This is a genomic window from Legionella parisiensis (assembly GCF_001467945.1).
Lineage (GTDB): Bacteria > Pseudomonadota > Gammaproteobacteria > Legionellales > Legionellaceae > Legionella > Legionella parisiensis.
The window spans coordinates 2,585,126-2,635,860 of sequence record NZ_LNYQ01000013.1; the positions used below are offsets into that span (position 1 = coordinate 2,585,126).

Sequence of the window (50,735 nt, forward strand, 5' to 3'; positions counted from 1 at the left end):
GCCCATTCCTGTCCGCCAATAAAACGATAAAAACGAGCAACAATTTCCTCATATGGAAGGTCCAAATGGCCTAACCACGCACTCACTTCCTTCGGCATTGTGGGGGTTGAATAATCAAAGCCCCCCTCATCGACCTTGGGTTTTAAATTCATTTGCCTTGCTACCAGCTTATAGCCGTTATAACAACTGGCATGGTAAGCTGCCTCAAGATCTAGCCCATCTAAATAAGTAAGTTGCTCTTCCGGGTCACTACTGTTATTTATGATGAACAGTAAGCGATCTAATGTGTGCTTCATATTTCTGATATTTTCTAAAGTACAGGAGAAGGGTAACTTCAGTTTCTTCCTCTCCAGTTGCTCCAGAAAATAATTATATGCTACAAATAAATCGTTGAAGTCAGTATAATCTCCCGCAGCTTTATGTTGAGAAACTAAAGTAACCCACCATATTTTCTCCTCACCACTTAATTCACTCAATTTTTTAAGGTTTGCCAAACCTTGGGGCGACATCAATGCAAGATAATTCTCAGGCTTATCGAGAAATAGCGCATCAAAGTCTCTAAAAAATTCCTTATCATGTAAGACTTTAAGTTGTTGCAATAAAAGTAACACACCATCAGAACCAGTATGAGTTAATACTTGAACAAGACCTTTATAGTGCTGGTCAGATAGAGGTATGGTTTGGAGTAAGCTTTTTATCCTCTTTAATTTGGGTCCATTATTTTCTGTCAACTCAGTCAAGAATAAAATAAAAGCCGCTTGACGTTGTTCAGTCGAGCTATTATCACTCAGTAAATAATTAAACGCTGTTCTATCACGATCCAAGCTTTTAAAATCTTTTTTCAAGAGACTAAATTGACGATAAGAACCTACTATGTTGCGCGCGTTTTCTTCCGCAAACCCAGGGTCGAGTGTCAAAGGAGTTCTTTCGGGGTGTTGATATTGTGGCTCCTCTTTATTTTTGCGCTTCCGCTGAGTTACTTTTTTTTGTTGTTGCGGCTTTTCATGTTGCGATGGAATTTGATATTGAAGTTGTAAACCCATGCTGTTTTTTTCTATGCCATCAACCCAATTCTTTTTAGTTTTTCGAATTCTATTGGCTTGAGGATGAAAAAAAAATACAGAGTTAAAGAGCTCAGCAATTTGTTGTTGGAATTCGAAAGAAAATTTTTGTCGTTTACTTATCAGATATGCATTATCAAAAGCTAACTGGTATCGCATCTGCAGGGGAATAACTTCGAATTTGTAAAGTCTAGTACGCTCTGGCCTTGAAAGAAAATCAACCAACTTACTGAGGTCTTCTCGGTGAAATTCATTACAATTTAAAAATACAGTGACTTCTTCAGAAACCAACTTATCTTGCTCGTATTTAGTTTCTAAATAGTCAGTAAAATCCCCGATATTATTAAAATTATCTTTGCCCACAGTGATTTTCATACAACCATGTCCCCCAAATAATAAATACTAAGACTTTATTATCCAAATAGTGCGCAAATATATCACATTTTAAATGAATAAAATATGTAAGATAGATCGTAATGATTTGAGAATTTGATTAAAAAACATCTAAAACGGCATTTAAAAGTTGCTGTGTATACGCTTCTTTAGGATTTTTAAAAAGGTCTTCACAACTTCCAAACTCAACTCCCACTCCATTTTTCATGACTAATACTTCATCAGCAATATAGGAAACTACACCCATGTTATGGGTAATAAATAAATAAGAAATACCCGTTTCCTGTTGTAATTCCTTTAATAAATTGAGGATTTGTGCCTGCACAGAAACATCTAAAGCACTTGTTGGCTCATCACAAATCAAAACATCAGGTCCTGTTGCCAATGCACGTGCAATACAAATTCGTTGTCTTTGCCCACCAGAAAATTGATGCGGATAACGCTGTAAACTATTAGCAGGCAAATTGACCTGGTTTAACAATTCCTTTTGCTTTATGTTAATTACGGAGCGTTTCATCCCTTGGGCATGCATGCCCTCGGCGATTATTTCACCTACTGTCATTCGGGGATTCATAGATGAAAAAGGATCTTGGAAAATAATTTGTACTTTTTTCCTGTATTCTCTTAATGAACGTCCTTTTAGTCCCAGCACATCGTGTTCTTTATAATGTATTTCACCTCCAGAAATAGGTAACAAACGCAACAGAGCTCTACTGGCTGTTGTTTTTCCGCATCCTGACTCACCTACCAAAGCCAGGGTTTTTCCTTGCTGCAAACGAAATGAAAGGCCATCAACTGCTTTGAATATAACTTTATGGCGGCTGAATACTCCTTTTTTCTGGATAAAACCAACAGATAAATTATTCACTGTGAGTATTGTTTTTGCTTCAGAAGATGCAACATTCCACGCTATTTTATTCTTTTGTAAAGGAGGTAGTTCATCTAAATCAGGATATAAATGACATCGTACCGATTGACCATTTTGTTCTTGTAATTGCGGTTCCTCTATAGGACAACGCTCAAATGCATACCTACACCTGGGGTGAAAACGACACCCTGAAGGCATGTCCTCCAAAGAAGGTACAAATCCACGAATTACCGACAAACGCTCCTCACGTTTTGCGAAAGAAGGCACGGAAGCCAACAACTGCTGTACATAAGGATGTTGCTTTACTCGTGAAAAAAAATCATCTACAGAAGATTGCGCCACTACTTGCCCTGCATACATCACACAAACTCGAGATGCCATAGTCCTTAGTACTCCCAGATCATGGGTAATTAGCAGAAGACTCATCTGGTGGTTTTTTTGTATTTTTTTTAGTAATGCAAGGATTTGCGCCTGGATTGTCACATCCAAAGCAGTTGTTGGTTCATCAGCAATTAAAACATCGGGCTTACATGCCAAAGCCATAGCAATGACTACGCGTTGTTTCTGTCCACCGGACAATTGATGTGGATATTGATGTATTTTAACTTCTGGCTGAGGCATTTCCACCTCATAAAGTAGAGATAACAATTCCTCTTGCAGTTCCTGCCTAGTCAAGGAGGAATTACATTTTACCAAAGCTTCCGTTAACTGCTCTCCTATAGTCATCACCGGATTGAGTGCCGTCATTGGCTCTTGGAAAATCATGGCAATCTTGCGACCTCTCAATTGCCGCATCATCAGTTCCGGTAAATCCAGAATGTCTTGTCCATCCATATGGATTAAACTATCGATTCCATAGACACCGGATTTAGGCAACAAACGCATTAACGCCAAAGAAGTTAGGGATTTGCCACAGCCCGACTCCCCCAATAAAACCAAAGTTTCACCAGGATGTAAATTAAAACTGACCTCATCCAAAGCAGATACCATTTTATGGTGATTTTGAAAAGCTACGGACAATTGATGAATTTCAACACTATTTTTTTGCATATGTTTTCTGTTGAATTAAGCAATACATAAATCCAGAAGGTGTCTTTCTACATATCCCAGATTAAGCTCCCCAAATCCAGGTTCAGCGACGACATTCTGATCTTCTTCCGCTTGCAGAGCAGGGGAACTTTATAATAGATTTACAAAAGGAATCTTCGTCTTTCGCCTACTGTATCATAATATATGGTAAAATAAACCTAACTTTTATTTGAGAAATACCCATGTCAGAAAACTATACAGCCCAAGCAATTGAAGTATTAAGTGGACTAGAACCTGTTCAACGACGCCCCGGCATGTATACCGATACGACACGCCCTAACCATTTGGCACAAGAGGTGATCGATAACAGCGTGGATGAAGTATTGGCAGGCTTTGCAGGCAATATCCGTGTCACACTTCATGAAGATGGCTCTATTGAGGTAGAAGATGATGGCCGCGGTATGCCAGTAGATTTACATCCTCAATTAGGCTTAAGCGGTGTTGAAGTCATTATGACTCGCTTACATGCTGGAGGTAAATTTTCTGATAAAAATTACAGCTTTTCTGGCGGATTACATGGAGTTGGAGTTTCTGTAGTGAATGCCCTTTCTGATCGTCTTGATGTCACGATTAAACGCAATGGAATTATTTATCAAATGTCGTTTGCCAATGGCGATAAATTGTGCGAATTAAATGAAGCTGGCCTTACTAAAAAAAGGGATACAGGTACAATTATCCGTTTTTGGCCTAATCCTAAGTATTTTGATACCACACGTATTTCAGTAAAACACCTTACTCATGTGCTTAGAGCAAAAGCCGTGCTTTGCACTGGCTTGTCTATGACTTTTATCAATAAGATAAATAATGAAGAAATGCATTGGTGCTATGAGCAAGGGCTTATTGATTATTTAAATCAATCATTGGCTGATGGTGATTACTTACCTGAAGAACCCTTTATAGGTGAATTCAAAAGTGATGAAGCAACTGTTGACTGGGCGTTGGTTTGGTCTCATGGTGCAAACAGTGGTTTTAATGAAAGTTATGTGAATTTAATTCCAACGGTTCAAGGCGGTACCCACGTTAACGGTTTACGATCTGGTTTATTTGATGCCATGTCTGAATTTTGTGAACTAAGAAATCTACTGCCTAGAGGAGTGAAACTTACCGCAGATGATTTGTGGGAACCTTGCCAGTACGTATTATCAGTTAAAATGAAAGAACCACAATTCGCAGGCCAAACTAAAGAACGCTTAAGTTCACGCCAAATCTCAGCTTTTGTCAGTAATGTGGTTAAAGATGCTTTTGCATTGTGGCTCAATCAACATCGTAACCAAGGTGAAACGATTGCCTCTTTGGCAATAGAACGTGCACAAAAACGTTTAAAACAAGCCAAACAAGTAGCACGTAAACGAGTGAGTCAAGGACCTGCTCTCCCAGGTAAATTGGCTGACTGCTTGCTCACTGACTTAAGCCAGGCTGAATTATTTTTAGTAGAGGGTGATTCAGCAGGCGGATCAGCAAAGCAAGCACGTAATAAAGATTTTCAAGCAATTTTACCCTTACGTGGAAAGATTCTTAATTCCTGGGAAGTCGATTCATCACAAGTCTTAGCATCCCAGGAAATTCATGATATTTCCGTAGCTATCGGGGTAGATCCTGGTTCTTCTGATCTCAGTGGACTTCGTTATGGTAAATTATGCATTCTGGCAGATGCAGATTCCGATGGCGCGCACATTGCAACCTTGATTTGTGCCCTATTTTTACGCCATTTTAAACCACTGGTTCAGGCAGGGCATGTATTTGTTGCAATGCCTCCACTTTATCGAATTGATGCAGGCAAAGAGGTTTATTATGCTCTGGATGATGAAGAAAAAAATCGTATCCTCCATCACTTGGCGCAAACAACACGAGCTAAAGCCAATGTTCAACGCTTCAAGGGTTTAGGTGAAATGAACCCTATCCAACTCCGTGAAACAACCATGGATCCCAATACCAGACGCCTGGTTCAATTAACCATGGATGATGAGGAAGGAGCTGAAGCAATTATGGACATGATGTTAAATAAAAAACGGGCAGGCGATAGAAAGGTCTGGTTAGAAAGCAAAGGAAACCTAGCTGAAGTTTAATTTACCTTTAATTTGTATCGCAAACCATTGTAGCCCAGGGTTCTCTTCCTAGATTTCCCAGGCTACAGAGATTACCACTTCAATAATGGAATCAGATTAGAATAATTATCAGTCCATAAGAACTGCTCGTCACTTGTATTAAACTGCCAACGAGCTCCCTTCATAATTTGCAACGCCAGATTTTCATTAGAAGTCAAAAAAGCCCACTGTGAATCAAACTGACCTAATGCAAGCATGCCTTTATTATTTAAAGAGAGCACCATCAACTCCAAAGACCTGCCAGCAGCATTGATCACAGGTAATAATTTCATATGTCGATTACTTAGATGAATCAATATACCTCCGTCTTTGGTAATTTTTTGTTGATATAGAATAAATGCTTCAAGAGTTAATAAATGCACAGGAATTGCATCCGAACTAAAAGCATCTATGACTAATAATTTTTGGGAATGATCCGGTAATTGTTCTACAGCCAATCTTCCATCATTTTTTATAATGGTCAGCTGGGCTGGGCAATCTCTTATGTTGGTAAACAATTGAGGATTCCTGGCGAGATCAATGACCTGATTATCAATCTCAATTACTTTAATTTGATCCTCTTTTCGAAATTGGCAGATCATAGTACCAATACCTAAGCCAATAATTGTTACTGATAAAGAGCTCCATTTTTGCTGCATGACATCCACCAGGGGTTTAACCGCTCCATAATAAGAAGTCAGTCCAGTAGGTATTTTCTCTCCTGTGGCTTGCAATCCATGCACTGTAGATTGATTGATTAAGACTCGTGTCCCTTGTTTATCTATTACTTTTTTTACTCCATAAAAATCGCGCACCTGTATTAAAATTGAATCATTTTGTAGTAGTGGTGAAAAAATAAACCCAAATAAAATGAATAACGATAAAATCAAACTGGTTTTACTTTTTTGCCAAATAACGATGATAATTAATGCCAAAATAGCGCATATCTGAAAAGATGAAAAACCTCCAGGCCAATGAATATCGCGAAGAGCGTAATGTAGTAGCATAACAACCAGAACAACCATGGGAACCCACCAACTGCCTTTTTTGGGCAATTGAGGCAACGCACAAAGGCTTAGTAAGATTGCTAGAGGATATTCATAAATCTGATTAAACCAGTGTGGTGCTAAAATTCCATTAAACACCCCAGCCAATACTCCCCCAAGAGCCAGACAAAAATAAAATAATGTAAGGGACTGCGGTTTCGGTCTGCTTAAGAATAATTGACTATGGCAAAGCAATGCTAATATAAAGAAACTCAATAAATGAAACAAGATACCTTGCCAAGCCTTTATTTGCCCGGCATGTAAAATAAAGCCCATAATCGGAAAAATGAGAAAAAATATACTATTTCGTGCTATCCATGGAAATGAAACCAAAGGCTTGTTAGTAAATACAAGTACAAAAGTAAGTAGGTACAAAGCCAAAGGCAATACCCAAAATAAGGGAGTTGCTGCAATATCCGTAGTAATATACAAAGTCACTCCCAGCATTAAACTGCATGGAACAAAACTTAAAAAAATCCAATACAGTATTTTCTGCAGAGGCCAGGCCACAGCTATTTCATTTTGTTTTTCCAGCGGTTGATAACGATTAGCAACAACAATAAAAAATAACAAAGCAACATAGAATACATAGCCTATGTTCCATAAATAAAATTGATTTTTTAATCCAATGAAACGTTCTATCACCCAGGGGTAAAGTAACAAAGACAAGAGACTACCCAGGTTAGACGCAGCATATAAAAAGTAAGGATCTGCAGATCCTTTTTCCTTGGTCTGACTGTAGGCAAATTGCAATAAAGGTGCTGAGGCACCAATAACAAGTAAGGGCAATCCCAATTGAGCAAATAAATTAGATAAAATGCTCCATTCAGGAGATTCATGAAGAATCAAGGGTTGAAATACAAGAGGTAACGCCATAAAACTCAAGAAAACGAGCACTGTATGCGCCACTCTCCATGTACTCGGTTTATTAAAAAGGCAAAGCACAGCGGCATATCCATAAGCAAACAACAATACAACCTGAAAAAAAAGCATGCATACGGTCCAAACTGCCGGGGTTCCTCCATAAACAGGCAGTAAAGATTTAGCAACCATTGGTTGAATACTAAATAAAAGAATGGCGCTTAAGAACAAACTGATAGGGAATAAAAAACGCACAAAGCATCCTTGGCTAGAAAACTCCACCATAAAAATCCATTGTAAGATTACCGAAATGGTTATACAACTTATTGTGGCATCATTAGGTACTAAAATGGCATATATATCGAGTACTAAAGCGCAACATACCCGCAGTATGTGAGCATCGCAACGGAGAAAATCAAACCTTTTTTTCTAGGTGGTAGAAATGGAAACAAACCCTGTTATTTTTATCTTTTAAAAGCTGCAGACAAAGGTTATATTTACGTTATTTTCCATTATTCTTGGTAGTAGCTATGGATGGTTTTCCTAACGTAGATATAAATGGTTATGAACAAATAAGAGACACAATCAAAACAGGAGACCTTCTATTTGCTTCAGGAAACTCCTTAATGTCAACTATGATTAAAGGTGCAACAAATAGCGTGTGGAGCCATATTGCGTTTATTGTGCGCCTGGAAGCTATTGATCGAATCATGGTTATGGAAAGTGTTGAAACCCTGGGGGTACGTACAGTTCCCTTAAGCAATTATATCCGTAATTATAACGGAAGTGGTCAGGGATATCCTGGAAGGTTAATGCTGGCTCGCCATCAGAGCTTCCCTAAAGATTCTCTTGCAAATCTCTCAAAGCAAGCAGTTGATTTGCTTGGATATCCTTATGATACTGAGGAAATACTTAAAATCGCTGCACGAATAGGAATGAGTGCTTTTGGTTTTGACAAAACAAGTCCCGAGGTGATCTCGCAACATGCATTCATTTGTTCTGAATATGTCTTCATTTGTTATAAATCCGTTGGTATTACTATAAATTACAACCCAAAAGGCTTTATTGCGCCGGCAGATTTTGCGAGTTCCCCCAAAGTGAAACCTCTGTCATATATTGTATCCTAACCCATTATAGTCTCAAAATAATTAAAGTTGGTTTTTTTGACCTAAAGAACTAAACATACTCAAAATATTAAAGCAAGGTAGCCTGTTTGCTTGAAAACAGGCTACCTTCGAGCCCAAATAGGCTGCGAGCAGTCAGGCTAAATAAAGGCTGCGCTGTGATAGCCAAGAATGTTACCTTGTAGTTACAATGACCTATCTTGACTCATTCCTTGTTGGATAAATCGCCTATTCGTTTAAAATCTTTTTCACCAAAAATGGCTGAATCAAATTGATAATATTTAAATTCCAACAAATTATTACTGGGATCCTTCAAGAAAAAGGATTGATGTTCAATTCGAGTGCCCTTAAATCGTATTTTTAGTGGAATTTCAAAGGTAATTTGCTCCTTTTTAATTTTTCCCAAAAAAGTATCAAATTCATGCCACTCAAGAAAAATTAAACCAAAGTGTCTTGGATAAATACCTTCTTGTAGAGGAAGGATAGTATCAACTTTATGTGCCACAATTTGATGATTGCCAAACTCCAGAATCAATGCATGCTCAGATTCACGCCCTAATGAAAAGCCCAATTTATGGTGATAGAAATCTTTTGCCAGAATAAGATCATGGACTGGAAATGCAAGATGAAATAAAGTATTCATGAGTTTAATTTCTTAATCATTATTTGTTTTTTCGATATGCTATCCTTCTGAACCATACATACTCCTTGTATTGGTCTATTTTATAAGGATAGCAAAAGCAAGCTGAAGATATAAAATTTATATTAATTAAGAAATAAGTATGTAAGAATATTTACTTTATTTAATTTTAATTTCAAATGTAAAATGCTTTTAGACACTATTTTCGATTATATTATTCATATTGATGTTTACCTGAACACCATTGTTTCAACTTATGGATTTTGGACCTATTTGCTTTTATTTGCAGTGATTTTCTGCGAAACAGGACTTATTGTGACACCCTTTTTACCGGGTGACTCCTTACTTTTTGCTGCAGGCAGTATTGCCGCACAACCTGGAAATCCATTAAATATCTCAATTTTGATGTTGCTGCTTTTTCTTGCCTCAGTGTTGGGAAATCAAATCAATTTTCTGGTGGGCCGTCTACTGGGTCCTCGTATTTTTTCTACTGATAAATCCTGGCTGCTTAATAAAAGACACCTTGAGGAAACCCATGCATTTTATGAAAAACATGGAGGCAAAACGATAATTTTCGCGCGTTTTCTTCCAATCATACGAACTTTTGCACCATTTGTGGCCGGCATAGGAACAATGCAAGTTTTTCATTTCTCATTGTACAACTTGATCAGTGCCTTAATTTGGATTGCTAGCTTGTTGAGCCTAGGCTATTTTCTCGGCTCAATTCCATTAGTCAAAGAAAACTTCACCATAGTAATTTACAGCATCATTTTTATTTCAATTTTACCGCCTCTTCTTGCTTTACTAAGCCGAAAACGAACCTAGTCGGATGAATAGAATGTTGTAGTCTGGAGTCATTAAGGTGTGTTGCAATTCGTTCCACTACCCTACATTACAAGACGTGTTCGCGGGATGTAGGGTAGTGAGAATAAAACGGAATATCAGGTAATTGACCAGATCGCTCATGGAGCCTGCGAACAAGCCTCGGGACCGTGGTTGTTTGTTGACTTAGCTCACTTAAAAAATTACCAGTTCATCAGGAATAAACTCCTCTTGAAACTCCGCCAAAAGTGCCGAATAATTTTTAGAAATATATTTTAAATCCATTTTATTATGCGGCTCGTTTGCTACTAAAAGCCCCTTTAATAACATAGTCCTGAATGAATGAGGATGAGTTTTGCCGTTTTTACTATCTTCAAGAAAATCCACTAACATGTTCTTGGCCTGCTCAAGATCTTCAACTAAAGAAAATTGCTCATCAAAGTTACTCGCTCTTGTCCTACCGGATGCGCCATGTCTGTGGAAAAACGAAAAAATAATTCCATCGCTATAGGTACAATACGCTATTACTGTACGATGAACTACATGAATTAATCGATTTAATTCTTTTTGCTCTGCCTTTGAACTCATTAACGTTAAAGGCATCTCTTCACTGTGTTTAAAAAGAGTTTCTTTACTGAAATAGTGTTGAGGTTGCTTCTTCGACCGCTCAGGATTCATTACTCTAGGTTGAGTTTCATTGTGCTTACTTACATCTGTTTTTGGAAAATTTTGATCTTGGAGAGGCGGTCTTTTTACAATAGGATTTTGTTTAAGCTGCTTAGGATCTATATCTAACCCAATTATTTGCTTACTGATTGGAGGCGATAGCGAACTGCCCTCAAGGTGTTCTTTGGGCTTCGCTAAATTTTTTGACATTTTTTTAGCTATTGTCACTTTTGTAGTCCAATGCGTATTACCCATGTTATATAAGGTAATAATAGGGTAAGAAGGTTTATCACGTCCGTTCTCCTTACCAACGACATGGAGATTTACATGAAGTTGATCTGCGATTTCTTTCAAGTCATAATGGGTTGCCCATCGTCCATCTTCTTTAATCTTTTCCATGCCTTTTAAAATAACTGAATCCGGGTTTGCTTCCCTACCCACTATTATGTCTTTTTCCAATACTTCTTTGACATAAGCATTTTGTATTTTTTGTGCTTCCTTATCGCCTTTTCCTTTAAGTTTTAGTGCCAGTGATTGGGCAGTTTCTTGCGCCAAACGTCGGGCTTCTGGAGATAAAGCCAATTCATTGAATTGGCTTATTGCAGCCAGTGAATGGTCGTTTTTTCCTAAGTAAAAGTCTACTAATTCCACGAATTTGCAAAATATTGGGGTAGCTGAAATATTGGCTCGCCCATCGTTTAATATGTCTTCTGTTATTATCCTGTTTAGGGGCTCGTTTTTATAGACATTAAAAGCAATAATTCTTAACGACATTTGTAACTTGAACAGGAGCTCCTTTTTATAATTCCTATGTGAGTGATATAATTCATTTAAATCAATGTCGAGAATCTCTTGCAAACTAACATGGCGAAGACTTTGTATCCTCCATTGCTCATAAGTTTTACTTTTTCTCGTAAGTGCGTGCTCTTTTTGAATAATATCGATTAAACCTACTGCAAACGCATAAAATCCACAATCACCACCGCCAGGATTATCGATCACCATTTCCTCTATAGTAAGATCATCATCCAATATTTCGGAGTTTGGATTAGTCATGGATGGTCCCTTGCCAATTTCAATTTTGGTTCCAGACATTGATTACTCCCCGGTTGCACTCTATAGAATTGACCCGCTTTGGAAATTCTGCTGCAGAAGCGTACTTGCTTCGTCGATACGGTAGTTGAATCTCATGTACTTGCGGTACACTCCGACTCTACACTCCGTGTCACTACGCAATTGATTCTAAAGCCAGTTTCTAAAAAGGTCTAATAAAAAATGTTCACATATTATGCTACGAGAGAATTTAACTCGCAATAGTAAGAATTTATTTGGAACTAATGGGCTAATCGGCAATTAATAATTGCGATAGCATACCATTTTGAATCCACCCCTTAAGAAAAGAAGCGGCCTTCATACCTACCTCTTCCGGCTTTATCCACTGGCAAAGTCCCTCACATAGTGCGCCAAAAGACAACTTTTGGAATAAGTTGTCTAATGCCCAAGCTTCTTCATCTGAGAGGCTATAAAATTGAATGATATATTCAGGTGAACGCCATAAAACCCAGGATGTGGGTATAGAGTTTTGTTGCAATTCAGGCAGTTCCCGATCATGAGTTAAAGCCTGCCAAAGAGGAATTGTGTTTCCCAAATAATTGACTCGCTGCAGGGATGGATGGAGAACAAATTGAAGATTGGGCCATGCCTCAGGTGGGATAACCGCCATATCCTCAACTCGCACTACCGGCTCATCAGCAGCATCAAAAGCTAAACCCATTTTCCACTCAAAATCAGCAAGCTCGGATAAATAAGGATAGTGTGGATAATTACGCTTAATGAAATCTGCTAATAAATCACCAAACCAACGAATAGAGCGATAATAAGAAGGATGTGCATCAATGTAATAAGTGGATAGCTTATTAAATTCTTCGGTTCCTAAATAAGCATACAAGGCAGGAAAGTTAGTACTCAAACTTTCAATAAGCCGAAGTTTATACGCATCACGATAAATGCCTAAGCGAGTATCTACTGATACCAAATCAGTTGGTACTATAGAACCCTGGATCTCAGAATGCCCTGATAATAGAAATTTTTGAAACTGATCCTGTAACTGAGAAAGCTCCATTATACTAATACCTCTTCAACTAAAATTGACTCAGCAATCCGTCGTGCCTGATTGATTTCTGCGAGTAACTCCGCAAAAGGAGGCATATTATCATCTCGTTCGATCATAGATGATATCGGTCCTAAACGCTGCAATGCTGCAGCATAAAGACTCCAAACAGGTTGTATTACTGGTGCGTCATGCGTATCGATAATGTAATTACCATGATTTGAGTGGCCTGCTAAATGAATTTGCGCGACACGCTCGGGAGGCATAGCCATAATATAATCTATAGGATTAAACTGATGATTTACAGAACTCACATAAATATTATTTATATCTAATAAAATATAACAATCCGCTTGTTTTACAATTTCCTGGATAAACTCCCATTCGGTCATTTCAGATTGTTTGTAAGTCAGATAACTGGAAACGTTTTCGATTAAAATGGGACGTCCTAAAAAATCCTGTACTTGATGAATTCGTGATGCAATGTGGTTTACTGTTTCACGTGTATAGGGAACAGGTAACAAATCATGGGCATTAATCCCGTTAACCCCAGTCCAGCATAAATGATCAGATACCCAGACTGGCTCAATGCGAGCTACCAACGCTTTTAATTGATTTAAATAATCACGATCCAGAGAATCAGTACTTCCTAATGAAAGAGACACCCCATGCATCACTATAGGATAGTGAGCTCGTATTTGGTCAAGATAATAAAGCGGTTTGCCGCCCGGAACCATATAATTTTCGGTCAGTACCTCAAACCAATCCAAATCGGGTTTTTGTTCTAAGATTTCTTCATAATAATCAGGTCGTAATCCCAATCCAAAACCTAAAAAAGGCATTTTTTCAGTTACTTTATACTTTGGGATATCCATATTCAGCTCGAAGAAAAATGTGAGCCAGGCATGTATTACATGCCTGGAGTAACGCGAAACTCAAATTGAAATTATTGAACAACAGTACCACCAGCTTTTTGGCAGTCTTCTTGAGACATTTCAGCTACGCCTTTGCCTTTACAAGCGTTTTGGCCTTTACAAGCGTTATCCGCAGTTTTGCAAGCGCCTTGGCCTTTACATGCATTACCACCTTGGCATTTTACCATACCAGCAGTAGTATCAGCTGCAAAAGCAGGGGTTAAAGCAAACATAGAAGCAGCACCCATTGCAAGAGCAACGCCTGTTAATTGTAATTTGTTCATTGACTTAATTCCTTTTAGAGTTAATTAAATAAGCTATAGGGCAAAATATAATTTTTGCCCTTTGCATTTTAGAAATTTATATTTAATTTTGTCAAGTTCACCTTTGAAAAATAATAGCTTTCTGTAGGGATTAGCCAAAGCCCAGCAATAACAAGAAAATGGGCAGGATCCTCCTTCGTCACCTCCACTTCCAAAAACAAAGTCTATAATAAAAATAATTGCTTAAATTTCAAAGTAACAATAAAGACATGGATCAGCCCTTACTTACAACCAAAGAAATTTTTGAATTCATTAAACAACATGAACCCTTTAGCTGTATGAGTGATGTATGCCTTTCAAAACTTTCTCGTGTCTTGGAAATAGAATCTCGATCCGGTGATTCCCTTTTGATTAAAAAAGGGGAAAATATGAATGACCTTTACATTTTAATTAAAGGTCGTCTTTACTATCAAATAACCGATGTTGAAGGAAATGTGACGTTTCAAGGTGAGTTACATGAAGGGGCAATTATAGGAGAAATGGCGCTTTTATCCGATTTACCACGCTCTGCGAATGTTTATACGCTGCGTGATAGCATCATCTTAAAATTATCGAAAAAAAATTTTTTGAACTTGTGTAAAAAATTTCCAGAATTACTTAATAAGATAACCCAATTCACCATTCAACGATTAACTAATTCACTGCAGGGCATTCATAGCGCTTCTACACGCGATAAATCCATTGCTCTAATCCCTATAAGACAAATACAAGACCTTGAATTTCAATTGCAAGAAATGATTTTTCGTTTCTCTTATGGAGAAAAAATTCTTTTATTAAACAGCGGTTGTCTTGAAAAAAGAAAAAATCTGCTGGATGCTCATGGAAATATGAGCAATGAAGGGATTTTATGGATTAACCAACTAGAAAAAGAGTACTCCTACATCTTCTACCTAGCAGATGAAGCAATAACAAGCTGGACTAAATTTTGTTTACGTCAAGCGGATTCTCTCGCTTTCTTAGCACTGGCAGAAGAACATAATTCTGACTTATCAGAGGTAGAAAATTACGTCTTAACGATGCAAAGTAATTTTATTAAACGAAACGTATTAGTACTTCTTCATCAAACTGCAAACCCGCCAAAAAATACTCAAAGCTGGTTAGAAAAGCGCTCTGTCAACAGTCATTTTCATGTTCGAAGTAATACAGAGGAAGGCATTTCTCGAATGATGCGTATCTTTACTGACAATACCATTTCTTTAGTCCTCAGTGGCGGTGGAGCACGAGGTCTCGCTCATATAGGTGTTTATCGCTTATTAGAGGAGAGAGGGATACCTGTAGATTACATTGCCGGAACGAGTATGGGAGCAATGCTCGCGGCTGTTTTTGCTATGGGGTATTCTTCTAGTGATGTTTTAAAATATGTGGAAGAGTATTTAATCAAAGGGTCTAAAATTGATTTTACCTTCCCCTATATCGCAATTGCTACAGGCAGAAGAGCTGCAGACAGTCTTATTGAGCTCTATGGCGAAAAGAGTCAAATCGAAGATTTATGGCTTAACTATTTTTGCGTATCAACCGATTTAATCAGCAAAAATTTATATGTTCACGATAGAGGACTATTATGGGAATCCATTCGTTCCAGCATCTCCTTACCTTTTATTTATCCACCAGTATCTTTTAATGACAAACTTCTAATTGATGGGGGAATACTCAATAATATACCCACTAACGTCATGAGACAGTACTCACAGAGCAGTAAAATTATTGCCTCCAATATTAGCATTAACAATATATTTAAATTAACCTCAATACCCTACTCGCTTTCTGGCTGGAAACTGCTATACAACAAATTCATGGGGAAAGAATCAATATTACCACTTAATCTGGGAGAATTGGTGTTGAGGCTGTTAACAATCAGCTCCCATCAGAATACCTCGAAAATGATGGCCATGGCGGATTATGGTATTACTTTAAAAATAGACCAATACGGCATTCTGGATTTCAAAAAATATAAAGAAATTGCTGAGGCAGGTTATGAACAAGCAAAAGTTCAGTTTACCGCGCAAAATTTAACTGAACTATTAAAAAATACGCCTAAATATAATTCTGACATAATATAAGTTCAATCTTTAAGCTCAAGATTATTTTTGGGCTTTTCGTGCAATCATCTGATCAAAGAGAGCTCTTTTCTCTGGAGACAATAATTCTCGCCGCAAAGCCATCATTTCTTCGACTGAACCTTGTATGCAATCAGGAGTAAGTCGATCGAGAATTAAAAAACCATTTAAATGATCAATTTCATGTTGTAACACCCGAGCATAAAATCCCTCTTCAGTTTGCTGATGAAAATGTCCTGACTCATCATAATAAGTCAAAGTGATTTGCTCATAACGGGGAACTTTCCCTGATTTGCTGGAAACAGAATAGCAACCTTCAAAATCTTGATGCATATCAGAACCTTCTATCGGTTCATAACTTGGATTAATCATAATATGCATAGGATAGAATTTTTTAACATTATCCCGCAATAAAGTCACTTCTTCGGGAATGTAGATTGCAATTATTCTTTTTGCACAATTTACCTGAGGTGCAGCCAAGCCAACTCCGCCTAATCCATGTAATTTAATCTTCATTGCTGCAATTAATTCTTTATCTTCGTGACTTAAAGGAAACTGGACTTCTTGAGCTTTACTCTTTAGAACCTGACGGTATTCAGGTTGTTCTACAGTTACTATGTCCATAGCCATAATCGCGGTACTCCCCAATAAGAAAAAGTATAATGTGAGCCCCAAACACACTCTATTCATAAACTTACTTCATTTTCCTCATGTTTGCTGTTTGAGCTGCAAAATAATCTTGAGACTGATAAATATTATCCGCATCAATACCTGCGCGTAGTGCTTCTACCAAGTCATCCTGGTGTTGACTAATCACCCGAAACTCTGAAACAGGAACTTCTTTAAGTTGCTTCGTAACCAAATAATTGAGTAAAGACATCGTGGAACTGGGATCAACCGTTTGGTTTTCCTCTTGGGTTTTAAATAGTTGGTAGCGGTAAGACAAACAAAGAAATATGCCGGGAGCAATTTCAACAGGTTCTTTGCTTTCTTTAATACTGACATCAATAGTTCGATAAAAATTGATGGATGGATATTCTTTTCGCAAAATGTTAAGAATCTGTAACACATGCAATTCATTGGTGTTCGCAATAAAATAAATGGGATCTCTTTTAGGCTCAGAGTCAGCTCCATGAGAAACTTCTACGTTTAAATCGCCTCGCTCCGCTTCATGAATTAATGCCAAGAGATAATCTGCTTTTGACTCATCCCATCCAATTTGTGAATTCCAAGCATTTTCCAAAAGCATTATTGCAAAAGTATCTGAATACAACTGCTTGCTCTTTAACTCCTCTAGCACCCTTTCCTCAGGAGTTACATCATTGAGAAATGAAAATATTTTTAACAATCGTTCCAGAAATTGCCCTGTAGTGAGTTTACCTAAGCGATAAGGCTGAATCAATTTAGAGTCATTTCTACCAAGTTGATACATAAGCCAAGCATAATTTGTCCATGATTGAAAGAAACTGGAACAACAACTGAAATAGCCGGTAGAATAGCGATCACAAATATCTTCAAATGATCGAACACAGGTGCTGATAGGTTTCAAAGCATGTATTGCTGATAAATTAACAATGAGTGGCATGATTTTATGACCTGGATTTTTTTTTGCCGATCTTATCCCAAATAATAAGGTGATTCAAATGAAGAACTTACTTTACAACTCAAATCAGGTCTGTCCTGTTTTTAACCCTAGGTAAACTCTAACCCCTACATGATAACTGTGATAATATCTCACTTCTCACAAAAAATTTATGCTGATGCAATCAACAAATACGATACTGCTGCGAAGATTAAGTCAGTACGATGAAGCCAATTTTATTCTGACTATGCAAAAAAGCAGGGATTTTCACTACCCTTTTGTTAACGCACCTCAAACTTCTGAGGAGTTCCAAACCTATTTACAAAAATATCAGCACGGTGATCGGCGGTGTTATTTAGCATTAAACCAAAATGAAGATATTATCGGTGTATTCAATATTAATGAGATGGTGCATGGTGTGTTTCAAAGTGCATACATGGGTTATTTTGCATCGGTAACTTACGCTGGCCAAGGATTAATGAGTCAAGCATTAAAACTTATTTTAAAAGAAATTTTCTTAAATATAAAACTCCATCGAATTGAAGCGAATATCCAACCTACTAATACAGCATCCATTCATTTAGCCACTAAAAATGGCTTTCTTAAAGAGGGATTCTCTCCAAGATACTTAAAAATAAATGACGTATGGTGCGATCATTTTCGCTTTGCCTTAACTTATGAAGACTGGTTAGCGAATCAATAATAGAGCTGCTCTCAAAAGCTAGTATTCTGAGTGAAGCCATAATTTTCTCCAAGTTTTATGGCGTTCACCCAAACTCTATGAATACACATTACCAAACTCGCGCTAATAACTGCCTGTACCCTGTAGCGGCTTTATCCGCAATTAAAAACTGATGTCTGTCATAGCTTGTCATCAAACCAATTACTTGCATCCCTGCCGCTTTAGCTGCTTTGACTCCGTGTAATGTATCTTCGATAACCAAACAACGTCCAGGCACAACCTTTAGACGTTTGGCTGCCAGCAAATAGCCTTCAGGGGATGGTTTACCGGTCTGCACATCTTCCGATGTAACAATGGTATCAAAATAAGCGTGCAATTTTCCCTGCCTTACTTTAGAGAGTACCGCAGTGATTTCGGCGAGGCTGGATCCACTACAAATGCCAATTTTATTAATTTTAAGAGAAATTTTAAAAATAAATTGCTCAAAATCTACAATCAGAGGTATGGGGTCTCGATTATGAATGATATTGATATAGGCCATGGCTTTTTGTTGGATCAACTGTTTGATCTCTTTATCCGAACAATGAACTCCCACATTGCTTAATAGTCTTGGAAACATATCTTTATCAGAAAAACCCAAGTACTTTTTCATATATTCAGAATAGCTTATAGTTATTCCTAATGACTTAAGCACATGGCAACATGCTTCATAGTGAAGAGGTTCGCTGTCTAAAATAACTCCATCAAAATCAAAGATAATCGCGTCATACATAATAGTTCAGATCCATTTTGTCTCGTTAATTTTTAGTTACGCTAAATCCTACCTCATGTAAAGAAATATACATGCCTCACTTTTGGTAATGAATCAATTATAAAATAGTCACTAAACATTGATCAGCCTCCAAAATCACTTCTTTTCCAAGAGGTAATACACATCGTCGAGGAAAATGTCCATAAGGAAAATTTTTAATACATGGTACTTTAATACGTAATGACCATTCTTCAATTACATCATCAACAATACCATCACGCTCCGGAAAGTACTTCGCAACACAACGAGCAAACTGCCCAAAAATCACACCTTGAGCATCACTAAAAACTCCCGCCATATCAAGCTGCGATAAACGGCTATCTACTTGATAAGGCTCTGCACCTACATCTTCTAACAATAAAATACTGTTTTCTATTTCCGGTTGATAAGGTGTCCCCATTAAGGATGTCAACGCTTCCAAATTACCGCCAACCAACCTGCCTTTGGCAATGCCTGGTTGCACTGTTTGACCTTCTTTTATTTGAAATGATCCACCTGCAAGACAAGTCCATAGTGTCTTCTCAATTAAAGAATCGAGTTGACCGTCTCCCAAATCACCAAATACAAAACCTGTACAAGAAATCATTCTTACTTTCTTGAGTAAAGCGACTTGTAACGCAGTAGTATCACTAAATCCGCTTAAATATTTGGGTCGAGTTCGAATAAGATCATAATCAAGAAGAGGGATTATTCGTTGCGATCCATAACCACCGGCAATCGCCATGATCACCTTAACCTCATCATCCCTAAAAAAATCCATAATGTCTTTTGCCCGGAACTCATCATCTCCAGCTAAAAAACGATCACCCGCGTGCACATGCTGTCCCAACTTCACTTGAAACCCTTTTTGCTGTAAATAAGCAATACCGACTTCCAATATGTCAGGAATCATGGGGCTTGATGGAGTAACCAGCCCAATAGTATCTCCAGGTTTTAGTGGCTCAGGGTAAAGGTACTGCATCCTTAGTCTCCAACAGGCTTCCTTTAATGCTAATTATTACGATCATTTTGGTAAGTGTAATAGCCCCAAAATAATACTTTGTTTTTTTCAATCTATCGAGCCTGATTTTAATAAACTTGACAAAGCGGGAAGATGAACCAAAATTTAAGGAACCATAAAAGGAATTATTTTGATGTTATGAGAAAACATCCATGCCTCACTGAAGTTTATCCTCTGTAAACAATTCATCGCCCCAAGAAAAGGAGTTCCCACGTTAGTCAAGAAAACCAAGCAAAGCAAACTTCAAAAAACCATCATACTAAAAAATGTTTTATTTTTCTGTGATTGTATGGTCACAGGGTTTAAATGGAGAACAATATGGCTACTTCAAAAAAACCTAAGGAAGAAAAAGCCCTAATGCGTGAAATCGAAATAATTTATAAACGCCGATCCATACGAAATTACACGTCACAAGAACTTGATCGGTCAACCATTAACTCACTACTTGATGCCGCAGTTCAAGCGCCTACTGCCATGCATGAAGAACCATGGTCTTTTGCTGTAATTCAAGATCAGGATACACTAGATCGCTTATCAGATAGTGTGAAAGCACTTATTTACACTGAATCCCTTAGTTATTCCAAAATACAGATGAGGTATCTGCAAGAGCTTATAAATGATCTTGATTTTCATGCATTTTATAATGCAAACACCCTCATCGTTATTTACAGCAAATATCATAGTCATTTTGTAACTGCTGATTGTTGGTTAGCAGCTGAAAACTTAATACTTGCTGCTTGTGCCCATGGACTTGGTACCTGTGTTATCGGGCTTGCAGTTTCGGCATTAAATACTCCTGAATGGAAAAAAAAATTGAATATTCCCTCTGATGTAACAGCAATTGCTCCCATTATTGTAGGGGTGCCAGCAGCCATTCAACCGGCAGTGCCCCGTAAATCACCAGAAGTTCTTATATGGAAATAAAACCTAACTAAGGAACGCAAAATATGAATAAAAATCTACTTATATTTTTATTATTGGCATTTACTTTCTCTATAAGCGCTAAAACTTCCGATTTTACTCTTTGTAAAAGCAAATTCGCTTTATGTACTACTGCCCCATGTAAACCAATACCTGGAAAAAAAGGTTGGGTGTCTTGTCATTGCAGCGTACATAATGGCTATTCTGCTGGCACAAAAGCATGCTCTAAGGTCAAGAAAACCAATAAAGGAGAAATCATTAAATCACGTTATTACCCCATTAAATCTTATGCGATGTGTAACAACGATCGTCCTTGGGCGTGGTGTTTGGATAGTCCATGTGTCATTGATAAAAAAGATTCTGCAAAAGCAAAATGTCTCTGCTCTGTAGTACGCAATAAAGGGCCTTATATGATAGTTACGGATAAGTATACTAAAAATACATGTACTACCGGACTGTATTCATCTGCAACAGTTGAGGATGGAGCTCAAATAACAGGCTTTTTAAAAACCCATAAGGAACTGACTCCTTTCCCTATTAAAGTGCTTAATGAATAAGCCTAAGGGGCTCATCATATTGTTTCTTAAGAAAAATGATGAGCCTTAATTTTATAAAAGCAATCTATCAAATTAACAATACACGTCGAAGCAATGTAAATTCTTTATGGGCTCTCTTTGTCTGCAAGCAAATCGTGTGTTGCTTTTTGATAAGTATTCAAAAAATCATCTTGAATAACTACAGCCATATTATCAATCGCTTGTACTGTGCCTGCTTTCTTAAGAATTCCTGTTTTAAATTGCCATTGAGCAGGCAACTTAAGGTTTGAACCCAAGTGAGTTAGAGATTGTTCTGTTTGCGGTTCTTTTTGTACGCTATAGGATTGCATAACGAACACATTACCCTTAGGATCAATCAGTTCATAAACAGGTTTTCCAGCATCATAAACCCACGTTGTTTTACGAGCAACATCTCGTGGTTTATAAGGAGAAACTAATAATAAATCCTTTAAACGAATATGGAGTACTCCAGCCTCTCGCATTGCCAACCCATTAAATGTCTTGATATTGGAGCTGACCAGCTCAGAATTTTGCATTCCGTCAATTGTCCAGTAGCGAGGGCCATTCAAATGAACATGGGCAGATCCAGTCTCTTTTTTCACATCCTTTGCTGTTATCTTTGCCCAAATATTTTGTGGGCAATTATTAAGTCCTATCGTATTATAAACTGCGTAATCACTAATTTTTTTAGAAAAAATAATCTCGCAATAACGCACACCCCGCAGATTAGATTTTTGTGCCGCTACAGAAAAAGTTGGGAAAATCAATAAAACCACTAGAATAGCAATAAAAGTGCTTGTATAACTCCTAGACCAATGCATGGTTACACCTCCCTGTGAACTAATTTATTAGAAAATCTTTCCACATAAAAACTTGCTAAAATATATCGCAGTCATAATGTAACACGTTCGAAAATGAACTTTAAATTTTATTTTTTGTTATACAAAGTACAAAAAAATGGCAGATCATAACGCATACGAGTCCTATGAGACCTCCCAATATAACGTGAGTAAAGCGTTCTGAAGCAATACTAACTGAATGAGTCGCCAGGATCACCGCTGTTGCAACAAAGAAACACCGAAAAGTATATGCAACCGCATAACGACGAAAAGCCACTAACGTTAAAAAAACACCGCACACGGCAAACGTCAAATCAAAAGGAGTATTAGGAAGGAATTGACCACATAAAATACCTAATGGAACACCGATGGATACCCCAGTAACACGTTGACGTAATTTTTGTGGTGTTGTCCTTATGTTACCGGTAACAACACTTGCCGCACCCCAAATCATCCATTGCCCATTTCCCATTTCAAAATACTCAACTAAAAGTGCAGAAATAAAAACAGCAAGTGCCATAGCGACCATGCTTTCAATATAGGGATTTTGCTCCCCAAATTCACCTAACCCTCCTAATCGCAAGGGATGATAATCTGTAACCCGTTTATTATGAAATGCACTTATTTTATCAATCTGTGCAATCACTAAAGTAGGAATTAATGCACACGCTAAATAGGGCAAGAATTGAGGCGCTTGATAAAACATTGTTGTAGGTTTAGTCTCCGCCGCAAACTCTGTGGCAAGAATAATGGCAGGAATAAATGTCCAACTTCCCAAAGGACGTAATTTCTCTCCCTTTATTGTAACCCAGATCACAGTCGTCGCCGCCAAAGAGCATGAAACAACAAAAAGAACCGGCTGCAGTTGGGTTAAAAAGAGCAAATAAAACATAGCAATAATTATACTGCCATGGAGTAACACACCTAATGCGGTCAACTGCAGTCGTTCCTCTACAATCAGGGTTGCCATAGTTAAAACAGAGGACTGGAGCCAACGGGGATTATTTGTACTTAAATACAAGGATGCGAAAGGTAATAATACAATAATACCTCTTAACAAAGGCCATATCAGAACTTCATCTTTTAATGTTTGTATTGCCTTAGAAATAACCTGCATCAAATGCCTTTTAATTTATTTACCGTAACAATTTGTGCTATTTTCTCCATTAATTGGATGGAAGATTGATGTTCCTGCTGATTGGCCGCAGCACAGATATCTTCAACGATACAGACCTTATAATCACGATCATGGGCATCGCGAGCCGTACTTTGCACTGCCCAGGAAGTACTTACTCCCCCTATAATAAGGCGTTCAACCTGGTTTGCTCGTAACGCAGCATCAAGTGCAGTCCCATAAAAGGCACTAATTCGTGGTTTTACAATGACTAAACTATCGCCAATTTGTAATTCCGGATGAAACTCCGTTCCTTCAGAGCCTAACTTAAGTGCTCCCAATTCATGAGCTTTACCAAAGATAGGAGAGTGTTTCGGTTGCTCAATATAATGGGCACTAAAACCCACTTTAACCATTATGGCGAACCAATTTTTTAATTTTGCAATCTCCAGAACCTTATTTACCTTTTTAATTACATCACGCTGCTGTGCATGTGACGCTGACCGTGCGATTTTGCCTTGAGGATGCATAATATCAATAATATAGTCCAGACCTATAAATGCAGTACGCATGGTAATACCTCCTTCAAATACTTTTTCTTGGGAAGAATATCTACTAATATCAGGTAGACAATTCGCTAGATTGCGCCAAAATGGTGTACACCAAAACGTAGCATACATAAAGTATTTGAGTATAGCAGCATATAAAAATCACACCATTTTGGCCAAGATACCAGAATTTTCCAGCTTTTTTAGCAAATAAAAATCTATAGAATTATTGGCATGATTAAGTCGTAGATACTCTATAGAAAAGCCCAATTTTTGATACCAAGCACATGCTGGTCAATCTTTTAAAGTAAAAACAGTCATCATATTACATCCCTTTTGCTTCGCCCACTCTTCTGCTTTTGCAAGTAGTGCTTTTCCATATTCCTGATTTCGAAATCGTTTATCGACCCACACACCTCCAATTTCAGCTGGACCAAAATTATCAAACCCAGAGATTGCTGCAATAATATCGTGATGCTCATCATAGGCTGCATAAAAATAACCACCTGCACTTGCAAAACCAAATTGAGCTGCGTAATGATCAATCCCATTGCAAATAGTCCCGTGGACTTCTTCACTTGGATTTTCTATAAAAACTATTGGTTTCATTTTATTAATTCCTAAGGCATTCTTTTTTACCCATTGATTCATATGGGAAAATCACTCCCTTTATATTGTTCTTATGCAATAAATCAGGGATAATTTCATCAAATATCAGAGTAATGATTTAATTATGCCAAAAAAAGAATAATCGTGATCTTCCCCAATACCAAAGAGATTCCTAAAATTCGGTTAATTCTGTACATATTTAGATTAGTATGAAATATATCAACCTAGGGTAACAACTAGAAAAAAGCAGGTTTAGAAAGGACAACTTTTATGCAATGGAAAGGAATACTGCATTTTTGCTTTAGCTTAACATTCTTATTGGCTGCTTCATCAGCACTGGCTTATGATCAACCAGTGGTCAATTTGGGTTATACCAGTTTTTATGATGGAAGTCCCCCTTCTGGGCCAGGCTTCTATTTTCAAGACTATTTCCAGTATTACACTTCCAATCGTTTTAATGATAACAAGGGCAATAGACTGCCTCTGCCACGTACTGAACTTGATGTTGTTGCAAATGTGACCCAGTTTATTTATGTGACAACAAAAAAAATTTTTGGAGCTAGTTTAGGTTTTGCTACCCTTTTGCCTTGGGTAGTTAATGCCCGTGTGGATGACGGATTGGGTAATACCGTGCTAAAAGCTGAAAATGGTCCTGGTGATTGGTGGATTGGGCCTGCGCTGCAATTTGACCCCATTATGCGAAAAGACGGGAAAGGGCCTTTGTTTGTTCAGCGCTTTGAACTGGATGTGGTTACCCCAACAGGGCGATACAGCAGTATCAATGCAATTAATCCCAGCAGCCATTTTTGGTCGTTAAATCCCTACTGGGCCTTTACGTTTTGGATGACACCTAAATTATCCGCTGCGGCACGACTGCATTACCTATGGAATGGTGTCAATCACAGCCCTAACGTTGCTTTTGGACCTAATGTCCATTCCACGCAGGCAGGACAAGCTGTTTTTGGAGATATTGCAGTGGGTTATGCGATAATAGAAAAGTGGACAGTGGGTGTGAACGGCTATTTTTTCAATCAGATTACCGACACTCTGGTTAATGGTGTTGGGGTTCCCGACCGCAAAGAACGTGTTTGGGCAATTGGCCCGGGGATGGTCTATAGTCTCAGCAAAAACCACTTTGTTTTTTTAAATGTTTACTCTGAGCAAGGTGCCCGAAATCGTGCCCAAGGTACAAATGGAATACTGCGCCTCGTGGTTCATTTTTAATATACCCTTGTGTGGAGAGAAATAACTTTATAAACTTGAGTTCCGCTACATCCCTGCATCCAGACCACAATTAGGTATTAGCTCCGTTCCCATGTGCAGGTTTACCGTAGTTCCCACCCGCAGGTGTTTCAATAATTAAAACGTCACCTGGATGCATTTCTATAAGTGCATAATGCCCTAATTCTTTCTACTTGCCCATTTGCACGTTGAATCCGATTGTGCCCAGGCTTACCCGAAGCCCCTCCTTGCATTCCATATGGAGCAATTACACGATGGCCGGAAATAATGTTTTCGATCATTTTCTCTAACAGCGAATCCGTCGAATGACGCCGTCTCCACCCAATGTGCATCCGTTTTTTTTGTTTATTAATAATCAATGTGACTTAAATGAGGATGTTTCAAAATTAGGAAGTGATTTAATAAAAGCAAAGGAAAATCCGAGAAATATCAATGTAAACCCTTAGATGCAATCCAGTGAACATGAATAGAAACGAATAAAAAGTAATTATTTGAATGCTTATTTTGGACATCTCATTTTTCCCCACCTAAACTTACAATGACTGGATCGTTTAAGCCTCAATAAGGACAAATTATGTGTCGATTTGTAGCTTATATAGGAAAAGAAAAAATTTTATTGGCGGATCTTTTAATAAAACCTAATAATTCGCTTATAAAACAAAGCCTCCTTGCCCTTGAATCACGTACGTTGACTAATGGAGATGGGTTTGGATTAGGGTGGTATACTTCGTTCTCTCGAACACCTGCTTTATTCACATCACTTTATCCTGCATGGAATGATCAAAATTTAACTTATTTGGCAAAAAAGACTAAGTCTCATTTATTTTTTGGCCATATACGTGCAGCAAGTACAGGAGGGATCTCTCAATTTAATTGCCATCCTTTTATCTATAAAAACTGGTTATTTATGCATAATGGATGGATACCCTACTTTGAAAAAATCAAACGTCAAATTCATAATTTATTGGATAATGATATTTATAATTGGATTAAAGGCACTACAGACTCGGAATTGATTTTTGCATTATTTCTCCAATTAGCAAAAAATTTAAAAATAAAAAATGCCCATGATATCTATAATACTTTACTAAAAACATTGAACTTAATTGACGAATTAGTAAAAAAACATCATGAAAAAGCAGTGTCCTATTTTAATATCTGCATCACGGATGGAAAAAGAGTTATTGCATTCCGTTATTGTACTTCTGCAAAAGGGAAACCCGAAACTATGTACTTCTCCCTGAAAGAAGATTTTACACAAAAAGCAACAAAAGAAACTGTTTACCAGTACGTAATCATTGCTTCTGAAAAATTATCAACCAACAATGGATTTAAATGGCAAATTATTCCGATCAACCATTGTTTCATGGTTGAGTCAGACTTAAGTATTTCATTACAAAAGCTTTAGTGGTAATGCTAAGGACTATGCAATGCGCATTAAAAAAATTGAAAACTATAAAATTGATTGTGAATTATTTGAAAAAAGCTTAATTGCTGAAACCCAACTTTTAGAAAAGTGGTTTACAAAAAACTATTTTAAATCGGAACATATGAATGCCGGTGCCGAAGTTGAATTTCTTATTCTGGATAAAGAATACCAATTAACTCCTCATAATATTCTTTTTACTAAAAAATTAAAAAACCAAGACTTGGTAAGAGAAGCTGGCGGTAGTCAACTGGAAATTAATACTCCAGTTTTTCACTTAAAAGACAATTTTTTATCTCTTCTGCATCAAAATATTTTAACAACCTGGAATAAATGTTGTGAAATAGCACATAATACCCGCCATCACTTGGTGCTTATAGGTTCAATACCGCAAACAGACCATGCTCTTTTCAAACCGTCCTATATTACACCCAAGAATACTTTTCTTTTAATGAATGAGTTTGTAACTAAATATCGCAAAAAAGCACCATTATCTATTCATATAAAAGGAGAAAATGAAAACCTACTCTTATCCCCAGAATCTTTAGCTATAGAAGGTTTAATATGCGCGTTGCAACTTCATATAGAAGTTCCCCAGCATCAATTAGCTCATTATTTTAATATGATTCAAATATTATCAGCCCCCTTATTAGCTCTTAGTAGTAATTCACCTTATTTTTGTGGAAAAAATTTATGGAGCGAAACAAGAATTGGTATTTTTGAACAACTTTATACATTTCCTCATCCATTGCAAAAAACCGTTTTTTTTGAGCCTAATTATACGCAAGAAACTCTGTTTCCCATTTTTGAAAATAATTTAAAAAACTTTCCTTATCTCTTGCCACTAGCAGCTTATCAGGAACCAATTCATGATATGTTCCATGTTCGATGTCAAAATAGTTGCATTTTTCGTTGGAACAGGCCTATTTTAGATTTTAACAAACAGCATGAACCTTATCTGAGAATTGAGCATCGCGCATTATCTACAGGCCCAACGGTGATCGATATGATAGCAAATGCCGCATTTTTTTATGGCATAACTTATTATTATGCAAACACAGCCCCTTCTTTAGTCTCTTCTATAACTCCGGAATCTACTTTAAAAAATTTTTATGAGTCCGCTCGTTATGGATTAGAAGCAAGGTTAAATTGGAATACAGGTAAAATTAAGGCAGGAACTCTTTTAAAAAACTTATTACCCCACGCTTTAAAAGGACTTGAAGATTTAGGCATAGACCATGTTGATGCCCATTTTTATTTAGATATCATTAAAACCAGGCTTTATAAAAATCAAAATGGAAGTATCTGGCAAAAAAAACATCTTATGAAATACAAAAATGATTTTAATTATATGCTAGAACAGTATACCAAAAATCAATATTCAGAAACTCCAGTTGCTGATTGGCAGCTTTAATTAAGTAATCTTTCGAGAAGCAACCAGCCTGCAATCGTAGAAATAAATTACTACCCTATTTTCCTTTTCGCAAAATTATGGCAAAACATAAGAACATATTGTTTTTGAGAACCTAATGACTTTTCCATTTAAGATCATTGACATGACCCATACACTCTCGCCAGAAAGCCCTTCCTGGGACATGGACTGTGGATTTAGTCATAAAACAGTCCTAAATTATGACGAATGTTCTACTGCAGTACAATTCAAAGTGCAAGAAATGAGCATGCCAGCAGGAATTGGCACCCATATTGACGCCCCTGCTCATTGCTTCAAGAAAGGACTGCACGTTGCCCAACTTGATCTTATTGATCATCATTTAATTACTCAGTGTGTCGTTATTGATGTAAGTCATCAGTCTCATGAGCACTACCGTATTACCAGGAAAGACATCCTGGATTTCGAGAAAAAACATCAAACAATTGCCGAGCATTCATTTGTTATTTTTTATACTGGATGGGAAAAACATTGGCATGATGCTCAACAATACAGAAATAACTTGGTTTTTCCCTGTATAAGCGAAGAAGCTGCGCAATTAATTCTGGAACGAAATAGCGCAGGTATCGGAATTGACACCTTGTCTCCGGATAGGCCAGAAAATGACTATATCGTTCATCAGTTGATGCTCGAAAACAAAAAATATATTGTTGAAAATGTTTGTAATGCAACAAAATTACCTGTATTAGGTGCCTACAGCATGGTTTTACCTATGAAAATTGCTGATTTAACCGAAGCCCCTGTGCGTTTAATTGGTCTTTATTGATTTTGTGTTGTTACTTTATATAATCCATCGTATTCATTCAATTTCCTGGAAGGAATTACATTGAAAATTGCTATTATTGGTGGCTCTATAGCAGGTTGCGCCCTAGCTTTATTATTGAAAAACCATTTTCCGGTCACTGTTTTTGAGCGAGAACCTGATCTAAAATCACGTGGAGCAGGTATCACCCTCTCTATTGAATTACTGAACACCTTAATCGCCCGAAATCTAATTGACCCGGATACATTAGCTCATACTTTCACCACGCGCAGTTTCTATTGCCAGGCAGATAATCAGCCGATTTATGGAAAATTTTTATGGAAACAGGGAATTTCCATGGCAAGCCTCCACTGGGATACTTTATTCACTAACTTAAGAAAAAGAATACCGGATTCGATATATCATCAGGGAGTAACAGTCATTGATGTGCAGCTCCATGATGAAGGCCCAGGACAAGTCATTTTAGACTCTGGCGAAACACAGCACTTTGATTTAATTGTTTTCGCTGACGGCGTTCAATCTCTGGGAAGAAAATTGATATCCCATGCGCAGCCGGAATATTCGGGTTATGTTGCATGGCGTGGTACGCTGGAATTTGAGAGGATAAAAAATAAAGCTCTTTTCGATGCTCAGGGGCTATATTACTGTTATGATAAGGGACATTTATTAACTTATCCAGTATATCATCATCAAACGAATAAGTTAAATTGGGTTTTTTATGAAAAATTAACGCTTGCAGATCTAGAGGATTTAGGCCCAACCTCTTTAATCAACTTTTCAGTAAAAGCAAGAGAACATCTACACCAATTAGCGCATAAACACTTACCGGAGGTTGCGGCACAAATAATTCGTGATACTTCATCTCCTTTCATGCAGAAAATTGTTGATGTTCGTGTCGATCGCCTTGTAGCCCAGAGCGCTCTTTTATTAGGTGATGCAAGTGCGGTTTTACGCCCTCATGTAGGAAATGGCGCATCCTTAGCCATTCAAGATGCACTCAATCTTAGTCAGCATCTTAAGAAATGTGATGATTTTCAGCAGGCAATTACAACATGGGAGAACGACTCTCTTCCTAAACGACTTGCCATGTATGATTTATCAAAACGAATGGCTGATGCTTTGGTACTACATCCGGTTGCATGGCACGAAATGAACGAGGAACTAATGTCTTCCTGGTGGGAACAAATTATCCGGGGGGATGCATGGTATACCACTAACCCAAAAGCCTAGATAAACCCTATTGTCAATTACTTCACGCCTGAAACCCTCCACAGCATACGTAGCCTAGTTGCAGAAACCAAGGCAACGTATGTTGGCTGGTGAGCCATTACTCAAGATCCCAAGCATAATGTCCCTATCCATCTTATGTCTTATCTACTGGATTGCTGGAGTTCCATTGACTCCATGTCCCTTGATACCCTTTCAAAAGCTGCTGAGCAAACTGATAAAAATGAGAAAGAAAACGAAGTCTCTGTTCATAATAAGGAGTAAGAAAAGGATCAGCTCTATTTACTTCAAATAAATTATAATATGGCGGTATTGAGGCATGACGCACAACAATTTCTTCAAAACTCACTTTATCTGCATTTTTTAACATATCATACATAACAAAAAAGCTTGTTGTCCGGCCTTTTCCTCCCCTGCAATGGATATGAAACCACGCATCTTCAGGCGCATTTTTTATTAAGGCCAAAAACGCATCAACTTCTGAATCAGGGGGTGCGGCATGATCGGTAACATAGAGCCGATGATATTCAAAACCTAAACGAGAAACCAAATCTTTTTCATTTTTTACCACTTTAACTGCAATGTTTTTACCATTGGAATATTCCTTAGCAGCAAACTGTTGTGAGGATAAAATCCCTCTCACCCTTTTCTGAACTTTTAATGACTTAAGCCACTCTTCCTGATCTGTAAAACTTTGGATATTGCTTTTTCCTTTATTTATCCAATCATATTCACTCACCAAAGTAATCGCTTTGCCATTAAGATAACCATGGCTCTCTTGACGTAAATCCACTACCAATACAGGTTGCTTCCTTGAACTCTTATGTCTGGAAATATACTCCGAAATATCTTTCCATCCCTTTTCACTCGGCTCCTCACTACCAGAAATGGTCAGGTCTTTAATACCTGCTGTATTCCCTTGGTACACATCGGCAATCATGGAGGCATCACGCAATACCTTTAATGGAGAGGAAGAAGACTCTGTATCTTGAACAATACAAGGATTATGGATACTTGCATCGCATACCGAAGATTGTGTATTTGTTTTTGCTAAAACGGATCCCTGAGCCAACGACAGAATAATGGAAATAACTGCAATACGCTTCAAATAGGTCACTCATAACCCCTTAACAAGAAACATAATGCATTCTATGTTAATTTTTTTTCCTACAGCAATAGTGTTAGCTCAAAAAAATTATCAAAATTTTAATCATGAATAGACCTGCTGATACACTCTGGCTTTCCCAAGGATTTTTCGTAGAAATAAAAAAATTGATATTTAAATGGCAATAAAAACACTTGGTGTACGCTGCCATTTACCCTTATTTTATCCGCTTGCCGCCACACTTGACCAAGCTACAAGGATATTATTTATTCTGTGCTCCTTTTGAATTCAGGCCCACATTGAGTATTAATAAAATGAATAACGATTTGGGCAAAATGTTCGTCCCATAAGTTATGATGTCCTCTATCAGCAAATTCAATCCATTTCTTAGGCTGTTTTGCCTGGTTAAAAAGGGCTAAACCCTGATCGTAAGGCACAACCTCATCCAATTTTCCATGCAACATTAAGACAGGTGCATGAATGTTTTGAATCCGCGATAACGAATCATACTTATCAATTACAGGCATAAGCACCCAGGAATAATGAAATCGAGCCATAGCAGTTAATGAGGTATAAGGGGATTGCAAAACTAAAGAGCAAACAGGGAACTCTGTTGCCATCTGCGTAGCTACCCCGGTTCCTAATGATTCCCCATAAAGCACGATTTTATTGGCCTGAACACCCTGTTGCTGTAAAAATTTCATTGCTGATCGAGCATCCTGATACAATCCTGATTCAGTTGGCTTTCCCGGGTTTCCTCCATACCCGCGATACTCAAGTAATAACACCCCAAACCCTTGTGAAAGGAACTCACGAACCAAATACATGCGATAACCAATATGCCCTGCATTTCCATGTAAATAGAGTATTGTCGGCTTATTATCCACAGCGGATTTATACCAAGAACTTAGGGTCAATCCATCTGATACAGGTAGCTTAATAACCCGCATGTCTTCGGCCTGAAAATCACCCAAACTTGGTTTTTCAAGAGATGGGAAATAAATGAAATGTCGTTGAAAAAAATAAGCCAGGGTAATAACTAAAATAAAAAGAAAAAGAACCAGTAGCAATTGTTTGTGCATCATTTTATTTGTCTTCATCATTATTATAAAAAGGGATAATCGGTGTAACCTTTTGCGCCACCCCCGTATAAAGTCGCGCGATCTAATTCATTCAATGGGGCATTATTTCTAAATCGCACAACCAGATCTGGGTTGGAAATAAAATATCTCCCAAAAGCAACGAGATCTGCATAACCACTGTTAATCGATTCGATTGCCATTTCTAAAGTATAACCGTTATTTACCATCCAAGGGCCGTTAAACTCTTTCCGTAATGCAGCGAAATCAAAGCCATAATATTCTCGTGCACCTTGAGTTTCTCCTTCGATAACATGAACATAAGCCAAATCGAATCGACTCAGCTCACGCACAAGCGGGAAAAACACAGCAGCAGGCGAATTATCTGAAACTCCATTGGCATGACTTACCGGAGCAAGACGAATTCCCGTTCGATTTGCTCCAATTTCAGACACAATGACGCTGGTCACTTCAAGTGCAAAACGCAACCGATTAGCAATTGAACCACCGTATTGATCGGTGCGATGATTTGTTCCATCACACAAAAATTGATGAATTAGATATCCATTGGCTGCATGAATTTCAACACCATCAAATCCCGCTAAAATAGCATTCCTTGCTGCAACCCGATAATCTTCAATAATGCCCGGAATTTCACTAAGCTTTAAAGCACGTGGACTCCCCACTTCGACAAATGTTCCATTTTCAAGAAATGTTCGCTGCCCTGTGGCCGCAATAGCAGAAGGAGCTACAGGAGCAATTCCTTTCGGTTGAAGCGAGGGATGTGACATTCGTCCTACATGCCAAAGTTGCAAATAAATAACCCCACCCTTTGCATGAACTGCATCGGTTACCAACTTCCATCCCGTAATTTGCTCCGCGGAGTAAATTCCAGGCGTCCATGCATATCCTTTTCCTGTGGGTGAAATTTGTGTTGCCTCAGCGATGATTAAACCTGCATCTGCTCGTTGTGCGTAATATTCCGCATTAAGTTCTGAAGGAGTATCAATTCCATGAATTGAGCGATTTCGCGTAAGTGGAGCCATCACAATGCGGTTTTTTAATATTGAACCGCGCAAATTAAATGGAGTAAACAGAATTTCATTATTCGTAGTCATTTTTGCCTCATGCAATTTTTATACTTACAGATTAATTCATATTGTTCTTTTATCTGAATTAAAAATATTCTATCTAGGTTTCATTCCAGATTATAGGTAAGATATTCGAGAGCGTGGAATCTCATTACTTTCATAAGGAAATAATAATGTATCATAATATCTTAGTTGCAATTGATGACAGTACCACATCAATGCAAGCCTACCATGAAGCGATTAAGCTGAGTAAAGTGCATCAGGCAAAATTACGAATTGTACATGTAGCAAACGAATTTTATGCTCCTTATGTCGGAACCGGTGTTGATTATGAGAAGCTGGAGGCTTCATTCAAAGAATATGGTCAAAAATTTCTGGACAAGATGATATCCATCGCGCGAACACCATGCAGATTGCGAAGCACATTTGCTTGAAATGAATCCTTCTAAAGAAAAAGTGCCCGAGAAAATCATTGAAGCAGCAAAAAACTGGCCAGCTGATTTGATTGTCGTAGGAACACATGGTCGTCGAGGCTATCAGCATTTATTACTTGGTAGTGTTGCAGAAGGGGTTATTCGCAATGCTCCCATGCCAGTTCTCCTTATCCGAGGCAAACAATCCTAAAATAAATGCTCTTCAGTAAACTCAGAATCATAGCGAAGGATTATCCTGATATGGGATTTTTCTCGCTTATCTGTTTAAATTGTCTTAATTATAAAACAATACCTGCTTTTGAAACCGGGGACTTGCAACAGGGTTAAACCTCGGTTTTGTTTCATCCATTCTCTAAATTCAAGTTGGTTATCGAGCTGAGCTTTTAAAAACGCGGTTTTGCCAGCGCAATGTTAGCTTATATCTTGAAAAAGGCTTTGATTTAAAAGTGCAAACATACTTTTTGGAAGCATCCACTGCCGGCCGTAATCTCTACAAACGCATCGGCTTCCAATCCCTTATCACAAATCATAATTATGAGCAGAGTGCCCCACATAGTCCGCACTTCACGCATGGAGCAGCCAGGCAATCATTAGATGCTTCTCATCTGAAATCTCTACTATTGTCAAATCGCTCATCCATGATCGCTTTCAGGTCATCAAGAGAAGAGTGTTTTATCATCGTATTACAACAAAATACATTCAATGGTTACTTTCATATTATGAACATAATGATTTTGCAGATTTTTATTCTGCTTCACACGAAAAATAAGAAAAAACGCAAACAATGCAGCAAAAAAGATTTAGTCGCATTTAATTTCAATTAGTGGAGAAGAGATATCCCAAAAGCTAGATTGACCATTCTCTTCCAACTCCTCAAAGCCGCTCCAATCTGATTAGTGCTGATTTTCTGTATGCAGTTTTTCTATCAGTCAGGATGAATTTTTTTAGTTTGAGGTTCATCCTGCGACACCGATGTTTTAGGATCAGCTTTTCTTTTTTTGCCTTCATCTAAGGTACTTAGAACTCCCAAGCCACTGGTAGATAAAGTTGGGGTGATTGTTTTTTTTCTCCAGTCGAAAACATCTCTTTTGAGATCCGTTTGTAAATCTTGAGAAATCTCAAATTTGACACAATGAGAAGAAACTTTCTTACAATGATTTTCAAAAGTTTCGCGACAAGATTGATCGCTTAAATCCATTATCAGGTAGTCTGAAGGTTCATCATGTAACTGCTCAAGCCGTTTCTCCTCCGTTTTTTTGAACCAATTTTTTAATGCCTCATGATCTCCATGAAATTCTGGTGGATAAAAACCAAACTTATTATATACGGTAAACGATTCTGCTGAGGGACTGACCGTCATATTGTTTTGAACGCTATTTACGAAAAAATCCAGAGCATAGACCATCATTAAATTACTAAGCCCTTTACGACGATATGTCTCATTTACAAATAAACTAAATAACTGAGACATTTTTTCTATATCTTTAGTGAGCCTTAATTCAATAAAGCCAATGACTTTACCATTGTCCCGCAAAACAAGCATTAAATCACATCTATCGTTATGTAATAATTTTCCATTATTGTTAAATAATTCAATCGTTTCTTTATCTAATTTTTCAACATTATTTTCAAAATAAATTTCCGCCATAGCATCTTCGTGCCTGACATAACTTAAAAAATCAGATAAGTCATTTTTATCAGGATAATCAAGAATATAATTTTCTTTAAGGGATGAGTTAACCGTATTGTCTACATTTTGGTACATGATTCATGCCAATTACCGCTCAATGGTTTAATTATAACTCTGTCTGATCTCTTATTCAACACAATGGTCGCTTTTTTGAAATTAAACCATTTCACTTTGATGCTTTAATTAATCAATAAACAAGAGCAACTCTCCTGCTATCCAGATTCTTTCAATAGGGCTAGAAATCCCCCTAACGTCAGGATCGCGGCATAAAAATGGAATTAGATAATACTTACTAATCACATGCTCATTCATCCTTTGGTATATACTGTATAAAACCAGTTCGTTTTTTCTACTTATAAAAGGATAGCTTTAAATTGGGAGATGGGGTGGAAAATAAACAATGGCAGTTCACGCTCTGGTATATTTTGATGATTTTCTGGATTATCATCCTCATCCAGAATTTTTTTTTCGCAGCTCGTCCTATAGACATTGCTTACAGTGATTTTATAAAACTGTTGAAAGCCGATAAACTAAATCATGTCTTACTTGATGAAAGTTACATTACCGCAGATGTAAAAACTGAAGGCTTAGTAGGATTAATCCCCGAAGATAAATTCAATGAAATAAAAAAATATGGCGGCCAAAAGCCCCAAGTCAGCACAGTTCGCATTAATGATCCTTCCCTTATATCTACTCTGGAAGCAGCAAAAATAACTTTTACAGGACATGCTGAAAATAAATGGCTAACTCTAATGCTATCCTGGGTTATTCCTGCATTGATCTTTTTCGCTCTGTGGAGTTTTTTATTAAGACGCATGGGTTCAGCGGCTGGTGGAGTTTTGGATGTTGGAAAAAGTAAAGCAAAAATCTACATGGAAAAGGAAACCCATGTATCGTTTCAAGATGTCGCAGGGGTAGATGAAGCAAAAACAGAGCTTATGGAGGTCGTTGAGTTCCTTAGAAACCCGCAACACTATACTCGTATTGGCGCTCATATACCTAAAGGCGTACTTTTAGTTGGTCCGCCAGGAACAGGAAAAACATTACTTGCACGAGCTGTAGCTGGCGAGGCAGGAGTGCCTTTTTTTTCGATTAATGGTTCAGAATTCGTAGAAATGTTTGTTGGCGTGGGGGCCGCACGAGTACGTGATCTGTTTACCAATGCCAGAGAAACTGCCCCAACGATTATTTTTATTGATGAACTTGATGCATTAGGCCGAGCACGGGGCGCTTATCCTATTGGCGGGGGACATGATGAAAAAGAGCAGACTTTAAATCAGCTACTCTCGGAGATGGATGGCTTCGACCCCAGTGAAGGATTAATCCTGCTTGCCGCTACCAATCGACCGGAAATTCTTGATCCCGCGTTATTGAGGGCGGGACGTTTTGACCGTCATATACTTGTCGATCGACCTGATAAAAAAGGCCGAGTAGAAATTCTCAACGTTCATCTAAAAAAAATACAGCTGAGCCCTGATATTGATCCTGAAAAGATTGCAGCCTTAACACCAGGTTTTTCTGGTGCCGATTTAGCAAATCTGGTTAATGAAGCAGCCTTGCTTGCCACGCGCCATAATGCCGATTCTGTAAATATGGATGACTTTACCAATGCCATTGAACGAATAGTGGCGGGGTTAGAAAAAAAGAATCGCTTACTCAATCCTGAAGAGCGTAAAGCAGTAGCTTATCATGAAATGGGACATACACTGGTAGCACTCTCATTGCCTAACGTAGATCAAGTACACAAGGTCTCAATTATTCCGCGTGGCATAGGTAGCTTGGGTTATACGATTCAACGTCCCACTGAGGACCGATATCTTATGACGGAAGAAGAGTTAAAAAATAAAATGATGGTTTTACTTGGAGGTAGAGCAGCTGAATTTGTTTTTTTTGGTCGATTTTCAACAGGAGCAGCAGATGATCTGGCCAAGGCTACTGATATTGCACGCAGTATGGTCATGCGTTACGGGATGAATAAAGAACTTGGACCTGTGACTTATCAAAAAGAACATTCACCCTTCCTGGAGGCTCCTATAGCGCACCAAGAGCGTGAATTTAGTGAGGAAACGGCATCTGAGATTGACGCAGCAGTCCGCCAAATTATCCAAACCGCATTTGATGGCGCTGTGGATATTATAAAAAAACGCATTAAAATTTTAGAGAAAGGGGCACAGTTGCTATTAAAAAAAGAAACACTAAGTGAAGAAGATTTAATCGCCTTGAATGTAAGTAAGGACAGAGTGTTTTAACTATTCCACCTTGTATTCTGAATTAGTGTTTCCATTTTTAGGCCCAAGCGGGATTCAAACACTTCGGGGCTAAAATCTAACGGTGTTTCCGTCCTGACCCTTGACTTAATGGATGTAATGCGCTCGTTTTATCAAAATGAATCAGTCCATCAAATTGATAAGGCAAATGTGTAAAGAAATAATGGCTAAATCGTTCACTTGTTGGGAGATAAACCACACCTATAGCCCGTTGCAAGCGGGGAATTTTTAAATAATGTTCCAATTTTTCGTTAACTGATAAATTTAAGAAAAAATTCTTATGCCTTAAGTGATGAAATAACTCCTCATAGCTTCCCGGCATACCTGGTTGTACTTGCTTTTTCTCCCCTGGTCTTCCCCAATCGGATGCAGCCATGACGGTTCCTTCATAAGTGGAAAAACCAAGTGAATAAGCATGCTGACCATATTGCTCACGTACTAATTGACCCAAATTTAATTCGTTACGCTCCCCCATCTCGGTGGCTCGTGAGTCACCCAGATGCGAGTTATGCGCCCAAACTATAATTTTAGCCGGTTGATTAAATCGGGCTTCCAGATGATCAGCGAGCACATTGAGTGTTTCCATCATATGACTATCCCGAATATTCCATGTAGAAACCCTCCCCTCTAACATGGAGCGATAATAATTTTCCGCATTTTTTACCAAACGGGCATTTTGAGTTGCAAAAAAATATTCATCTTCAACAGCGATTCCATCGCGATGAAGATACTCAAAAGCACGATGCTGTAATTCAACTAATTGAGCTACCGCTTCATGAATACAGGATTTTTTAATCCCAGCATTAATTAGATAACCATACATTTGCGGATCCTGATTCAAATGATCAAAACAGGCGTAGCGCTGGGTGGCACGTTGTGCCGCTTCAGGATCGATTTGATTTAGGAAATCAATTACTGCTTGCATGGACGAGTTTAAACTGTATAAATCAAGACCGTAAAATCCAATCTTTTGTGCTGCAGTTAATTTATCATTGTGCTGTCGTAACCAACCAAGGAAGGGAGGGAGCGTTGAATTGCGCCACATCCAGACTGGAAATCGCTGAAAACCATCTAAAGCGTGCTCACTATCGGTTACATTACCCTCCCCTTGTAAATAACGATGAACACGATGCGCATCAGGCCAATCTCCTTCAATGGCAATAGCCATAAATCCGTGCTCTTTAATAAGACGTTGTGATATTTCGATGCGTGCCTGATAAAATTCGTGGGTTCCATGAGTTGCTTCGCCAATCATCACAAATCGAGCATTCCCAATTTGTTTGAGAACTGCATCATAATCTTCATCATGAGATTTAAGTGATACTATCGCGCCATTGAGTTCATCTATTAATTTTTGCAAAGCATCCTTATTCATAAAAGCCTCCTTACTCACAAAACGTTATCCAGTGCAATACTGGTCAAACCATTTTTTTGCTAAGTCTGAGACCTCATGTAATTTTCCAGGCTCCTCAAATAAATGAGTTGCTCCAGGAACTATTTCCAATTGTGTTGTACAACTCATTTGCGATACCGCTTGCTGATTAAGTCCAATCACCACTTCATCATCACCGCCCACAATAAGTAACGTAGGCGTCTTGACCTGCGACAAATAGTTTCCAGCTAAATCCGGCCTGCCGCCACGCGATACAATCGCATTGACTAACTTCGGTTCCTGCGCTGCCGCAACAAGCGCGGCAGCGCCACCCGTGCTTGCCCCAAACAAACCGATTGGAAAATGAAATTCTGCAAACTCTTTCGTACACCAATGAATTACATCAATAAGCCGAGAAGCTAATAAATGAATATCAAAACGATATTCGCGAGTGACATTATCAATAACATCCTCCTGGGAAGTAAGCAGATCAAAGAGCAACGTAGCATATTTGCATTCATTCAGGATACTTGCCACATATTGATTGCGGCTGCTGAAGCGACTGCTTCCGCTTCCATGCACAAAAACCACCATTCCTTTAGCTTTTTCAGGTATCAATAAAAAACCGTTGAGATAAACATTTTTACTGGGGATAGATACGGGATGTTCAATGTCTGGTGTATAGGTATTCATGGCATTCCTTTTTCCTGAGCCTATCATTCTTTCAAGTATAGACTTATTCTTGAAGTGATAGCTAAGTCTTGGCGCTGTTACATAAATCACATAACATGAATTTAGGATTATTGCATAGTAAAAAAAGAGACTATATGATTAGATTGCCTTAAAATCATATCGATTTGATGTTGTAATAGTTTTTTTCCAAGCCAGCTGAAAGGAGTGTAGAACCTCAGTGTACACGGCAGTACATGAGGATTCGACCACCGAATCGACAAAGCAATGCACCTCCTGGTAGAGTTTGGAAAGAGGGTTAATAAATTACTTAGGGATAAGGAAATTACAATGGGCAAAAACAATAAGCAGACACATTCAGTTGAAGAAGATAACAATTTTGGGATTCCTAAAGGATTAGTTGCTCAAAGAAGGAAAGAGCTAATTGCAGCAAAAGAACGCTCTCGTTTGAAAGCGGCATCTCTTAATACAACTCATCTTATTAATTTAACTCCTCTTTATTCGATTACTCCTGATACTAAAGCAGTATCTAATGATCCGATCCCCCTTAATGCAACAGCTATTAACGCACTGCCTTCTACTAAAGAATCACTGACTCACCTTACCAAATCAAGGCCAAAAATTGAGCATAGGAACCCTTCACAGCGTAAATCAAACTCATTAGCGCATGATCTTTTTAAAAACAACGAGTCACATCTTGGTGATACAACCGATCTAGACTTAAATGGAGACTGGCTCAATGTATTGAAGAAAACAATTGTTGGGGCATGGACTGCTTACAAACAATACTATGAACTGGGTATCAATACTCGTCAACCTAATGGCTGGTTTAGTTGGTGGCGTCATGGGGATGGTGGACAAAAAAAAGCGGAAACCCTTAAAAATAAAGCAGAGGCAAGTGTTGATCTAGAGATGATTATGCAACAGATGGAAGGTTTTTTTGAGGACTCTTCTACTCGATATGAAAACCACTCTTTTGCCTCTTATTTATTTGAAGAATTCAATCGTCTATTGCAAAAACCACACGAAGGAACAACCTATAGTAAAGAGCACTGGTTTGTAATTGCAGAACAATTGCGCCTAATGGCTAAAGAAGAATGTGGGCATAACTCATCCACACTAGAGCTGTGATACTTGGTTTTAAAATAGGTAATAACCCAGTTCCCCATGTCAGGTTTACTCGAATATTGGGGCTTAGAATCCCTATGGGGCCTGAGCATTTACAAAATAAGAGCACTATTCATGCAAAATAGAAATACTTGGGCTTTAAATCTTCCCATTGATACCTTTTTCTTTGATTGTGACGGGACACTCTCCCTTATTGAAGGCATTAATGAGTTAGCAACAATGAATGGGGTTGCCCAACAAGTACACCAAATAACTGAACGATGTATGGGACATACTGGCATGACTCCTGATGATTATTACCAACGTTTAGCCTATGTTCAACCTGCACGGGAACAAATAGAAGAGCTGGCAGAACGCTACAAGCGCTCTATTGCTCCTGGAGCACTAGAACTGTTCCAGTTACTGCATCATTTGAATAAAAAGATCTATATCATTTCAGCCGGGATTAAAATGGCCGTAGTTCCTTTTGCACAGCATTTAGGAGTTCCCCCAACTCATGTGCTCGCAGTCGAAGTGTATTTTGATGAACAAGGTAACTATAAAGAGTTTGATAGACAAAGCAATATGACTCAAGGTAATGGTAAAACAATGGAAATTGCCTCAATACTTAAACCAGGTGAACGCTCTTTGCTGGTAGGTGATGGAGTAAGCGACTGGGAAGCTCGAAACGCTGTGACACGCTTTATTGGTTTTTCTGGTTTAAATCCTAAGGAATGGGTGAAAAACAACTCCGATTTTTATATTACCAATACCAGCTTTTATCCAATAATCCCTTTAGGATTAACTCAGGATGAGTTGAAACAATTGCCTTCTCAATATTATGCTTATTATGAACAAGGACTTACAGAGATTTGTAATTCTTTTGTTTTGATCAAGGGAGATACCCATGTTCACCATTCAAATTCTTGATAATATATCACCTCAGAGTTTGAGTTTGTTTCACCCGGACGTTTATCAATTAGGTCTTAATCCCATTGAACCAGATGTCATTTTGGTTCGCTCCCATAAATTACATAACCATCCGTTTTCAAACAACTTAAAAGCAGTAGCACGAGCAGGAACAGGTATTGATAATATTCCCATCGATGTGCTTACCGATATGGGCATCCCAGTATTTTATGCACCTGGAGCCAATGCCAATGCAGTAAAAGAATTGGTGATGGCAGCCATGATAATGGGCTATAGGCATTTAGATGAAACCCGCTCTTTCATTACTGAATTGTCCAAAGAAGATAGCCAACTATTTAATCGAGAAATTGAAACGAAAAAAAATAAATTTGTTGGCCATGAAATTTCAAGCAAAACTTTAGGCGTTGTAGGCTTGGGCAATATAGGCGTTAAAGTGGCTAATGCTGGATTAGCCTTAGGAATGAAAGTATTAGGTTTTGATACCAATATGACTCTGACGAATGCTCTGGCATTGATGCCCGGAGTCGAAAAAGTCATTGATATGAATGTATTGCTTGCCCATGCAGATATTATTACGCTGCATATTCCTTTAAATGCAACAACAAACCACTTAATCAATGAAGAAAATATTGCTCTAGTGAAACCCCATACTCTGTTACTTAATTTTTCACGCGAACAAATAGTAAGTGAGTCTGCTATTTTGCAACAATTAAATAATCAGCAAATCATGGGTTATATCACAGATTTTCCAACAATTAATTTGGCTGGACATCCTAATGTGTTGAGCTTTCCTCACTTAGGAGCAAGTACTCAGGAAGCAGAGCAAACCGCAGCAGAAATGGTAATTCGCAATATCTGTAATTATCTAGAGCATGGAATCATTGAGTATTCTGTTAATTTTCCAAATATTTCTCTTTCTACCACTCAAGTTCCTAATTGTTGTCGTTTATTGGTTATTAATAAAAATACTCCCGGAAGCATAGGTCAAATCACCCAGAACATATCAAAATTAAAATACAATATTGAGCAAATGGAAAATAAATCACGCGGAGTAATTGCCGTAAATCTTATTGATATATGCGGCCCTAAAGAATCATTACCTCAGCTTTGTAAGCAATTAAAACACCTCTCCAATTTAATGGCTGTACGGTTGATATCACATCATCAAAAACAATAGATCGTTTTTTTGAAAAACTCTATTTTCTTTACTACACTTCAGATGTTATCCCCTTATGCGGATATTTTTTCACTATTTGAATAAGGATTGCTGTGCATAGTATCGAATTACTGGCCATCCACCATCAAAAAACAAATGGCATGGCAGTTTGTTTAAAACCAAAAATTCCTTACATTATTACCCCTTCGCTGGTGCATGAAATTCGTAAGCTGCAAAATAAAATAGCAGAGCAGTACTACAAAAAACCATGGGATGGAATTTATTATCTCCTTTGGTACTTACATTCTGATACCACACCATGGAAAGGCCTGGATTTTCATTTTATTCATGAAGCATTGCTAAGCCATCGTGAATATACAATAGAACACTATATAGAGAATTTATTTGAATTGCTCTTCATTAATTATGTGGGCTTTGGACTTCCAATAATTAACTGCTCTATTGTAAACAGAAAACTAAGTGGAATTTCACAAGATTTTTTCTATCTTAATCAAATCAACTTCATAAAGCGACACAAAGAATTAAATTGCTTCAGTCATAATAAATTGCCTTTTAGTAAATTAAATTTTAATACTGAGATAAGAAACACCTCATTTCCTTTTAAGATTTATACACGCAATAATTTTTATGTCTTTGATTTCATTAACTTGAATTCAATGAAAAAAATTCTTGGTTCCTATCGGTATTCACCTATATACCTACCTCAACAAAATGAAATAAAGCTTATTTTCAATCAAATAAGCCAGGAAACGATTGCAAAAATTTATCAATTGGCTTCAAAGGATATCAATTTAATTGAACGTTTTGCCTTAATCCAATCTGTGAATAATTCACATTCCAGCAGCACAAAGTTTTTGTAGCCGGGGTATAGCAGCAAACCATCTTTTCTCAATCCGAGTTTATTGCTGCCGCTTTCACTTAAACTACGATCCTAAAATTTCACATCAATGCATTCGATGAATAAAAATAATAGTAAGGGCTCACAATTGAAATACAATAGAGTATAATGTGTAAGATTTTTATACAAACAAAGGGTGAATAGATGTTCGGCCTGAACAAAAAAGTAGGAAAGTCCTTTTTTAAAACAGCAAAACCAGACGAGCTCTTCATTACCAGTCGTTTTTTTACCTTGCAAGGAGAAGGACCTTTTCGCGGTCATCCCGCCTATTTTATTCGTTTGGCGAAATGTAATTTGGCATGTTCCTTTTGCGATACTTACTTTGATACTGGTGAATGGAGAAGCTTCAACTCGTTACTCGAAGAAGCAAATAGCGTCATTGCTGCATTTTTTCAGAGTCGCAATCTTCCTACACCCTCCTGGGCAAAAGGTCTGGAAAAAAAAATGATCCTTGTAATTACAGGGGGAGAACCTTCATTACAACAAAATTTATCGGCATTTTTAGAAGAAGCGAAGCCGTATTTCCAATACATCCAAATTGAATCAAATGGTATCTCCCTCCTACCCGACCTTCCGCAAAACACCACATTGGTAGTAAGCCCCAAATGTCTGGAAAAAGATGCAAAAGCTATTCGTTATTTAAAGCCTAATGCAAAAATGCTTGAGCGAGCTGATTGTTTGAAATTTGTTATGTCTGCCCCCGAGGAGGATCGGTATGTACCTTATAGCGAAATACCCGCATGGGCACATGAATGGGCTGAAAAAACAAATAAACAGGTGTTTGTAAGCCCTATGAATAAATACCGAAAAGAGCCCCAACGTGTTAACGCCATCCGTGATGAGGGACAGGAGTTGACTTTAGCAGAGCGTTCTGAAATCAACGAAGTAGTCAGCTTTTGGGAGGCAGGTCTTCTGGATATGGAGAAAAATCAACGCAATCATGAGTATGCAGCAGAATATTGCATGAAATATGGATTTATTCTTAACTTACAAATCCATCTGTTTGCAAGCTTGCCATAGAGTTGTTTGTTTGACATTGTAAAATGGAACCCTGCTTATGCAGGGATAACAGCGAGGTACCCTATTTGCAAACAACAAGCTACAAAAATTTTCAATTAATCCGAGCTTACCATATCATGACTACAACATGTTGGTGATTTAATTTGTCCACACCCATTAGGACATTTTGCTACTTGAACGGTGCCTTTTTCCGTTTTAACAGCACCACTTACCAGTAGTGCATTGCATTTACTGCAGGTTAAGTTTTTCACTCCCATCCCACATTTATGACATTTGTATTCCATTATCTATTTTCCTCCTTGTAAAAAAACTGCTAAGAGCGTAAAGAGCAAACTAAAGGTACTAAAGATTTGGTTAAATATAGGCAGAAATTATGGACTTGTATATTAAGGATTTACCCTAGTGCAACACGCAATGCTTCATCAATATGGTTTTCATCAAATACTTGAATGCCATGCTCCATTAATAATGCAGCAGTAACGCCTTCCCCTTGCATCAATGATGCCCGTAAATGTTCCATCGTAGATCATATTCGACCCACAAGAAGGACTTCTGGCTTTTAAAATAGCAACATGTATATGGTATTTCTTTGCGATCTCCAGTGCTCTTCGCGCACCGTCTAGAAAAGAGTATGTAACATCTTGATTGTTCTTTGTTTTGACTAAAGCATTTTTCTTTAATACATCAACGCCTGATTTCCCGTCTTGAATCTCAGCAGGAGATCTAGGGGTAGGTAATCCTCCTGCCATTTCCGGGCAAATAGTAATTATTTTTTCTTCTTTAAACCATTGCTGTAAAAGAGGATGGTTTTGTAAACAATCACCTCCATCATAACGAACTTTTTGGCCAAGAAGACAAGCACTCATGAGTATTTTATGCATATAAAACTCTAAAAAAATCAACTTAAAGCAAGACTATAGTTTATGACACTCTATTGAAACAATGGTGTCGGTCTTATGTTTTATAGTTTGATCCTCCTTAATCTCAGTGCATTAATAATTACCGAAACAGAACTTAATGCCATCGCGGTTGCAGCGATAATAGGATTAAGCAATAAGCCCGTCACTGGATACAACACTCCAGCAGCTAAAGGCACGCCTAATCCGTTATAAATAAAGGCAAAAAATAAATTCTGACGGATGTTGCTCATTGTTGCATGCGATAGTTGGTGTGCTTTAACGATGCCATGCAAATCACCATGCAGTAAAGTAATACCAGCGCTCTCAATTGCAACATCAGTACCTGTACCCATAGCGATACCGATATCCGCAATTGCCAAAGCGGGAGCATCATTTACCCCATCCCCTGCCATTGCCACAATAAAACCTTTATCCTTCAACTCACTCACTATACGACGCTTATCCTCAGGCATAATTTCAGCAATCACATTTTTTATACCCAAACGGCTTGCCACAGACTCAGCAGTTTTTTTACTGTCCCCTGTGAGCATATAGACTTCAATCTCGTTTTTTTGCAATTGCAGAATGGCATCAGACGTACTTGATTTAATGGGATCTTCAACTGCCAGGATGGCAATGGTCTCACCGTCGACAGCCATGAACATTACGGTTGCTCCCTGAGATCGTAATTCATCAGCACTCTCAACAAGCGATGTATTATTTGATCCATATTCTTGCATTAATTGCTGATTCCCAAATGCAACTTTTGAGCCACCAACCTTACCAATAATACCTTGGCCTGTAATTGCTTTAAAATCCGTTGCTGAGACGAATGACAGCTGTTTCTCTTTTGCAGCAGCCATGATTGCATTGGCAAGCGGGTGTTCGCTTTGATGTTCCAATGCAGCGGCTAAAGCAAGTATTTCATCAGCTTCATATTCTTTTTCAGAAATAATTTGGGTTAGCTTCGGATGACCAAGCGTAAGGGTACCCGTTTTATCAACAACGAGTACTTTAATTTTCTCCATTTGTTCCAGTGCTTCGGCATTTTTAACTAATACTCCATTCTGAGCTCCTTTACCAACACCAACCATAATCGACATAGGTGTTGCCAAACCTAACGCACAAGGACAAGCAATAATCAGCACTGATACCGCTGCAAGCAAACCATAACTGAAAGAAGGTTGTGGTCCTAAGAAAAACCAGGTGAAGAATGCTACTGCTGCAATCAAAATCACCGTGGGCACAAACCATCCTGAAACCCTATCGGCCAATCGTTGGATGGGAGCGCGACTTCGTTGAGCATCACTTACCATTTGTACAATATGTGATAGCATGGTGTCACTACCCACATGTTCCGCTTTCATTATAAAACTGCCATTCTGATTTATTGTGGCTCCAATCACCTTTGTGCCTGCTTCTTTATTTACTGGCATCGACTCCCCAGTAACCATTGATTCATCCACATTACTTCTTCCCTCGACTACCTCACCATCAACAGGAATTTTTTCACCCGGACGTACACGAAGCATATCCCCTACCTGAACTTGATCCAGTGTTATTTCCTCTTCATTACCATCATGATTAATGCGGCAAGCACTTTCAGGGGCTAAATTCAATAAGGCACGAATAGCACCGCCTGTTTGTTCTCGTGCTTTTAATTCCAGAACTTGTCCAAGCAAAACCAAAGTGGTAATAACTGCAGCTGCTTCAAAATAAACATTGATGACTCCTTGATTATGGAACGCAGCAGGAAAGAGCTCAGGAAACAATAGAGCTATAGTACTGTAAACCCAGGCAACACCTATCCCCATAGCAATGAGTGTAAACATATTCAGTTGCCGGGTTTTCAGTGAATGAAAGCCACGCTGGAAAAAAGGAAAACCACACCATAAAACTACAGGAGTTGCCAATACAAACTGAATCCAAGCAGAACTATTGGCTGCAATAAAATGGAACAGATGCCCCCCCATTTCTAATACAACTACTGGTATACTCAAAATCAGTGCCAACCAAAACCGGTACTTCATGCTTTTGTATTCCGGGTTTTCTTTTTCGGCGGAAACTGTTTCCGGTTCTAAAGCCATACCACAAATAGGACAATTTCCAGGACCTGGTTGGCGGACCTCTGGATGCATAGGGCATGTATAAGCTCCCGTCACAGTTCGAGGCTCATCCAAGTTAGGCTGCTTATGCATCTGATGATGTTGATGGCACGTTTTATGCGCATCCTTGGGCTTAGAATGTTTTTTTTGGTCCTCGTGATCACAATGCCCATGTTTCATAATTCACATATCCTTATATTTTGTTCACGTCGCACCTCTATCTTAATTGAAGTGAACTTAGGCATAAACTCTGACATAATTCATACTGTTACATAAAGTATATATTTGTTTGAAAATATGTCTATTTTGAGTCTGACGCAAAAAATTTAAAATTTCATCCAAGTCTTCGCATTCTGTCATCCTTGCACAGAGATGTATAGCCTTCGAGCTCGATTGAAATTTACAACGTTGTGGCGATTCGTCAGAATTCCATGAGAATTACTCACTCATTAAATCATCAACAGTATATTCATCACTTTTTAAAACCTGAGCCATTACCTGACTCAGTTCCTGAGCTATTTGATCTTTACAGTGTGTCGTTAAAGGCCCATTAATCGAAAGTCGATAGTCACCATATTGATCTTTTGTAAAATACAACCATAAGGCTTCATTACCTATAGGACGATCCACGCTTCCGTAATGATTAGGGGTACTGGAGTCAAGCCCCTCAAAATTCAGATCCCTAAACCCTTTGATAAAAAAATTTGCTGTAATGTTAATAATTACTCTTAAGCTCGCTGGTTTTTGCAGCGGCAGATTTAACTTAAATAATTTATTGAGATAATACTTCGTTTGAATTTCTAGTTGACGCCATTGTGCTCGGCTCAGGCTTTTAAGTTGATAATCCACCACAATCGCATTAAGTTTGCTTTTTTTAAAATGTTTTGCAAGAGTTAATTTATTATATATGTAAGTCACATATTGGCCGAATGATAATCGGGAGCCTTTGATCCCCGTATTTTTGATAGCATAGGTACATTTTTGATAAGGGGTTGTGATTAGGAGCTGTTCCTCAATTGATTTGAGAAAATCAATAAATTTATACTCTTCATTTAAGGTAATATTTATCATTTTATATTCCGTAAACAAGCCAATAACAGATCGGTAACGACTACCTTCCCTACCACTGTGCAGTATCGTAATGGGTATTTTCTTTTGACCACTGAGTTTGTAAAAAACAATTTGACATGCAGCAATTAAACCCGTGCTCACATTAATATTTTTTTCCTGGTGCCAGCTCTTAAATTTTTCGACAAGTTGGGCGTCTATGGGATAATGGAATAAATTTTGGGGTTGATTGGCTGCATCAGGCAAGTGATGTGCACGTCCGAAACTTAACCTTTGGAAATTTTTGTTATAAGCCCGCCAAAAATCCATTTTATCGTGCAGATCTTTTTCATAATAAACATTATTTTGCTTCACAAAATGAAAATAGGTATATTTTTCAGGTTCAGATACAAGATTTTTTCCTCGTTGGAGGGTTGCGTAATTTTTCCTAAATTGATCGAATAGAATTCTGTATGAAGGATCATCAAGTATAATATGAGGTATCATGATGTGTAATTCATGTAGATCGTGATTCAATTTATAAAGATAAACGCGAATCAGCGGGGGTTCTGTGAGGGGAATCATCTGCATTATATTTTCATAAAACAGGTCGTTCAAAGCCTCCTGCTCATAATTTAACGAAATGTCTTCATAGACTAACTTGAATTGCCCTTCTTTCTTCAATGTTTGAATCGGCACCTCTTTATCAAAACTCAACCAAAAAACAGGGTTTTGCTGAATGGTAAACTCAACAGCTTGATACAGGTATTTCTTATTGAGAGTACCGTGTAGCTGTACCTGCATCCCGCAATTAAAACTAGATCCCAGTTTGTTGAGTATCCAGAATACGTATTGAGTATCACACAAAGCGATTTCTTCGGTTGGGTTTTCCGCAGGAAGAGACTCAGATACATTTTCAAGGACCTTATCTAATTCATTGGCAATATTTTTGGCGATTTTATCGATTCGCGGTTCATTAATAAAATACTCTATGG

45 protein-coding genes (1 of these 45 cut by a window edge) are annotated in these 50,735 nt (G+C 38.0%); 20 read left to right on the plus strand and 25 right to left on the minus strand.

The window, feature by feature from the left end:
• A protein-coding gene (locus Lpar_RS17490) for a hypothetical protein (RefSeq protein WP_058519042.1) crosses the window boundary here: on the minus strand, nt 1–1,436 show its beginning. It extends 6,865 nt beyond the left edge of the window; 1,436 of the gene's 8,301 nt are visible here — the first part of the coding sequence; it begins with the start codon at nt 1,434–1,436; the stop codon falls past the left edge of the window.
• 118 nt (nt 1,437–1,554) lie between these two features.
• The gene (locus Lpar_RS17495) at nt 1,555–3,372 is read right to left on the minus strand and encodes an ABC transporter ATP-binding protein (protein WP_058519043.1); all 1,818 of its coding nucleotides are present in this window, start codon (nt 3,370–3,372) and stop codon (nt 1,555–1,557) included.
• Nucleotides 3,373–3,593: 221 nt separating this feature from the next.
• Between Lpar_RS17495 and parE the strand changes: the two genes are divergently transcribed.
• Complete coding sequence (gene parE / locus Lpar_RS17500) at nt 3,594–5,477, plus strand: DNA topoisomerase IV subunit B (protein WP_058519044.1); 1,884 nt, start codon at nt 3,594–3,596, stop codon at nt 5,475–5,477.
• 71 nt (nt 5,478–5,548) lie between these two features.
• Here parE and Lpar_RS17505 read toward each other — a convergent pair whose 3' ends face one another.
• Nucleotides 5,549–7,687, minus strand: a complete 2,139-nt coding sequence (locus Lpar_RS17505) for a fused MFS/spermidine synthase (RefSeq protein ID WP_058519045.1) — start codon at nt 7,685–7,687, stop codon at nt 5,549–5,551.
• A 245-nt stretch (nt 7,688–7,932) separates the two neighbouring features.
• Between Lpar_RS17505 and Lpar_RS17510 the strand changes: the two genes are divergently transcribed.
• Entirely contained in the window at nt 7,933–8,529 is a 597-nt protein-coding gene (locus tag Lpar_RS17510) for a YiiX/YebB-like N1pC/P60 family cysteine hydrolase (RefSeq protein WP_058519046.1), read from the plus strand.
• A gap of 202 nt (nt 8,530–8,731) precedes the next feature.
• Here Lpar_RS17510 and Lpar_RS17515 read toward each other — a convergent pair whose 3' ends face one another.
• On the minus strand, nt 8,732–9,169 hold the full coding sequence (locus tag Lpar_RS17515) for a VOC family protein (protein ID WP_058519047.1): 438 nt from the start codon (nt 9,167–9,169) through the stop codon (nt 8,732–8,734).
• Between the two features lie 183 nt (nt 9,170–9,352).
• Here Lpar_RS17515 and Lpar_RS17520 point away from each other — a divergent pair, with 183 nt between their 5' ends.
• Complete coding sequence (locus tag Lpar_RS17520; protein ID WP_058519048.1) at nt 9,353–9,991, plus strand: DedA family protein; 639 nt, start codon at nt 9,353–9,355, stop codon at nt 9,989–9,991.
• Nucleotides 9,992–10,183: 192 nt separating this feature from the next.
• Here Lpar_RS17520 and Lpar_RS17525 read toward each other — a convergent pair whose 3' ends face one another.
• The 4 genes from Lpar_RS17525 to bufA2 all read right to left on the minus strand — a co-directional run bounded on the left by Lpar_RS17525 (nt 10,184) and on the right by bufA2 (nt 13,962).
• Nucleotides 10,184–11,749: a hypothetical protein gene (locus Lpar_RS17525; protein WP_058519049.1), complete on the minus strand. Its 1,566-nt coding sequence runs from the start codon at nt 11,747–11,749 to the stop codon at nt 10,184–10,186.
• Nucleotides 11,750–11,996: 247 nt separating this feature from the next.
• The gene (locus tag Lpar_RS17530) at nt 11,997–12,779 is read right to left on the minus strand and encodes an HvfC/BufC N-terminal domain-containing protein (RefSeq protein ID WP_058519050.1); all 783 of its coding nucleotides are present in this window, start codon (nt 12,777–12,779) and stop codon (nt 11,997–11,999) included.
• Nucleotides 12,776–13,639 carry an MNIO family bufferin maturase gene (gene bufB / locus Lpar_RS17535; RefSeq protein WP_058519051.1) on the minus strand — a complete coding sequence of 288 codons (864 nt, stop codon included), beginning with the start codon at nt 13,637–13,639 and terminating at the stop codon, nt 12,776–12,778. Before bufB ends, Lpar_RS17530 begins: the two co-directional genes overlap by 4 nt.
• Nucleotides 13,640–13,710: 71 nt before the next feature.
• On the minus strand, nt 13,711–13,962 hold the full coding sequence (gene bufA2 / locus Lpar_RS17540; RefSeq protein WP_058519052.1) for a BufA2 family periplasmic bufferin-type metallophore: 252 nt from the start codon (nt 13,960–13,962) through the stop codon (nt 13,711–13,713).
• 248 nt (nt 13,963–14,210) lie between these two features.
• Between bufA2 and Lpar_RS17545 the strand changes: the two genes are divergently transcribed.
• Nucleotides 14,211–16,061 (plus strand): cyclic nucleotide-binding and patatin-like phospholipase domain-containing protein, encoded by a 1,851-nt coding sequence (locus Lpar_RS17545; RefSeq protein ID WP_058519053.1) that lies wholly within the window; start codon nt 14,211–14,213, stop codon nt 16,059–16,061.
• A gap of 21 nt (nt 16,062–16,082) precedes the next feature.
• Here Lpar_RS17545 and Lpar_RS17550 read toward each other — a convergent pair whose 3' ends face one another.
• Together Lpar_RS17550 and Lpar_RS17555 are read right to left on the minus strand one after the other, a co-directional pair.
• On the minus strand, nt 16,083–16,688 hold the full coding sequence (locus Lpar_RS17550) for a peptide deformylase (RefSeq protein WP_058519054.1): 606 nt from the start codon (nt 16,686–16,688) through the stop codon (nt 16,083–16,085).
• A gap of 64 nt (nt 16,689–16,752) precedes the next feature.
• Nucleotides 16,753–17,643, minus strand: coding sequence for a hypothetical protein (locus Lpar_RS17555; protein WP_058519055.1), 891 nt, complete (start codon nt 17,641–17,643; stop codon nt 16,753–16,755).
• Between the two features lie 175 nt (nt 17,644–17,818).
• Here Lpar_RS17555 and Lpar_RS17560 point away from each other — a divergent pair, with 175 nt between their 5' ends.
• On the plus strand, nt 17,819–18,343 hold the full coding sequence (locus Lpar_RS17560; RefSeq protein ID WP_058519319.1) for a GNAT family N-acetyltransferase: 525 nt from the start codon (nt 17,819–17,821) through the stop codon (nt 18,341–18,343).
• Nucleotides 18,344–18,431: 88 nt separating this feature from the next.
• On the opposite strand, the gene Lpar_RS17565 is transcribed toward Lpar_RS17560, so the two are convergent.
• Nucleotides 18,432–19,094 carry an HAD family hydrolase gene (locus tag Lpar_RS17565; protein WP_058519056.1) on the minus strand — a complete coding sequence of 221 codons (663 nt, stop codon included), beginning with the start codon at nt 19,092–19,094 and terminating at the stop codon, nt 18,432–18,434.
• A gap of 97 nt (nt 19,095–19,191) precedes the next feature.
• Nucleotides 19,192–20,094, minus strand: a complete 903-nt coding sequence (locus tag Lpar_RS17570) for a S66 peptidase family protein (protein WP_058519057.1) — start codon at nt 20,092–20,094, stop codon at nt 19,192–19,194.
• A gap of 357 nt (nt 20,095–20,451) precedes the next feature.
• Between Lpar_RS17570 and Lpar_RS17575 the strand changes: the two genes are divergently transcribed.
• Nucleotides 20,452–21,057, plus strand: coding sequence for a nitroreductase family protein (locus tag Lpar_RS17575; RefSeq protein WP_058519058.1), 606 nt, complete (start codon nt 20,452–20,454; stop codon nt 21,055–21,057).
• Nucleotides 21,058–21,080: 23 nt separating this feature from the next.
• Nucleotides 21,081–21,611, plus strand: a complete 531-nt coding sequence (locus tag Lpar_RS17580; RefSeq protein ID WP_058519059.1) for a hypothetical protein — start codon at nt 21,081–21,083, stop codon at nt 21,609–21,611.
• Between the two features lie 104 nt (nt 21,612–21,715).
• Here the strand turns inward: Lpar_RS17580 and Lpar_RS17585 are convergent, their stop codons facing one another.
• The 4 genes from Lpar_RS17585 to Lpar_RS17600 all read right to left on the minus strand — a co-directional run bounded on the left by Lpar_RS17585 (nt 21,716) and on the right by Lpar_RS17600 (nt 24,721).
• Entirely contained in the window at nt 21,716–22,432 is a 717-nt protein-coding gene (locus Lpar_RS17585; RefSeq protein ID WP_058519060.1) for a hypothetical protein, read from the minus strand.
• 100 nt (nt 22,433–22,532) lie between these two features.
• Complete coding sequence (locus Lpar_RS17590) at nt 22,533–23,567, minus strand: FUSC family protein (protein ID WP_058519061.1); 1,035 nt, start codon at nt 23,565–23,567, stop codon at nt 22,533–22,535.
• On the minus strand, nt 23,567–24,136 hold the full coding sequence (locus Lpar_RS17595) for a cysteine hydrolase family protein (protein ID WP_058519062.1): 570 nt from the start codon (nt 24,134–24,136) through the stop codon (nt 23,567–23,569). Before Lpar_RS17595 ends, Lpar_RS17590 begins: the two co-directional genes overlap by 1 nt.
• 270 nt (nt 24,137–24,406) lie before the next feature.
• Nucleotides 24,407–24,721, minus strand: a complete 315-nt coding sequence (locus tag Lpar_RS17600; RefSeq protein ID WP_162264351.1) for a GNAT family N-acetyltransferase — start codon at nt 24,719–24,721, stop codon at nt 24,407–24,409.
• A 270-nt stretch (nt 24,722–24,991) separates the two neighbouring features.
• On the opposite strand from Lpar_RS17600, the gene Lpar_RS17605 reads away from it, so the two are divergent.
• The 5 genes from Lpar_RS17605 to Lpar_RS17625 all read left to right on the plus strand — a co-directional run bounded on the left by Lpar_RS17605 (nt 24,992) and on the right by Lpar_RS17625 (nt 30,832).
• Nucleotides 24,992–25,945 carry a SphA family protein gene (locus tag Lpar_RS17605; RefSeq protein ID WP_058519064.1) on the plus strand — a complete coding sequence of 318 codons (954 nt, stop codon included), beginning with the start codon at nt 24,992–24,994 and terminating at the stop codon, nt 25,943–25,945.
• Between the two features lie 592 nt (nt 25,946–26,537).
• The gene (locus Lpar_RS17610; protein ID WP_058519065.1) at nt 26,538–27,371 is read left to right on the plus strand and encodes a class II glutamine amidotransferase; all 834 of its coding nucleotides are present in this window, start codon (nt 26,538–26,540) and stop codon (nt 27,369–27,371) included.
• 22 nt (nt 27,372–27,393) lie between these two features.
• Nucleotides 27,394–28,803, plus strand: a complete 1,410-nt coding sequence (locus Lpar_RS17615) for a glutamate-cysteine ligase family protein (RefSeq protein WP_058519066.1) — start codon at nt 27,394–27,396, stop codon at nt 28,801–28,803.
• Between the two features lie 115 nt (nt 28,804–28,918).
• Nucleotides 28,919–29,605 carry a cyclase family protein gene (locus tag Lpar_RS17620; protein ID WP_058519067.1) on the plus strand — a complete coding sequence of 229 codons (687 nt, stop codon included), beginning with the start codon at nt 28,919–28,921 and terminating at the stop codon, nt 29,603–29,605.
• A 60-nt stretch (nt 29,606–29,665) separates the two neighbouring features.
• On the plus strand, nt 29,666–30,832 hold the full coding sequence (locus tag Lpar_RS17625) for an FAD binding domain-containing protein (RefSeq protein WP_058519068.1): 1,167 nt from the start codon (nt 29,666–29,668) through the stop codon (nt 30,830–30,832).
• Between the two features lie 133 nt (nt 30,833–30,965).
• On the opposite strand, the gene Lpar_RS17630 is transcribed toward Lpar_RS17625, so the two are convergent.
• From Lpar_RS17630 to Lpar_RS17640, 3 genes are all read right to left on the minus strand, one after another.
• The gene (locus tag Lpar_RS17630) at nt 30,966–31,946 is read right to left on the minus strand and encodes a phosphatase domain-containing protein (RefSeq protein WP_058519069.1); all 981 of its coding nucleotides are present in this window, start codon (nt 31,944–31,946) and stop codon (nt 30,966–30,968) included.
• 254 nt (nt 31,947–32,200) lie between these two features.
• Nucleotides 32,201–33,016 (minus strand): alpha/beta hydrolase, encoded by an 816-nt coding sequence (locus Lpar_RS17635; protein ID WP_058519320.1) that lies wholly within the window; start codon nt 33,014–33,016, stop codon nt 32,201–32,203.
• 23 nt (nt 33,017–33,039) lie between these two features.
• Nucleotides 33,040–34,131, minus strand: a complete 1,092-nt coding sequence (locus Lpar_RS17640) for an alkene reductase (protein ID WP_058519070.1) — start codon at nt 34,129–34,131, stop codon at nt 33,040–33,042.
• Nucleotides 34,132–34,277: 146 nt separating this feature from the next.
• On the opposite strand from Lpar_RS17640, the gene Lpar_RS19595 reads away from it, so the two are divergent.
• Nucleotides 34,278–34,538 (plus strand): universal stress protein, encoded by a 261-nt coding sequence (locus Lpar_RS19595; RefSeq protein WP_272947101.1) that lies wholly within the window; start codon nt 34,278–34,280, stop codon nt 34,536–34,538.
• Between the two features lies 1 nt (nt 34,539).
• Nucleotides 34,540–34,728: a universal stress protein gene (locus Lpar_RS19600; RefSeq protein WP_272947102.1), complete on the plus strand. Its 189-nt coding sequence runs from the start codon at nt 34,540–34,542 to the stop codon at nt 34,726–34,728.
• Nucleotides 34,729–35,463: 735 nt separating this feature from the next.
• Here Lpar_RS19600 and Lpar_RS17655 read toward each other — a convergent pair.
• Nucleotides 35,464–36,303, minus strand: a complete 840-nt coding sequence (locus Lpar_RS17655) for a GNAT family N-acetyltransferase (protein ID WP_058519072.1) — start codon at nt 36,301–36,303, stop codon at nt 35,464–35,466.
• 311 nt (nt 36,304–36,614) lie between these two features.
• On the opposite strand from Lpar_RS17655, the gene ftsH reads away from it, so the two are divergent.
• A complete protein-coding gene (ftsH, locus tag Lpar_RS17660) occupies nt 36,615–38,477 on the plus strand; it encodes an ATP-dependent zinc metalloprotease FtsH (RefSeq protein ID WP_058519321.1) in 1,863 nt (620 codons plus the stop codon).
• Nucleotides 38,478–38,553: 76 nt separating this feature from the next.
• Here ftsH and Lpar_RS17665 read toward each other — a convergent pair whose 3' ends face one another.
• Complete coding sequence (locus tag Lpar_RS17665) at nt 38,554–39,870, minus strand: erythromycin esterase family protein (protein WP_058519073.1); 1,317 nt, start codon at nt 39,868–39,870, stop codon at nt 38,554–38,556.
• 24 nt (nt 39,871–39,894) lie between these two features.
• Nucleotides 39,895–40,560 carry a dienelactone hydrolase family protein gene (locus Lpar_RS17670; protein WP_058519074.1) on the minus strand — a complete coding sequence of 222 codons (666 nt, stop codon included), beginning with the start codon at nt 40,558–40,560 and terminating at the stop codon, nt 39,895–39,897.
• Between the two features lie 327 nt (nt 40,561–40,887).
• On the opposite strand from Lpar_RS17670, the gene Lpar_RS17675 reads away from it, so the two are divergent.
• The 5 genes from Lpar_RS17675 (at nt 40,888) to Lpar_RS17695 (ending at nt 45,689) form a co-directional block, all read left to right on the plus strand.
• A complete protein-coding gene (locus Lpar_RS17675; RefSeq protein ID WP_058519075.1) occupies nt 40,888–41,688 on the plus strand; it encodes a hypothetical protein in 801 nt (266 codons plus the stop codon).
• A 111-nt stretch (nt 41,689–41,799) separates the two neighbouring features.
• Entirely contained in the window at nt 41,800–42,594 is a 795-nt protein-coding gene (locus tag Lpar_RS17680) for an HAD-IB family phosphatase (protein ID WP_058519076.1), read from the plus strand.
• Nucleotides 42,572–43,771 carry a 3-phosphoglycerate dehydrogenase family protein gene (locus tag Lpar_RS17685; protein WP_058519077.1) on the plus strand — a complete coding sequence of 400 codons (1,200 nt, stop codon included), beginning with the start codon at nt 42,572–42,574 and terminating at the stop codon, nt 43,769–43,771. Before Lpar_RS17680 ends, Lpar_RS17685 begins: the two co-directional genes overlap by 23 nt.
• 92 nt (nt 43,772–43,863) lie before the next feature.
• Entirely contained in the window at nt 43,864–44,631 is a 768-nt protein-coding gene (locus Lpar_RS17690) for a hypothetical protein (RefSeq protein WP_058519078.1), read from the plus strand.
• Between the two features lie 182 nt (nt 44,632–44,813).
• A complete protein-coding gene (locus Lpar_RS17695) occupies nt 44,814–45,689 on the plus strand; it encodes a 7-carboxy-7-deazaguanine synthase QueE (protein WP_058519079.1) in 876 nt (291 codons plus the stop codon).
• Between the two features lie 437 nt (nt 45,690–46,126).
• Here the strand turns inward: Lpar_RS17695 and Lpar_RS17705 are convergent, their stop codons facing one another.
• The 3 genes from Lpar_RS17705 to Lpar_RS17715 all read right to left on the minus strand — a co-directional run.
• Nucleotides 46,127–46,570, minus strand: a complete 444-nt coding sequence (locus Lpar_RS17705) for a 2-thiouracil desulfurase family protein (protein WP_237759441.1) — start codon at nt 46,568–46,570, stop codon at nt 46,127–46,129.
• 80 nt (nt 46,571–46,650) lie between these two features.
• Nucleotides 46,651–48,873: a copper-transporting P-type ATPase gene (locus Lpar_RS17710; protein ID WP_058519081.1), complete on the minus strand. Its 2,223-nt coding sequence runs from the start codon at nt 48,871–48,873 to the stop codon at nt 46,651–46,653.
• 258 nt (nt 48,874–49,131) lie between these two features.
• A partial coding sequence (locus tag Lpar_RS17715; RefSeq protein ID WP_237759442.1) for a condensation domain-containing protein occupies nt 49,132–50,735 on the minus strand: 1,604 nt, incomplete at its 5' end.

What these genes read in the sequence shown, in the direction of transcription:
- Lpar_RS17495 (WP_058519043.1), bottom strand. Translation starts at nt 3,372, where the DNA reads ATGCAAAAAAATAGTGTTGAAATTCATCAATTGTCCGTAGCTTTTCAA.
- parE (WP_058519044.1), top strand. Translation starts at nt 3,594, where the DNA reads ATGTCAGAAAACTATACAGCCCAAGCAATTGAAGTATTAAGTGGACTA.
- Lpar_RS17505 (WP_058519045.1), bottom strand. Translation starts at nt 7,687, where the DNA reads ATGGTGGAGTTTTCTAGCCAAGGATGCTTTGTGCGTTTTTTATTCCCT.
- Lpar_RS17510 (WP_058519046.1), top strand. Translation starts at nt 7,933, where the DNA reads ATGGATGGTTTTCCTAACGTAGATATAAATGGTTATGAACAAATAAGA.
- Lpar_RS17515 (WP_058519047.1), bottom strand. Translation starts at nt 9,169, where the DNA reads ATGAATACTTTATTTCATCTTGCATTTCCAGTCCATGATCTTATTCTG.
- Lpar_RS17520 (WP_058519048.1), top strand. Translation starts at nt 9,353, where the DNA reads ATGCTTTTAGACACTATTTTCGATTATATTATTCATATTGATGTTTAC.
- Lpar_RS17525 (WP_058519049.1), bottom strand. Translation starts at nt 11,749, where the DNA reads ATGTCTGGAACCAAAATTGAAATTGGCAAGGGACCATCCATGACTAAT.
- bufB (WP_058519051.1), bottom strand. Translation starts at nt 13,639, where the DNA reads ATGGATATCCCAAAGTATAAAGTAACTGAAAAAATGCCTTTTTTAGGT.
- bufA2 (WP_058519052.1), bottom strand. Translation starts at nt 13,962, where the DNA reads ATGAACAAATTACAATTAACAGGCGTTGCTCTTGCAATGGGTGCTGCT.
- Lpar_RS17545 (WP_058519053.1), top strand. Translation starts at nt 14,211, where the DNA reads ATGGATCAGCCCTTACTTACAACCAAAGAAATTTTTGAATTCATTAAA.
- Lpar_RS17550 (WP_058519054.1), bottom strand. Translation starts at nt 16,688, where the DNA reads ATGGCTATGGACATAGTAACTGTAGAACAACCTGAATACCGTCAGGTT.
- Lpar_RS17555 (WP_058519055.1), bottom strand. Translation starts at nt 17,643, where the DNA reads ATGCCACTCATTGTTAATTTATCAGCAATACATGCTTTGAAACCTATC.
- Lpar_RS17560 (WP_058519319.1), top strand. Translation starts at nt 17,819, where the DNA reads ATGCAATCAACAAATACGATACTGCTGCGAAGATTAAGTCAGTACGAT.
- Lpar_RS17565 (WP_058519056.1), bottom strand. Translation starts at nt 19,094, where the DNA reads ATGTATGACGCGATTATCTTTGATTTTGATGGAGTTATTTTAGACAGC.
- Lpar_RS17570 (WP_058519057.1), bottom strand. Translation starts at nt 20,094, where the DNA reads ATGCAGTACCTTTACCCTGAGCCACTAAAACCTGGAGATACTATTGGG.
- Lpar_RS17575 (WP_058519058.1), top strand. Translation starts at nt 20,452, where the DNA reads ATGGCTACTTCAAAAAAACCTAAGGAAGAAAAAGCCCTAATGCGTGAA.
- Lpar_RS17580 (WP_058519059.1), top strand. Translation starts at nt 21,081, where the DNA reads ATGAATAAAAATCTACTTATATTTTTATTATTGGCATTTACTTTCTCT.
- Lpar_RS17585 (WP_058519060.1), bottom strand. Translation starts at nt 22,432, where the DNA reads ATGCATTGGTCTAGGAGTTATACAAGCACTTTTATTGCTATTCTAGTG.
- Lpar_RS17590 (WP_058519061.1), bottom strand. Translation starts at nt 23,567, where the DNA reads ATGCAGGTTATTTCTAAGGCAATACAAACATTAAAAGATGAAGTTCTG.
- Lpar_RS17595 (WP_058519062.1), bottom strand. Translation starts at nt 24,136, where the DNA reads ATGCGTACTGCATTTATAGGTCTGGACTATATTATTGATATTATGCAT.
- Lpar_RS17600 (WP_162264351.1), bottom strand. Translation starts at nt 24,721, where the DNA reads ATGAAACCAATAGTTTTTATAGAAAATCCAAGTGAAGAAGTCCACGGG.
- Lpar_RS17605 (WP_058519064.1), top strand. Translation starts at nt 24,992, where the DNA reads ATGCAATGGAAAGGAATACTGCATTTTTGCTTTAGCTTAACATTCTTA.
- Lpar_RS17610 (WP_058519065.1), top strand. Translation starts at nt 26,538, where the DNA reads ATGTGTCGATTTGTAGCTTATATAGGAAAAGAAAAAATTTTATTGGCG.
- Lpar_RS17615 (WP_058519066.1), top strand. Translation starts at nt 27,394, where the DNA reads ATGCGCATTAAAAAAATTGAAAACTATAAAATTGATTGTGAATTATTT.
- Lpar_RS17620 (WP_058519067.1), top strand. Translation starts at nt 28,919, where the DNA reads ATGACTTTTCCATTTAAGATCATTGACATGACCCATACACTCTCGCCA.
- Lpar_RS17635 (WP_058519320.1), bottom strand. Translation starts at nt 33,016, where the DNA reads ATGCACAAACAATTGCTACTGGTTCTTTTTCTTTTTATTTTAGTTATT.
- Lpar_RS17640 (WP_058519070.1), bottom strand. Translation starts at nt 34,131, where the DNA reads ATGACTACGAATAATGAAATTCTGTTTACTCCATTTAATTTGCGCGGT.
- Lpar_RS19595 (WP_272947101.1), top strand. Translation starts at nt 34,278, where the DNA reads ATGTATCATAATATCTTAGTTGCAATTGATGACAGTACCACATCAATG.
- Lpar_RS19600 (WP_272947102.1), top strand. Translation starts at nt 34,540, where the DNA reads ATGAATCCTTCTAAAGAAAAAGTGCCCGAGAAAATCATTGAAGCAGCA.
- Lpar_RS17655 (WP_058519072.1), bottom strand. Translation starts at nt 36,303, where the DNA reads ATGTACCAAAATGTAGACAATACGGTTAACTCATCCCTTAAAGAAAAT.
- Lpar_RS17665 (WP_058519073.1), bottom strand. Translation starts at nt 39,870, where the DNA reads ATGAATAAGGATGCTTTGCAAAAATTAATAGATGAACTCAATGGCGCG.
- Lpar_RS17670 (WP_058519074.1), bottom strand. Translation starts at nt 40,560, where the DNA reads ATGAATACCTATACACCAGACATTGAACATCCCGTATCTATCCCCAGT.
- Lpar_RS17675 (WP_058519075.1), top strand. Translation starts at nt 40,888, where the DNA reads ATGGGCAAAAACAATAAGCAGACACATTCAGTTGAAGAAGATAACAAT.
- Lpar_RS17680 (WP_058519076.1), top strand. Translation starts at nt 41,800, where the DNA reads ATGCAAAATAGAAATACTTGGGCTTTAAATCTTCCCATTGATACCTTT.
- Lpar_RS17685 (WP_058519077.1), top strand. Translation starts at nt 42,572, where the DNA reads ATGTTCACCATTCAAATTCTTGATAATATATCACCTCAGAGTTTGAGT.
- Lpar_RS17695 (WP_058519079.1), top strand. Translation starts at nt 44,814, where the DNA reads ATGTTCGGCCTGAACAAAAAAGTAGGAAAGTCCTTTTTTAAAACAGCA.
- Lpar_RS17705 (WP_237759441.1), bottom strand. Translation starts at nt 46,570, where the DNA reads ATGCATAAAATACTCATGAGTGCTTGTCTTCTTGGCCAAAAAGTTCGT.
- Lpar_RS17710 (WP_058519081.1), bottom strand. Translation starts at nt 48,873, where the DNA reads ATGAAACATGGGCATTGTGATCACGAGGACCAAAAAAAACATTCTAAG.